Consider the following 56,221-nt stretch of genomic DNA (forward strand, 5'->3'; position numbering starts at 1 on the left):
AAGCCTGCGCCTGCGCCGTGTCGCGGGACTTGCGGTATTCATTGAATGCAGCCCCGCCAACAATCAGCACGACGGCCGCCACACCAACCCAGCCCCAGCGGCGCAGCAGCAGATACATCCGGTCACGGCGTACCTCTTCCGTGACCTCATCAATGAAACTGTCGGTGTCGCTCATTCCTGCCCCCTGGGCTGTGTGTCTTGCATAAGTGCGCCATGTCATACCCCGGCACCAACGCCAAGCCAAGGGTCCGATTTTGCGCATTTTCACCGCTTGGCTTCTCTCTTGCGAAAAAAACCAAACCGAACTATTCAGTTTAGTGTGGAAATTACACGGCCGACGCCCCATTTCATAGCGAGACAGGCCCGCTTTTGTTGGCACCGAATTCTAGGAGAAATACTGTATGCGTTTGATTTCTTTCATCAACGCCCTTCTGGTTATTGTTGCGCTTTATTATCTCGTTTTTGAGCGCGACTCTTTGTTCGCCTTCGCCGGGCGTGGGGACACGGAAGAAGCCGCGCAGACAGAAGCCGTTGAATCCGACGATACCGATATTGCTGCCGTTGGCGTCGTCGCCCTGCGATCGCAGGCGCGCGAAATTGACAGTGCGGTTCTGCTGCGTGGACAAACCAAGGCGAACCGGCAGGTCGAAGTTCTGTCTGAAACCACATCCACGGTCATCTCGGAACCCAAGCGCAAAGGTGCGTTTGTCGAGGCCGGGGATGTTCTGTGTGAACTCGACCCCGGCACGCGCCCGGCGCAACTGGCCGAAGCACTGGCTGGCAAACTGGAAGCTGAAAGCCGCATTCCCGAGGCTGAAGCCCGCTTGCAAGAGGCGCATGCCCGTGTGGCCGAGGCCGAAATCAACCTGACCGCGTCGCGCAAACTGGCGGAAACCGGGTTTGCTTCGGAAACCCGCCGCATTTCCAGCGAGGCTGCGATGAGCACTGCCAAAGCAGGTGTAAAATCCGCCGAAGCCGAGCTGGAGGCCACCCGGGCCGGAATCGAAGCAGCCGCAGCCGCCGTCGAAGCCGCGCAGCGAGAGGTTGGCCGCCTGACCATCAAGGCCCCGTTCAAGGGCCTGCTGGAAAGTGACACCGCCGAATTGGGCAGCCTGATGCAGCCGGGATCCCTTTGCGCAACTGTTATTCAGCTCGATCCGATCAAACTGGTCGGGTATGTTCCGGAAACCGAGGTCAACCGTGTCCAGGTGGGGTCCGAAGCGTCGGCAACACTGGTCACCGGTCGGCAGCTTGGCGGCCGCGTCACGTTCCTCAGCCGCTCGGCGGATGAGACAACACGCACCTTCGAAGTTGAAATCACGGTTCCGAACCCGGATCTGACCATTCGCGACGGTCAGACCGCGACCATCCGCATCGCAGCCGAGGGCACCAAGGCGCACCTGCTGCCTCAATCCGCACTGACCCTGAACAACGAAGGTCAACTGGGTGTCCGTACGGTCGGTACCGGCAATGTCGTCGATTTCATGCCCGTCCGCATTCTGCGTGACACGGCAGAGGGCGTGTGGATCGACGGCCTTCCCGAAACGACGGACATTATTGTTGTCGGTCAGGAATTCGTTACACGCGGAGTAACCGTTGCGCCGACCTATCGGGAAGCATCACAATGACCGGTATCGTCGCATGGGCCGCTGATCGGGCCCGAATGGTATTGGCGTTTATCGCCATCTCGCTGGTTATCGGTGGATTTGCCTATGTCTCGCTTCCGAAAGAAGGCGAGCCGGATATCGAAATCCCCGCCCTGTTCGTTTCAGTGCAGTTTCCCGGGATTTCCGCAGAGGATTCTGAAAACCTGCTGATCAAGCCGATGGAGACCGAACTGGCGGATCTCGACGGGCTCAAGGAAATGACCTCGACCGCCGCCGAAAACTATGCAGGGGTCGCGCTGGAATTTGACTTCGGTTGGGATAAAACCGCGATCATGGCCGATGTGCGTGACGCGATGAACACAGCTCAGGCGGACTTCCCCGAAGGCGCAGAGCAATACTCCCTGACCGAGATCAACTTTTCCGAATTCCCGATCGTCATCGTGAACCTGACCGGTCCCGTACCCGAACGCACGATGGCCCGTGTCGCCAAGGATCTACAGGACGATCTTGAGGCTCTGGATTCCGTTCTCGAAGCCGGTATCGCAGGCAATCGCGACGAGATGCTCGAGGTCGTGATCGATCCGCTGCGGCTTGAGGCGTACAACGTGACGGCGGACGAGCTGATCAACGTGGTGCGCAACAACAACCAGTTGATCGCGGCCGGTGAGGTTGAAACCGCACAGGGCACCTTTTCGGTCAAGATACCGTCGTCGTTCAAAACCGCACAGGATGTTTACGGCCTGCCGATCAAGGTCAATGGTGACCGGGTCGTTACATTGGGTGAGCTGGCACAGATCAACTACACTTTCGAAGACCGCGAAGGGACAGCCCGTTTCAACGGTGAATCGACCGTTGCGCTGCAAGTGGTCAAACGCAAGGGATACAACCTGATCGACACCGTCGCGCAGGTGAAAGAGACCATCGCCCATGCAAAGACCAAGTGGCCGCCCGAGCTTCAGGCGGCGGTTGACCTGGGCACATCGAACGACCAGAGCCGCATCGTCGGCTCGATGGTCAGCCAGCTTGAAGGCTCGGTTCTGACCGCGATCGCGCTGGTGATGATCGTGGTTCTTGCCTCGCTGGGCACCCGGGCCGCCCTGCTGGTCGGTTTTGCGATCCCGACCTCGTTCCTGCTGTGTTTTGCGTTTCTCGCCGTCATGGGCGTCAGCATCTCGAACATCGTGATGTTCGGCCTCATCCTCGCTGTGGGGATGCTGGTGGACGGTGCCATCGTGGTTGTGGAATACGCCGACAAACGCATCAAGGAAGGCGTGGGCCCGATGCACGCCTATGTCGAGGCCGCCCAGCGCATGTTCTGGCCCATCGTGTCCTCGACCGCAACGACGCTGTGTGCGTTCCTGCCCATGTTGTTCTGGCCCGGTATTCCCGGCGAGTTCATGGGAATGCTGCCCGTCACGCTGATCTTCGTTCTGTCGGCCTCGTTGATCGTGGCGCTGATCTATCTGCCGGTCATGGGCGGTGTTTCCGGTCGGCTGAGCCGCATCTTCGATCGGTCTTCGGTCTGGTTGCGGGCCCGTACGGCATGGTGGGTGCGGGTGCTGATGGTACCGCCGTCGCTGTACATGATCTTTTTGGGTGCGATGCAGGTCCTGAACCCCAATTACCTGCTGCCCGGTGGTTCGATTGCAGGGGCTCTGTTGTTCCTGTTCGGGGCTTTTGCCGGGTCCGTGACCCTGAGCGCGGCCAAGATCGAACGCGCCGAGGAAGACCATGTTCACACTGCGGACGAACATACACCGTTCGGTCATGTGGTCCGGTTCCTTGTCGGCAACCCGATCATGCCGATTGTGTCGATAGTAGTTGTTTTTCTCTGCGTTCTACACGTTTTCCTCTATTTCACTGGCATCAGTATTCTTGGATACCAGCCTTTCAGCGCGCATAACAAAGGTGTTGAATTCTTCGTGGAAAGCGAACCGGAACAGGCCACCGCATATGTACGGGCCCGCGGGAACCTGTCCTTGGCAGAAAAAGACGCAATGGTTCTTCAGGCAGAAGAGATCATCGGATCTCATCCCGCGGTCATCAATGTCTTTGCCTTTGCGGGCGAAGGCGGTTTGAACCAGAATAACGGTGGTGCTCAGGCGCCGGCCGATACAGTAGGCCGGGTTCAGTTCGAAATCATCCCTTGGGAGGATCGCCCCAACATCTCGGAATCCGCCCTGTGGGGCCTGTTCGAGCGGCACTTCGTGGCGCCCGAATATGACGGCGACTTCGTGATTGATGAGCTGAATGCCCAACTTGCAACGATCCCCGGCATCATCGTCGAGATTTTGCCACTGGAGCAAGGCCCTGCATCGGCCAAGCCTGTGCATCTGCGCATCAAGGGTGACGGGTGGGAAGACCTGACCTCGGCAGCGATCACCGCCCGCGAGGTTTTCGACACCACGCCGGGCCTGATCAAGACCGAAGATACCCTGCCCCTGCCCGGTATCGACTGGCAGATTGACGTGGATGTCGCCAAGGCCGGTCGGTTCGGAGCCGACGTGGCAACCGTCGGCGCCATGGTCCAGTTGGTCACGCGCGGCATCCTTCTGGGCGAAATGCGCCCGGACAGCAATGATGAAGAGATCGAAATTCGCGTTCGTCTGCCGGAAGAAGACCGCGTTTTGTCGACGCTGGATGCGCTCAAGGTCCGTACCCCGGACGGTTTGGTGCCCTTGTCGAATTTCGTGACACGTAAACCCGTGGCCAAGCTGGCCGAGATCAACCGCGTCGATCAACAGCGGTACTATGACGTCAAAGCGGATGTCGAACCGGGGCTGAGCAAGGTCGTGACCGAAGGCCCCGATGGAAAACAGGTGCGGCTGGCTGTCGTGCGTGAAGTGGCGGAAGGTTACACACCTACTGGCACGGTGCTGAACGCGGCGGGCGGAAAATCATACGAACTGGTTCAACTGACCGGTGCAGAAAGCGTCGATCAGTTGCGCGGTGTGATTGAAGACGGGGATGCGCAGTTTGCGCTGATCAACCCGAACGAGCGTATTGCGGTGCTGACGGAATGGCTGGAAACCGGCCCGTTCGCCAACGCGATCAGCTGGGAATGGACTGGTGATCAGGAAGAGCAGGAAGAATCCGGCGCCTTCCTGGTGAACGCGTTCATGGGCGCCCTGGGGCTGATGTTCGTGATCCTGCTGGCGCAGTTCAACTCGCTCTACAATTCGGTTCTGGTTCTGCTGGCGGTGGTTCTGTCCACCACCGGGGTTCTGATCGGCATGATCGTGATGGAACAGCCCTTCTCGATCATCATGACCGGGACCGGCATCGTGGCGCTGGCGGGTATCGTGGTGAACAACAATATCGTTCTGATCGACACCTATCAGGAATACAGCAGCTATATGCCGAGGATCGAGGCGATCATCCGCACCGCGGAATCGCGTATCCGCCCGGTTCTGCTGACCACACTGACAACGATGGCCGGTCTGACGCCGATGATGTTCGGCCTGTCGCTGGATTTCATCAACGGCGGCTATTCCATCGACAGCCCCACCGCCCTGTGGTGGAAGCAGTTGGCCACGGCTGTGGTCTTTGGTCTGGGCATCGCAACTGTCCTGACGCTGATCGTCACCCCGTCGCTTCTGGCACTGCGGGTCTGGGTGACGACCTATGCGATCTGGCTCAGCCGCGTTCTGGCCCGTGTAACCGCAGGCCGGTCCAGCCAGATCGCGCAGGACATGGCGATAGGGCGCTCTGCCCGCAAGGTGCAGGCCACCGAAATCGTGTGGGAGGACGACACGCGTTCCGAAGAACCGGAACAGGAGAGTCGATCAGATCAGTCTGACCGCCCTTCTGGCCCGCCGCTGAAAGCTGCTGAATAAACGAAAAGGACCGGTATTCCCGGTCCTTTTTTCATTTGACCATCATCACAACCGGGACCACGTCTGATGCGCGCAAATCTCGTGTTCGCATCCTTTGACAAGCAGCTTGTCCCCCTGCAACGTCATCTGTGGCACGGCATCCACGTCGATCAACGGGACCCAGAACTCGCCCCCGCCATATTTTCCATCGCCTTCACCGGCCACGTCCCAGAACAGTTTCTTGCCAATATTCGGCGTCTGGACTTCCTTGCCGGACGCGTCATAGGCCGAAAGGATCCGACCGCAGAACTTGTCCCCACACGCCGTAATTTTGATGTGCGAAATCAGGTTCTTGCGGTCAGGTTCAGTTTTCCAGACGCCCACGATGGGATCGGCCGCCACAACGACCGGCAGACAAATCGCGATCACTATGGACGACAGTCTTGATTTCAGTCGGTTCATCATGGCAGGCACCCTTCTGGTTTGTTGCATCCTACCATGTTTCGCATCATGTTTGGGTCCTCAGGCTGCTTCGCCGTCAGATTGCTGCCGGTTCCACAGTTGCGCATACCGCCCCGACCGCGCCAGCAACTCGTCATGCGTGCCCTGTTCGATGATCTCGCCAGCTTCCAGAACCACGATCCGGTCGGCTTCGGCAATGGTGCTGAGGCGATGGGCGATGGTGATAACCGTACGCCCCTCTCCTGCACGCGCCAGCGCATCTTTGATGTCCTGCTCGGTATCGGTGTCCAGGGCCGAGGTCGCCTCGTCCAGCAACAGGATCGGCGGGTTCTTGAGCAAGGTCCGCGCGATGCCCACACGTTGTTTTTCACCGCCGGAGAGTTTGAGCCCCCGTTCACCCACCATAGTGTCATAGCCGTCGGGCAGCGAGATGATGAAGTCGTGGATCTGTGCGGCTCGGGCTGCGTCCTCGACCTCTTCCGGGGTGGCTCCATCGCGGCCATAGGCAATGTTGTACCGGATGCTGTCGTTGAACAATACCGTGTCCTGAGGCACGACTCCGATGGCCGCGTGCAAGCTGGTCTGTGTCACATCCCGCACATCCTGCCCGTCGATCTTCAACGCCCCTTTGGTCACATCGTAGAACCGGAACAGCAGCCGCCCGATGGTGGACTTGCCCGACCCTGTTGCCCCCACGATGGCCACGGTCTGCCCCGCCGGGACGGTCAATGAAACACCCTTGAGGATCTCCCTCTCCGGATCGTAGCCGAAATGCACATCGTCCAGAGTGACTTCGCCGCCATCTACCTTCAGGTTGGGTGCACAGGGCTTGTCGGTAACTTCGGCAGGCTGTTCGAGCAGATCGAACATCTGCCCCATATCGACCAACGATTGCCGGATTTCCCGATAGACCGTCCCCAGAAAATTCAGTGGTACGGTGATCTGGATCATGTAGGCGTTCACCATGACAAAATCGCCTACGGTCAGGTTTCCGCTCTGAACCCCGATCGCAGCCAGAACCATCACTCCGATCAGACCACAGGTGATCAGGAATGACTGGCCAAAGTTCAGAAATGCCAGCGAATATGCCGTTTTCAGCGCCGCCCCGGCATAGGCTTTCATCGACACGTCATACCGTTCAGCTTCGCGCTCTTCGGCGTTGAAATACTTGACGGTTTCGAAATTCAGCAGGCTGTCGATGGCGCGCTGATTGGCTTCGGTGTCCTGATCGTTCATCTCGCGCCGCAGCTTCACCCGCCATTCGGTCACGGCAAAGGTGAACCAGATATACAGACCGATTGTGACAGCGACGACCACCAGATACCAGACATCGAACAGCCACATCAGGATGATCGCCACCAGCAGCAGCTCCAGGATCAGCGGTCCGATCGAGAACAGCAGAAAGCGCAACAGGAACTCGACGCCTTTGACGCCCCGTTCGATGATGCGGCTCAGACCTCCGGTACGGCGGGACACATGGTAACGCATCGAGAGGTTGTGAATATGCCGAAAGGTCTCGAGCGCCAGCGCCCGCAGGGCCCTTTGCCCCACGGGCGCAAAGGCCGCGTCCCGCAGTTGTTGAAAACCCACGGTCAACATCCGCGCCACGCCATAGGCAACCGTCAGCCCGACTGCGCCCAGCGCCACCGGTGGCACGCCCTCACCTGCCAGCGCGTCAACCGCACCCTTGTAAAGGATCGGCGTGTAGACCGCGATCAGCTTGGCCAGCACCAGCATGACCATGGCAATCACCACGCGGCGCTTTACCCATGGCTCATCCTGCGGCCAAAGATAGGGGGTCACTTTGCGGATCGTGCGCCAGCCCGAGCTTCGCTCGTCGCGCGGCACCATATCGTCCGAGGTCATAGCAGGTGTTCGTCTCATCACGTACCTTAACTGCGGTCAGAGATTGACCCCGGCCCTTTTGGGCCAGAGGCGATTATTGTTCAGGTATTGTGAAGACCTGCCCCGGATAGATCAGATCCGGATCGCGGATCAGGTTGCGATTGGCCTCGAACAGCCTTACATACAGGATCCCGTCGCCAAACCGGTCGCGCGAGATGGCCCACAGCGTGTCGCCCCGTTGAACAGTAACCGAACGAATTGCTGGTGCTTCCCCCTGCGCATTGGCCTGGCTGGCCGCCACGGCGGCATCCAACACTTCAACCGGTTCCCGCTTGAACGGCGTTTCAACCCGGCTGAGCACCGTCCCGTCCGTATTCACCGCATCCACGCGCAGGGTGTAGACACCCGGATCAATCCCCTCAAGATCGCTGCGCCAGGATCCATCCTCTTGCGGGTCGAGATCGGCGATCAGACGATTGTTCAGGTACAGTCGAACGGCTGCGCCGTCCTGCACACGTCCTGTCAACTGAACATTGCCGGTCTCAGAATATCCGATGGTATCCAGTGCGATCTGTTCGGGGGGCGTATCCCGCACCACAGGCGGCTGCACCAGTTCAACGCCTTCTTCGCCGGACCGCAGCACCGCAATCTGCTGATCCGGTTCGGGTGCCTCTGCCGGCAAATCGGCGGTTTGCGTTTCCTCGGCTTCAGGCACCGTGGTTTCGGTTCCGGTCACGTCAGTTTCCGCCGCTTGGACTTCGGTCGCCGTTTCGGGCTCAATGTCTGCATCGGCTGTCGCGATGGTGGCGTCTTCGGCATCGGCCGGCCTGTCCGGATCAGATGCCGGCGATTCTTCAGATACAGGTGCTTCTTCGACCGGCTTTGGCAAAGCCGCAATCAGATAGTCGTCGGACCGTGCGATCCGTTCGCCATCCTTGCTTTGCAGGACCAACCCCTGAACCGCGTCGCTGAACGGGATCGAAACGAATTCGGCAAACTGGCCGCTGCCGTCCACGGTAAATGTGTGCAGGGGTTCTCCGTTCAGCAGCACCTCGATCCGGCTGCCGGGCTCGGCATCGCCGGACAACAACGCCGTGCCATCTGGTTGAACAAAAATCTGATCCAGCGCCGGAGGGGCCGCTGGCGCAGGCGCGGAATCTTCCGGCTCAGCAGCGGCAGTATCCGCGTCAGAGGCTTCGGCCGCTTCACGTGTGTCCTCGGCAGGCTCGGTCGTGGGCCCTTCATCCGCAGGAACTGCCTGTTCAGCCGTTTCCGGTTCCGAGACCTGCGTCTCCTGCTTTTCAGGTTCCGGGGCTACGGCGGATGCGGTTTCCTGCGGGGCGCTCGGCTCGGGCGTTTTGGTGAAGACGCCGGACAAATACAATCCACCCGCGCCCAATATCGCAACAAGACCCGCAATCACCCCCCAGATGAAATTGCCCGAGCTTCCGTTTCCCGATTTGGCGTCCATTATTTTCCTTTCACTCCGCCGGGCAAAAGCTTTGCGTTGAAAAGCTTTCCGACGGACAGTTGAGCCAATCTATCAATCCCGCTATCACGGGTCAAAACCCCTGACACAACCCCGGAGCCCCCCTTTGATGTCTCAGAAATCAATCTGTGTGTACTGCGGGTCACGCAATGGAGCCGAGAAGGCTTATTCTGAAACTGCACGGCAGTTTGGCAGCCTGCTGGCGCAGGAAGGCTGGCGGCTGGTCTACGGAGCCGGAGATGTCGGTTTGATGGGTGAAGTGGCCCGTGCCGCACAGAATGCCGGTGGTGAAACTTTCGGCGTCATTCCGGTGCATCTGGTCAAGCGTGAGGTCGGGAAGACGGATCTGACCCATTTCGTGATCACCGAGACAATGCACGAGCGCAAGAAGGTCATGATCATGAACGCCGACGCCGTCGTTGTTCTGCCCGGTGGTCCGGGGTCGCTGGACGAGCTGTTCGAGGCGCTGACCTGGCGCCAGCTTGGGCTGCATGACAAACCCATCGTCGTGGTCAATGTGAATGGCTATTGGGACGCGTTGCACACATTGTTGGACCAGGTGATCGGGCAAGGCTTTGCCGACACGTCTCTGGCGGATTTCATCACCTGGGTAGAAGACGCCGATACAGCCATGAGCGCCTTGCGAGACAAACTGACCTGAGGATGGAAAGCCGTGCGGGCGGTTGAGCCGCCCGCCGTATTGATCAGGCCAGTCTGGCCTTGGGTTGCAGACTGTGGCGTACCACCTGCTCGACCTTGTGCAAAGGATGATTGGTCAGGGTCTTGTTGACCTCGGCCACGACCTTTCCCAGCACCTCGCTGTGCAAACGACGCCGCAACAGACCCAGAACCTGTGGGCTTGCCACAAGAACCAGCCGGTCATAGGCCCCTTTCAGCCCCTTCCGATTCAACAGATTCGCCAGATCCTGCACGAACAGAGATTTTGCGTGTGCCTTCCACGTGGGTTCTTCAACTGCCGATTTCTGTTTCGGTCCGCCGTCGTTGCGACGACCTGCGCGGTCAGTCGGTTTCCCGGTCGGGCCGTCTTGTTCTTCAACAGCGACGACGACAAGGTTGGGATCGTCGGCATCGGTGATATTCTCCATCACCAGCGCTTTCTCTCCATCTGCAACAATAACCCAAGTTCCCTGTGTAAGTGCGACCATTGCGATCTCCTGTTAAGGTTGTTTTCTGGGTATCCCTCGACCTGCCGGATATGCGGGGTCGTTCACGCACCAGCAGTGCGCAGCCCGATCATTGTTTGAATTGACAAGCAGTTCTCTCCCTCTGCCTTACAGAGATGTGCATTGGAAAGCAGCAAACAAGATACCGTCATGCAGAAAGCGCACGTATCGGCGGGTTTTCACCGGTCGGTCATCAACCCTTTAGGCGGACATCTCGACAACGGTGATTTCGGGCGTCACGCCCAGCCGAACCGGCAGGATTGAACATCCGATACCGCCCGACACCACCAGATCACGTCCATCTTCGCGTACATGGCCATAGGCATAGCGATTGCCGAATTTCGACGGCACGACGGGCGACCAGCCGAACAGGCGCACCTGGCCACCATGTGTGTGCCCCGAAAGGGTCAAGGCCACCCGCTCGGGCACAGTGGGAAAAACATCGGGCTCATGCGCCATCATCACAACCGGAGCGTCATCGGTGATCTGCGCCAGAGTACCCGCCAGATCGTCCAATCCCTGTGGTTTGCCTTTGCGCCAGATCGCCAGCTGATCCTCAAGCCCGGCCAGCCAGATGCCCGGGGCCTCGAGTTTGATGGCAGCATTGGACAACACCGAAATGCCATTCTGTTCCAGGATCTTGGCATAGCGATTGGGCCCGGATCCGCGCCGCTGTGCCGTCCTGTCATCCCACCAGTCGTGATTGCCCAGCACGGCAAAGACACCATTCTTCGCCTCAAGCCCGGCAAGCACGGGTGCCAGGTCCTGCATCTTGACCGTGTCCGACACACCTTTGTGGCTTGCAAAGAAATCACCCAGCAGAAGGATCACGTCCGGAGCCAGCGCATTGGTTCGGCGGACCACCTGCTTTACGCGGTTCAGGCCGACATAGGGCTCGCCCACATGCAAATCGGACAGTACGGCGATTCTGAGCGGCGGCGCTGTCCAGTCGTCCCGCTGAATGCGCCATTTGCGCACGCGCAAACGAACCGCGGGTTCAATGACGAACCCGTAGGCGGCCGTGACAAGGCCTGCCAGCGTCACCGCCAGCAGGCCCTTTATGAACCGACGTCGGTTCAATACGTTACATCCGTGATGCGACGTTTTCCCAGTTCACCAGATTGTCGAGGAAGTTCGACAGGTAAGCCGGGCGCTTGTTGCGGAAATCGATGTAGTAGGAGTGCTCCCAAACATCGCAACCCAGCAGCGCGGTCTGACCAAAACAGAGCGGGTTAACACCGTTCTCGGTTTTGGTGACGGCCAGCGAGCCATCGGCATTCTTGACCAGCCACGCCCAGCCCGAACCGAACTGACCGGCACCGGCAGCGCTGAATTGCGATTTGAATTCGTCAACCGAACCAAAGCTTTCTGTCAGAGCCTTTTCCAGCTCGCCCGGCATCTTGGACTCGCCCGGCCCCATCATCTCCCAGAACTGGTTGTGGTTCCACAACTGGCTGATGTTGTTGAAGATGCCGTTTTGTGCCACGGCGTTTGCGTCGTAAGTGCCAACGATGATCTCTTCCAGCGACTTGCCGTCCCACTCGGTGCCGGCGATCAGCTTGTTGCCGTTGTCGACATAGGCCTTGTGGTGCAGGTCGTGGTGATATTCCAACGTTTCCGCGGACATACCCTTGGCTGCCAGCGCGTCATGTGCATAAGGAAGATCAGGAAGTTCAAAAGCCATGTCGGCCCCCTGTTTAAATGTAAGTTGCGGTTCCCAAGGTTAAATGCTTTGGCAACCGCCGCAGGTCAAGGGCCGAGACAAGAAAACCCGGAGGCAGGCGATGCTGACACAGGTGCGCAAGATGTTCTATCGCGCCCGCGGATATTATGCGGGCAATCTGAACGGCGAGCGCTTTCGTCTGGACCCGTATCATTCGAAGTTCTGGCGCAAGGCCACTTCGGGCGCGTGGGAACCTGAAACATTCGCAGTTCTTGACCGGTTCCTGTCCCCGCAAGGCGACTATCTGGATATCGGGGCGTGGATTGGCCCGACGGTCCTGTACGGCGCACGCAAGGCGCGGCATGTCTGGTGTTTTGAGCCTGACCCGACCGCGTTCCGGCACCTGGCATGGAACCTTGATCTGAACGGCATTCAGAACGTCTCGGCCTTCGGGGTCGCCCTGTCAGATCGGTTTGCTGTGGCTCGCATGGCCTCTGTACGCGGTGAACCCGGGGATTCCACCAGTTCCCTTCTGCACGACGGGGCGCATGGGTCTGATGCGTTGACGATCGCCTGGGACCAGTTCGAAGCGGCGAACGATTTGTCGCGGGTGTCGCTGGTCAAGATGGACATCGAAGGGGCGGAATTCATTGTCGCACCCACTTTGTCCGCGTGGCTGAAGGAACACCGCCCCGCCCTTCTCCTGTCTCTTCACGCGCCTCTGCTGCCGGAAAACGAGAGGCGCGAACGTGTCAGCGCTTTGATGGATGAGCTGGGGTTTTATTCGGGACTGTCGGACGACAAAGCGCACCCCCTGAAGGTTTCGGACTTGCTGACCAAAGACGGTCTGAGCCGTTTTCACACCGTTCTCTTGCAAGGGTAGAACGTCAGCCGATTTTTTCTTCGCTTACGCGAAGTCCTGCTTGCATCTGTGAGATGTATCGCTTTGAGTGCCTACATAAGAAATCACAGCCAACCGGATAAAATGAAAAGACTTTTCCTGATTGTCGCCGCCGCGGTGCTTGCACAAACCGCTGCCGCCGAAACAGTTACCTATCATTGCAAAATGACCAAACAGGACGCCCATGGCTGGATCGCGCCAGAGTATGCTTTCCAGATTGACCCCGCCGCAACTTCGGCGATGGCCGCCACGTCGTACCAGGATTGGGCCAAGGCAAAATTCAAAAACCGCGGCGCCAAGGGGTATCGTATTATCTGGAACCTCGATCAAAAAATGGCTGCCGGCGGCAATGTCCGTGTTCGATATCAAGCGAACCTGAAACCATCCGACAACACAGTCGCCGTCCGCATGGCATTTGTTCAGGGAAACTTCGCGAACAAGCCTTTTGGGGTCGGGACCTGTTCGACAGTCAAGTAAGAAAAAGCCCCGGTGGAACCGGGGCTTTTTTTGTTCAGTAGATCCCGACCTCACTGCCAGGTTGCGCCGCAACCTTGAGCAGTTTGAACACGTAATCCGCAGCGGAACGGAAGCAGACCACGCGGAAGGTCTGTTCATCATCCATCCAGAAAGCACCAGCCACCTGCGCCAGACGCGTGCGGCGGATCTGGCCGGGCTGGAAAGCATCCGCCGACAGATCGACAGGTGCGACCTTGCCCAGAACTTCGCGGGCGCTGGCACCAGAGACGCTGAAGACGGCGCGGGCATCCGAGACGTTGACCGCCAAAGCATGGGTGCCACTCAGGGCACCGACCATGTCGGCCAGTTTGGCTTCGACCTCGGCATAAGGCACCAGAACCAGCAACTCGTCGGTCGACATCCAAGCCACGCCGGTGTCGCCGGTCACAAGCGCCTCGCGCTGACCGGGTATTTTCTGGCCGGTCGCATCCTTGACGGCCTTGGCCAGCACCTTGTCGGACAGGTCGCCGCGCAGGGTGATCATGCCTTGCAGGCCGCATTCCTTGACCTTGGCGATGCCGTCATAGCTTGCGTGGTTCAATGCGCTGATGGGTTCAGACATTCTGCTTCTCCCCGTCCTTGTCATAAAAGATCGGGTCCACGATCTTGGCTTTGTAGGTTTTGCCGTCGGTGCCCGGGAACTCGACGATCTCGCCCATGCGGTCGGGGCCGTGTTTGATCAGCCCCATGGCGATGCCTTTGCCCAGATTGGCCGAGTAATATGTCGACGTCACACGGCCGATCATGTTGCGCTGACCGTTGGCATTGACGCCCTCGCCCACCGCGTAAGCACCATCCGGCAGAACCGATCCATCCACAGTCTCGAGACCGACCAGTTTCCAGCGCGCGGGATCCGCCATGTGGCTGCGGGAATGAGCGCGTTTGCCCAGATAATCCTCTTTCTTCTTGGACAGCGCCCAGTGCAGCCCCAGATCCTGCGGGATCACGGTGCCGTCGGTCTCGTCCCCGATCATGATAAAGCCCTTCTCGGCCCGCAGGATGTGCAGACATTCGGTTCCGTACGGCATGATGCCGAACTCTTTGCCTGCCTCCATCAAGGCATCCCAGAACGCCTGACCCTGGCTGGCGGGAACGGCGATTTCATAAGACAGCTCGCCCGAGAACGAAATGCGGTAGGCCCGGCAATCGAAGCCTCCGATCTTGCCATCGCGCCATTCCATGAAGGGCAGCGCCTCTTTGCTGACATCCATGCCGCCCAGCTTCTCCAGCACCTTGCGGGCGTTGGGGCCGACCACGGCGACCTGCGCGTATTGCTCGGTCATGTTGGCGACATAGACTTTCCAGTCCCACCATTCGGTCTGAAGCCATTCTTCCATGTGACCATGGATACGCTCGGCCCCGCCGGTGGTGGTGTGGCACAGCCATGTGTCCTCGTCGATGCGGGCGACAACGCCGTCGTCGATCAGGAAACCATTCTCGGAACACATCAGGCCATAGCGGCATTTACCGACCTTCAGCGTGGACATCATGTTGGTGTACATCATGTCGAGGAACTTACCCGCATCGGGGCCTTTGACGATCAGTTTACCCAGTGTCGACGCATCCAGCAGACCGAGGTTTTCGCGGGTGTTCTTGACCTCACGGTTCACCGCGTCATGCACGGATTCACCGGGACGGACATAGGCGTATGTACGGCGCCAATGGCCGACCGGCTCCCAGTCCGCGCCGTTCTTGTCGTGCCAATTGTGCATCGGGGTTTGACGGATTGGCTGGAACACCTCACCACGCGCCTCACCGCCAATCGACGCCATCGAAATGGGCGTGTAAGGCGGACGGAAGGTGGTGGTGCCAACCTTCGGAATCTCTGAATCCAGTGCGTCTGCAAGGATCGCCAAACCGTTGATGTTGCTCAGCTTACCCTGATCGGTCGCCATACCTAGCGTGGTGTAACGCTTGGTGTGCTCGACGCTTTCATACCCTTCGCGCGCGGCCAGCTGGACGTCTGAAACCTTGACGTCGTTCTGGAAATCCAGCCACGATTTCATGCGCAATTGAACTTCGGCATTTGCCGGCATGAGCCAGACCGCTTCCATCGGCGCCTCGATGGTTGTCTCACCTGCGGGCGCCTTGGTGTTCTTGGGCTTGAAGCCAGCCGCCTTGGCAGCCGCCTTGCCGGCGGCATGGGCGTCTGTCAGTACATCTTGCAACGCCAGAGGACCGTTGGACGCGCCAGCAGCAACAACGAACCCCTTGCCGTCGGCCCCCAGCGGCGGACGCTCGGGATCCGGCCGGAAATGCGCGTTCGCGTCGTCCCAGATCAGCTTGCCTCCGCAATGGGACCACATGTGCACGACCGGAGACCAGCCTCCGGACATGGCGACCGCATCCGCCTCGACCTCTTCACGCGCGCCGCCGACACCTTCCTGATTGCAGATGGCAACCTTTTTGACGCGCTTGCCGCCTTTGACCTTGGCAATGGCCTTGCCCGGGTCGACGCGGATACCCAACTGGCGGGCTTCTTCCGCCAGAGGTCCAGCCGTTGCCCGTGCGTCAACAATACGCAAAACATCCACACCGGCCTGTTTCAGGATGATCGCGGTGCGGTAAGCGTCGTCATTGTTGGTGGCGACGATGACACGATCCCCCGGCGTCACCCCCCAGTTCACGACATAATCGCGCATGGCCGAAGCCAGCATCACACCCGGAACATCGTTGCCAGCAAAGGACAATGGTCTTTCAATTGCACCCGTTGCCGTTACAATTTGCTTGGCACGAATGCGCCACAAGCGATGGCGCGGGCCTTGCACGCCCGGCGTGTGGTCGGTCAGACGTTCGTATCCCAACACATAACCATGGTCATAAACACCCGCTCCCATGCAGCGCTTGCGCATGATGACGTTGTCCATTGTTTCGAGTTCGGAAACCAATTGCTCCACGAACTTATCCACAGGCTCACCATTGACGGTGCCGCCGTCAACCGGAGCGCGACCGCCCCAGTGCGCGGTCTGCTCGATCAGCAGAACCTTGGCACCGGATTGTGCCGCCGCCTTGGCCGCCTGCAAACCAGCCACACCACCGCCGATCACCAGAACATCGGTAAAGGCGTAGAAGTGCTCATAAGTGTCGGCATCCCGGTTGTCCTTGTCGGGCGCCTTACCCAATCCCGCCGACTGCCGGATGAAAGGTTCGTAGACGTGTTTCCAGAAGGGTTTGGGGTGGATGAACGTCTTGTAGTAGAAGCCGGCCGGAAGGAACCGGGCAAAGGCCGTGTTGACCGCGCCGATATCATGTTCAAGGCTTGGCCAATGATTCTGTGAGATTGCGGTCAAGCCGTTGAACACCTCGGTCGTGGTGGCGCGCTGGTTCGGTTCGAACCGGTTGCCCTGTCCCAGACCGACAAGCGCGTTCGGCTCTTCCGCGCCGCTGGCGACAACGCCGCGGGGTCGGTGGTATTTGAACGACCGGCCAACCATCATCTGGTCATTGGCCAGCAGGGCCGAGGCAAGCGTATCCCCCTCATATGCCTGCATCGAGGTTCCGTTGAAGGTGAATGATACCTTTTTCGACCGGTCAATCAGCCGGCCTTGTTTTGCGAGACGGGTGCTCATGTCGCTGACCTTTCGCATGTGGAGGCGTCAAAGCCTCCGGCGGGAGTATTTTTGAAAAGATGAAGCATCAGGAGAACTCTCTCCACGTCCAGCCGGGCCGTTTGGCAGTGATGGCATCCTTGATGTCCTGCGGCGGCTCGGTGACCTGCGCGGAATAGGTGCCGAACACTTCGAGTGTCTGCGTGCAGCGCGCGGCGTGGAACCACTTGCCGCAGCCATTGGCGTGGCGCCAGCGTTCAAAATGAACACCTTTCGGGTTTTCACGCATGAACAGATAGTCGTGGAATTCGTCATCGGACGAGCCCGGGCCGAAACGCTTCAGATGCGCTTCGCCGCCGGCAGCCAGTTCGGTTTCTTCGGCGTCTACGCCGCAATAGGGGCAATTCAGGATTAGCATGTTGTCATCCTTTTGGCGGTCGGTCGGCGCGGGGGCCGACCTGAATTCTGTTTTCTGGCACCTTCGGGAATCCCCCTAGTGCGCCACCCCGGCGGCGACGCTTTCGTCGATGAAGCGGCCTTCTTTGAAGCGGTCCATCGAGAAGGCTTCGGTCAGCGGTGAATGACCCGTCGCCATCAACTGTGCCATCCCCCAGCCTGAACCCGGAATCGCCTTGAAGCCACCGGTACCCCAGCCGCCATTGATAAAGCAGCCCTGTAGCGGTGTTTTCGACAGGATGGGCGAGCGGTCACCTGTCATGTCCACGATCCCACCCCACTGGCGCAGCATCTTCAGACGCGAGATCATCGGGAAGGTTTCGACCAGCGCCCGCACCGTTTCCTCGATATGATGGAACGACCCGCGCTGCGTGAAGTTGTTGAACCCGTCGGTGCCGCCACCGATCACCATTTCGCCCTTGTCGGATTGTGACATATAGCCGTGCACGGTGTTGGCCATCACCACCACATCCATACAGGGTTTGATCGGCTCGGATACCAGCGCCTGCAAGGCAACGGCCTCCAGCGGCAGGCGGAAGCCCGCCATTTCGGCCAACTGACCCGAATGGCCCGCGACGACGATACCCAGCTTGTCACAATCGATGGCACCCTTGGTGGTGTCGACCCCGACGACGCGACCGTTATCCGAGCGTATACCGGTGACTTCGCATTGCTGGATGATGTCCATACCCATCGCCGAACAGGCACGCGCATAACCCCACGCCACCGCGTCGTGGCGCGCCGTGCCCCCGCGTTCCTGCCAAAGGCCGCCCAGAACCGGATACCGGGGGCCGTCCAGGTTGATGATAGGCACCAGTTGTTTGACGCGTTCGGGACCGATCCATTCCGTCTTTACACCTTGCAGCGCGTTGGCATGGGCCGTGCGCTGGTAGCCGCGGATCTCGTGCTGGGTCTGTGCCAGCATGATGACACCGCGCGGGCTGAACATGATGTTGTAGTTCAGCTCCTGGCTCAGGTCCTCGTAAAGGCTGCGCGCTTTCTCGTAGATCGCGGCAGACGGGTCTTGCAGATAGTTCGAACGGATGATCGTCGTGTTGCGGCCGGTATTGCCGCCGCCCAGCCAGCCTTTTTCGATAACCGCGACATTCTGGATGCCATAGTTCTTGCCAAGGTAATACGCGGTCGCCAGACCATGACCGCCAGCACCAACGATGATGACGTCATAACGCTTCTTGGGTTCGGGTGAGCGCCAGGCGCGCTCCCATCCGGTGTGATAGCGCAGAGCTTCCCGCGCCACAGCAAAGGCTGAATAGTGTTTCATGTGCGAATCCATCCGGTTCGGTGATTGGGCGCAGATATGCCGTGTGAGTGCATATTAGCCCTGCCGTGCAACGCCGCAATATAGCACTATTGCGACATGTCGCTCATTCGCGGCCATTTGTCCCTTTTGTCGGACGCCTCACAGGTCTAAGTCAGGGCAGCATCCTCGGAGGGACCATGACGTTCTGGGTTCTGATTTTTCTTGTCGCGCTGCTGATCGCAGCTTTTCTCAGCTTTACCCTGCTGCGCAAACGCCGTGGGGATGAACCCGCGGCCGCATACGATCTGCGGGTTTATCGCGAACAGTTGGCCGGTGTGGATCGGGATCTGGCGCGCGGGGTCATTGGCGAGGCCGACGCGGAACGGGTGCGCACGGAAATTTCCCGTCGCATTCTGGCCGCAGATGACCAGATGAAGAAAGAGGGCGCCGGCGCCGGGCCTTCTCGTACCGTTTCAGCGTTGTCGATCCTGGCCATCTCGCTGCTTCTGATCGGTGGCGCATTGGCGATGTATCATCGCACCGGGGCCGTCGGATTGCCCGATATGCCGCTGACCGCACGGTTGGAACTGGCCAAGGAAGTGCGCGCCAACCGGCCATCCCAAAGCGCCGCGGAAGAGCTGGCGACCCCGCCCCAACCTGCGCAGCTGGACGAAAGCTATGCGAACCTGCTGAAGCAGTTGCGTGAAACGGTTGCGAACCGGCCGGATGATTTGCAAGGCCAGATGTTGCTGGCGCAACACGAGACGAATGCGGGCAACTTCAAGGATGGGTACACCGCGCAGCAAAAGGTGATCGAGCTGTCCGAAGACAGCGCCACGGCTGATACCTATGCGGACCTGGCTGAAATGATGATTCTGGCCGCAGGTGGGTATGTCTCACCCGAAGCGGAACAGGCGCTGATCGAAGCGCTGAACCGTGACCCCCGTCACGGCCCGGCGCGCTATTATTGGGGGCAGATGCTGGCCCAGATCGGGCGGCCGGACCTTGCCTATCGCATGTGGGTCGAAACGTTGCAGGATTCCCCCGCAGGTGCGCCCTGGGCCGAAGCAATTCGGGCTCAGATCGACGAACTCGCCTTTCGGGCCGGCGTTTTCAATGCACCGGATTTGAGCACCGCACCCGGCCCCAGCCAGGAAGACATGGCCGCCGCCGCAGAGCTGAGCCCCGAAGAGCGGCAGCAGATGATTCAGGGCATGGTGGACCAGCTGTCTGATCGGCTGGCGGCAGAGGGCGGATCCCCCGAGGAATGGGCCCGCCTGATCGCGGCCTTGGGCGTTCTTGGCCAGGGTCAGCGCGCCATCGATATTCGCGATGAGGCCATGGAAGTCTTTGCCGGCGATTCAGAGGCGTTGCAGATCATCGATGCGGCGGCCCTTCAAGCCGGGATCGCTCAATGATCCATGACGCTATCGAAGAATTTGCAGCAGCCTTGCAACCGATGAGTGCCCTGATGGGGCTGGACCTTGGGGAAAAGACAATCGGCGTCGCCGTGTCCGACCGGATGCGCGGTGTCGCCAGCCCGCTGGAAACGGTACGGCGCAAGAAATTCACGCTCGATTCCGCGCGCCTGATCGAAATTGTCACCGATCGCGAGATCGGGGGCATCTTGCTGGGCCTGCCCAAGAACATGGATGGCAGCGAAGGACCAAGATGCCAGTCAACGCGGGCATTTGCGCGCAATTTGTCCCGCCTGACCGATCTGCCCATCGGGTTTTGGGACGAACGGCTCAGTACCGTTGCGGCAGAAAAAGCACTACTTGAGGCGGATACGACACGAAAACGTCGCGGACAGGTTATTGATCACGTTGCGGCCAGCTATATCTTGCAAGGCGCGCTGGACAGGCTGCGCTTTTTGTAACGGGTCGGAGACCAGTGATGACAAGTATGGTTTGGAAAAGGAATGAGGTCGAAAGCCCTTGTGTCCAGATCTGTGTCGTTCACCCGACTGAACGCATCTGTACCGGCTGCTATCGCACGATTGACGAAATCACCCGTTGGTCCAAGATGGACAGCAGCGAACGCGCCGAAATCATGGAAGATCTACCAACCAGAAAGCCGCGCCTCAGCAAACGCCGAGGCGGGCGTGCAGCGCGCATAAACGGTTCCTGAAGTCAGCCAGCCTGCTTTGGGGACGTATCCCTGTGGTCATTGGATTCGTCGCGGGCCGACCTGTTTGTGTCTTGCCCGCGCAGCTCTGACTCGAACAGAGCTGCGATTTCGGATCTGCTTGTTTTTGCAGTCCCGTATTTTTTCGCTGCACGTCGGACACACTTCGTGCCGGTCTTGTCCGCCTTGAATACTGGCGTCTTGCGTGCCGCAAATCTTTCCATCAATAACCTAAATGTCATCGCAAACTTCCCGCTTCCAATAACTGTGCCGCCGCGGGCCGAGTTCGAGCTCCTAAAAGGGGCCAGCTCATGAACGCATCTGTTCAACGTGAGTGGAGGCCCGCAGCGACACGGCGTAGGTAAGGGTATTTCCGGTCAGATTTAGGGGGAAAACACGCGGTTTTTGGTCCGTGTTGACCTTAAGGTCAGATATTCCACGGAAAAACCCACCAGTTCCCTTACGTCACAATTCTTGACCGGCACGGTATCAAGACCGGTTTCAAAACATGTGGAGAGTTTCGTTTCGCGAAACAAGCCAATCAGATTAGGTCAATTTGCGCTCAAAGGTGCTTTGTTCTGACCAGAGAACAAAGCACGCAAGCCGTTCGTTGGCAGCAAGATCACAAGATGGAGGTTGGGGCGCAGAGCAGGTCCTTACCCGGCGGCCAACCAGGTTTTGGCGTTTTCGATTTCCTCGGACGGAAAGAACTGAGTCCGAGTGCCCAAGACATGACTGGCGACACGTTGTGCCATGTGCTGCCAGCTTTTGTCCCCGACGATGGCCGCGCGATCCAGTTGCCCGATATGGCGGCTGGACAGACGAAAATGTGCCGCAAGAGCGGACAACCCCTGCCAGCCATCAAATTCCCGCAGGTCGATCAGCAACCGAAACCCGGACCGGTCATGCAACAAAGCGTCCAGGTCGCGCTCGGCCTGCTTGTACTCCTCCGGGTCCAGTTTTCCCAAAAGGCTGATCTGCACGCATGGGCCCTCAAGATCGGTCACGTGAATGGACCCCAGCGACTCGCGCATCCAGCGGCGCGCGGCCTCAAGCTCGGCCAATTCAAAGACCTGAACCGGGCACGGCAGGATCGGGGCCGCCAGTCGGATGCTGGTTTGCACCCAGCCCTGATCGGCAACAACCGCGATCCGGTCAAACCCCCGCCAGTGGCTGAGCCCCAGCTTGGTGTCGGACCAGGCCGCACCCAAATCATACCCCTTGAACTCCGGCTGCACGATAGCCAGCAGCCGAACGGAATCGTGTTCGGTGAGCGCCGCTTCGATCGCAGGAACCAAGATGTCCGCGTAGTCGGCGCTGGTGACCTGCCCCGACAACTCGACTTCAATCAACGCACCATCAGAATTCGTATGGACCGTAATCATCGGTCAAAACCTCCAAAGCCAAACAATGACAGGAGGTTAAGAGGATTCGATCCATTCCGCCACACCCCCGGCGCATTCCGGGCGGAAATAGGCGATCATCCGTCCATCCGGCCCAGCGTTTGCCGTGTCTGCCCAAGGGGCAACCCCGTGCAGGCAATGGCGGTGCAACACGTAAGCCTCGCCCGGTTTTGCAGGCAGTTCGATTCGCGGGCAGGTTTCGAAAACCTCGCGACGGGCGGATTGGTAGATATCCGTTATATCGATTTCATGCAGACGCTCTTGTGGCTTCCCCGCAAGGGCGCGCCTGAACGCCGCGCCCAGGATATGATGGCTGCCCTCCCACAACACCATGGGCGAGGCATCCGGGCTGGCCTCGGTCAGCGGTATGCCCAAAATCCAGGCATGCGGTTCATCGACCCGGCGGCGGCGATCCGGCCCCATTGGGCGCAAGCCATCCACATGGGCCGCGTCCCGATTTCTGCGATACCGCGCGGCGGCTTCGTTTTCCCCCCGACGCGGGCGTGGATATCCCGGATGCATGACCGAGACTTGGCCTTTGTGAAGCGGCAACTGCCCATAACGCCCAGCAATGAATGACATGGCGGTTCCTGCCAAAGGCCCCGAACGGCCAACCCTGCCCTGCGCGTCATTGGGCAACGCGTCAACACCGATGAACCACGTCCCGTCACAATCCAGCCAGTCAGCATGGGCCGGGTCCGTTACCGAGGCCCGTGCGGCAGGCAGCGCATGGCCCACCCAGGCCGCAAGCACTGGATCATAGGGGAATTTCACCCACCCCCTGACGTCAAAATCCTTCACAAACCCACCGCCTTGCGCAGCATATTGAGCGCCACCAGCGTAAGGAACACGGCGAACACGCGCTTCAAGGGTTTCGGATCCATCGCATGGGCCAGCTTCACCCCCCAGGGCGCGGTGATCATCGTCATTGCCACGACGATACCGAAGGCCACCAGATTGACCGCCCCAATGGTCAGCGGAGGCCGGTGTTCCGGTGCGATATCCAGAAACAAAAAACCGATGACCGAGGGGACGGCGATGATCACACCAAACCCGGCGGCGGTTGCAACGGCGCGGTGGATCGGCGTGTTGTACAGGCTCATCAGCGGCACACCAAAACTGCCGCCGCCTATTCCCATCAGAACCGAAAGAAACCCGACCGCAGGAGACAGGATGGCCCGCTTCAACCCACCGGGCATGACATCACCCAGCCGCCATTCCGAACGACCCAGCCCCAGATAGGCCCCGATCACCATTCCCAATATGCCAAACAGTGCCTGCAAGGCCTCGGTGCGCAGGGCCGAGGCAACCAGAACCCCGATGATCGCACCGACGACGATCCCCGGGCCCCAACCGCGCAGGATATCCCAATCCACCGCACCCTTCTTGTTGTGCGCAAGAACGGATCGGACCGACGTCACGATGATCGTTGCCAGCGACGTGGCCAGACACAGTTGCATCAACTGCGGACCGCCGTAGCCAAGAGTTTGAAACGCATAGAAAAAGGCGGGCACCAAGACGATTCCACCGCCGACCCCCAGCAATCCGGCAAGTACGCCGGCCAGCGCTCCGATCACAAGCAAAAGGCCCAGCATCTGGGCCAGCAACATCGTCTCGGGCATCGTTCCCCCTGCCGCTTAAACTTCTGCCATAGGCGCCACTTGATCCAGCGCCCGCAGCATCACCTCGGGTCCGGCCCCATCCTGCACGGCCCCTTCCGACAAGGCGCGCCGCCATGCGCGGGCTCCGGGACGACCCGCGAAAAGGCCCAACATATGACGCGTGATCTGGTGCAAACGACCGCCATTGGCAAGGTGCCTTTCTACATAAGGCACCATGTGTTGAACGATCTCGAACGGATCACGCGTTTTTCCGGTACCAAAGATGCGTCGGCCAGCATCCGACAGGACATCGCCCGGCTGATGGTATGCGGCCCGACCGATCATCACGCCATCAAGACCGGCTTCCAGATGAGAGGCTGCCTCGTCCAGCGTGTTGATGCCGCCATTGATCGATATGTGAAGATCCGAAAACTCATCCTTCATCCGATGCACAAGGTCATAGTCCAAAGGCGGAATATCCCGGTTTTCCTTGGGGCTCAGCCCCTGCAACCACGCCTTGCGGGCATGGATCGTCACCCTTTGGCACCCTGCCGCGCTGATGTGCCCAAGAAATGCGGGCAATACTTCTTGGGGCTCTTGGTCATCGACCCCGATGCGGCATTTAACGGTGACGTCCACGTTCACCGCTTCGCGCATGGCAGTCACGCAGTCGGCAACGCGGGCCGGGTCTTTCATCAAAACCGCGCCGAAAGTGCCGGATTGAACACGATCCGACGGGCAGCCGCAGTTCAGATTGATCTCATCATACCCGGCCTCAGCCCCCAAACGCGCGGCCTGTGCCAGTTCTTCCGGGTCAGAGCCGCCGAGTTGCAAAGCAACCGGGTGTTCTTCAGGAGAATGGTCCAACAGATGCACCGCCCCGCCCCGCACCAGCGCCGGCGCTGTCACCATCTCGGTATACAGCAACGTTTCCGCGCTGAGCAGCCGATGAAAATAGCGACAGTGGCGATCTGTCCAATCCATCATGGGTGCCACGCTTAAACGCGCAGCCTGTGTTGCCTTGCCTGTCACAGCAACGCCTCCGTCCTGCTATGTTTCGAAATCCGATGGCCTGTCAGTGGTCTTGCCCACCCGAATCAAGTCAAAAAGCCCTAACACATTCCTCTGACGGCGTCCCGACGGCGACCGTCGGGATTCAGCTGTTTCCGATCAGACAGCATATCGGCTCATCACCATCTGGACACTGCTTTCGATCGTTTCCGTCATCTCGGCTTCGCCAAGCGCCCCACCCGTAAACAGCAGCGGCCAGAAGGCGCGCGCCTTGATCAGGCCAATGAATTCGCGCCCGGCCCGTTCCGGGTCATCGATCCGAAGCTGCCCATCCTCTGCCGCATCCTTGAGCATGGCAATGAACGTCGCCGTCTTGTCCAGCTTGCCCTGAGCTTCCGCCGCAAGCGTCGGGTTGCGCAAGGTTTCGCTGATCACCATCCGGGCCATCGCAATAACATCGGGCCGCATCAGAATGCGCCCTTCGGCCCAGGCCAGTTCGGTCAGTTGCGTACGAATATCGCGACCTTTTTCATACCGGATTTCCAGCACTTCAGCAAAGCGACTGGACAATTCGACCACGATGGAGCGGAACAGGTTCTCTTTACTTTCAAAGTACTTGTACAACGTACGCTTGGACACTTCGGCCCGTGCTGAAATGCGGTCCATACTGGCCGCCGCAAAGCCCTTTTCCTGGAACTCGGCCACTGCAGCTTCGATGATCTGTGCGCGCTTGGACGCATTATGTGCGCTGCATTCGTTCATGTCAGAGCTATAGACCTGTTGACGCGCCTTGGTCAAACACTAGGTAAACGCAGAAGTTTACAGAGGCAAAATTATATGCCATGAGTAAACCCGCGAGTTTACCAATTGCGGAAACCAGCACCAACAGGAGACCCCCTCATCATGGCTCTTACACTGAACCTGAACGGCACGACCCACGAGGTTGATGCCGAACCCGGAACGCCTCTTCTCTGGGTGATCCGAGACGAACTGAAACTGACCGGCACGAAATTCGGCTGTGGCGTTGCATCCTGCGGGGCCTGCACCGTGCATCTGAACGGTGAACCCGTCCGTTCGTGCCAGACTTTCATTGAAGACGTCGACGGCGCCGAAGTCACGACCATCGAAGCTGTCGGTGACGACAGGATCGGCGCTGCCATACAACAGGCCTGGGTCGAGCTGGATGTCGTCCAGTGCGGCTACTGCCAGTCGGGTCAGGTGATGTCGGCTGTCGGGCTGCTGTCCGAGAACCCGAAACCGTCGGCTCAGGAGATTGACGAGTACATGTCCGGCAATGCCTGCCGCTGCGCCACCTATCAACGCATCCGCGCCGGTATCCAGCGCGCGTCTGAAATTCTGGAGGCCTGATCCATGACCATCAACACCTCTCGCCGTGGGTTTCTGAAAAGTGCCGCCGCTGCCGGTGCCGTCCTGCTGGTCGGCACCCGTCCGGACGGAGCACTGGCCGCGGCCTCGTCCGAGACCGCGCAGTTCAATCCATTTGTAAAGATCGATGCCGATGGCACCGTGACCGCCATCGTCAAACACTTTGAAAAAGGTCAGGGCCCAGCGACCGGCCTGCCGACGCTGATTGCCGAAGAAATCGGCCTGACCATGGACCAGATCGAATACGAGTTCGCCCCCTCGGATCCGAACGTTTACAACAACCTGCTGTTTGGTCCATTCCAGGGCACCGGCGGTTCGACCGCGATGGCGAATTCGTGGCTGCAATACCGTCAGGCCGGTGCTGCTGCGCGCGAGATGCTGATCAACGCCGCCGCGCAAAGCTGGGGCGTGGATGCATCCGCCATCACCATCGAAGACGGCATCGTCAAGGCAGGCGGCAAGTCGGCTCCGATCGCTGAGTTCGTGTCCGCTGCGTCGCAACTGGACGCTCCGGCAGAGCCGCGCCTGAAGGACCCGTCGGATTTCCGCCTGATCGGAAATGAGACGGTGCGCCGCAAGGATTCGGCAATCAAGGGCAACGGCCAGGCGATGTTTGCCATGGACGTTCACCTGCCCAACCAGATGGTCGCCATGATCAAACGCCCCGAAGCGAAGGGCGGCATCGCCCTGGGTTTTGATGACAGCGCATCGAAAGAGGTCAAAGGCTATATCAGCGCCGCGGTTCTGCCCAATCAGGCCGGTGTCGCGGTTTATGCCGAAAACACCTGGGCCGCGATTCAAGCACGCGATGCGCTTGAGGTCGAGTGGGACATGTCCGGCGCGGAAACCCGCAACTCGGACCAGATCAAGGCCGAGATCATGGCCGCGCTGGAGGCGGAGCCCACGTATAACGTGAACAAGGCGGATTTTGCAGCTGTGGCAGCCGCCATCGACGGCGCGGACAAGGTCGTTGAAAAAACGTTCTACTTCCCACTGCTGGCCCATGCCCCGATGGAGCCGCTGAACTGCACGATCGAGCAAACAGCCGATGGGGACATCGTTCTGCATGACGGGGCGCAAATGCCGACGGGGCCACATATGGCCTACCAGCAGATCTTTGGCCTGCCCGCCGAGAAGATTCACATCAAAACCATGCTGGCTGGCGGGTCGTTCGGGCGCCGCGCCACCCCGGATGCGGATTACCAGGTCGAGGCCGCCCTGGCCTTTGTCGTCACTGACCGCTCGCGCCCGGTGAAACTGGTCTGGACGCGCGAAGACGATATCCGCAGCGGGTATTACCGCCCCGCCTTTGGCCACAAGGTCCGGGTCGGGCTGGATGCCGATGGCAAAATCGTCGGATGGCAGCATCAGGTAGCTGGCCAATCAATCATGAAAGGCACGGCCTTCGAGGCCTTCGCAGTGCATGACGGGGTCGACCACAGCTCGGTCGAAGGTATCGCGGACAGCCCCTACCAGATTCCGGGAATGGCGCTGGGTTTAACAGATACGCCCAAGGCAACCTCGGTACTATGGTGGCGCTCGGTGGGGCACACCCACACGGCCTATACGATGGAAACCATGATGGATCTGGTGGCCCAATCGGCAGGGCGCGATCCGGTGGAATTCCGTCTGGCCCATCTGTCCGACAGCAGCAACGCGGACCAGCAGCGAAAAGCCGCTGTTTTGAAGCTGGCGGCCGAAAAGGCAAACTGGGGCAATGCGCCAGAAGGTCGGTCGCAGGGGATTGCCGTTCACAAGTCCTTTGGGTCTTACGCAGCTGAAGTGGTCGAAATCTCGGGCGATCCGGAAAGTGGCATCAAGATTGAAAAGGTCACCTGTGCCGTGGATTGCGGCATTGCCGTGAACCCGGATGTTGTGCGCGCGCAGATGGAAGGCGGCATCGGCTATGGCATTGGCCACGTGATGCGTGACCAGATCACTCTGACCAGCGGTGCTGTGGATCAATACAACTTCCCGGACTACGAACCGCTGCGTATCGGGGATATTGCCGCAATTGACGTACATATCGTGCCATCAGCCGAAGCGCCAACCGGTGTCGGAGAACCCGGCACGCCACCGTCAGCGCCTGCATTGGCCAATGCGATCAATGCCCTGTCAGGTGTGCATGTGGCGCAATTGCCCATGGAAGCGCATGGTGTCAGCTTCGCTTAAAAGCACCTCTCCGCGCCGGTCAGAACCGGCGCGGACGTTCCACGACCCCCAAGCAAAATTTGATCAAATTTGATGACAAAGCAGATCCATTGAAGTAAATCACTGGGGAGTTTCACCGACGGAGCCCCCAATGGACCTGAGCGCCCTGCACAATTTCCGCGTTGCCGCATGTGATCTGAATGGTCAGATGCGCGGCAAACGCGTGCCCCCCGTCTATGCGGACAAACTGGAGAAGGGGGCTGTACGAATGCCATTCTCGGCACTGAACGTTGATCTGTGGGGCGCAGATATCGACGGTAGCCCGCTGGTCTTTGAAACCGGCGACGCGGATGGGGTGCTGCGCCCGACCGAACGCGGCCCGGTACCCGTGCCCTGGCTGGATACGGAAACGGCGCTGGTGCCAATGAGCTTGTATGATGATGACGGAGTACCGTTCCCGGGCGACCCGCGGCATGCTCTGTCCGCCATACTCGACCGCTATGCGCAACGCGGCTGGTCCGTTGTTGCCGCGACGGAGTTGGAGTTCACACTGGTTGATGCGTCTGGCGCGCAACCACAACCGCCAGTGAATCCGATCACCGGGCGGCGCCTAGCGGATGAAGCCGTTCTGTCGGTTGCTGAAATGGACGCGTTCGAAGCGTTCTTCACCGACCTGTACGACGGCTGCGCCGCAATGGGCATCCCCGCGCAGACGGCCATCTCGGAAAGCGGTATCGGCCAGTTCGAGATCAACCTGAACCATCAGGATGCCATGCGCTGTGCCGATGATACGTGGCTTTTCAAGGCATTGACGCGTGGATTGGCGCGCAGGCACGGATTTGCGGCCACCTTCATGTCCAAGCCTTACGCCGATGACGCGGGCAACGGAATGCATGTGCATTTCTCGGTGTTGGACCAGACCGGGCGCAATGTGTTCGACAACAACGGGCCGGAAGGCACCGAGGTTTTGCGATCTGCCGTAGCTGGCTGTGTCGCGGCCATGCCGGGCAGTACGCTGATATTTGCCCCCCACGGCAACTCCTACACACGGCTCATACCGGGTGCACATGCGCCCACGGGCGCCTGCTGGGCCTATGAAAACCGAACCGCAGCCATTCGCATCCCGGGCGGAGCCCCGGCCGCACGGCGCATCGAACACCGCGTCGCCGGCGGAGACATAAACCCGTATCTGATGCTGACGGCGGTTCTGGGCGCGGCACTTGTCGGCATCGAGGACGGCTTGACACCACCTGCCCCGATCTCGGGGAACGCCTATGACATCGCGGACCTGCCTCAGCTGATGCCGGATTGGTCGAGTGCGATTGACAGGTTTGCCACGGATCCCTTGGTGGCGCGGCTGTTCCCCGCTGACCTGATCCGCTATCTGACCATGACCAAGCGGCAAGAGATCACCCGATTTGAGAGCATCCCGCCCGAGGATCACTGGCTGAGCTATCTCGAGACGGTTTGACCCCCCTTGCCGCATCAACCAGTCTCGGCTAGGATTAATTTGATCAAATTTGGTGACACATGAAAATCGGTATTCTACAAACCGGCCACACCCCCGAAGTGCTACAGGAAGAATTCGGGGATTATGACGAACTTTTCCCCACGTTGCTGCGCGACAACGGGTTCGAGTTCGTGACCTTTGCCGTCGTCGACGGCAATTTCCCCGAAAGTGCGGATGATGCGGATGGGTGGGTCATTACCGGATCGCGTCACGGGGTTTACGAAGACCTTCCCTGGATCGCCCCGCTGGAAGCTTTGGTGCGCGAGATCTGGGAAAGCGGAAAACCACTGATCGGCGTTTGCTTTGGCCATCAGATCATTGCTCAGGCCCTGGGTGGCAAGGTCGAGAAGTTCGCTGGAGGTTGGGCCGTAGGTCGTACTGAATACGAGTATGACGGCAACAAATTATGGCTGAATGCCTGGCATCAGGATCAGGTTGTTGAATTGCCGAAAGAAGCGCGGGTTCTGGGCCGGAATGCCTTCTGCGAAAACGCGATGCTGGCTTATGGGGACACAATCTGGACGGTTCAGGCCCACCCGGAATTCACCAACGGCTTCGTGGCAGGCCTGATGCGGACACGGGGCAAGGGCGTCGTCCCGGAGGATCTGATGCGCGAAGCCGCAAATCGCGAAACCGCGCCGGACGACAACGCCAAAATCGCGCGCCACATGGCCGAGTTTCTAAAGAAAGAGAGAGCCTGATGGCTGATTGGACCGATAAACTGCCGGAAGCCGCAAAGGCGTATTTCCACGGGCAACGACTGGACGAAGTTGAATGCATCATTTCGGACCTGCCGGGCATTGCGCGCGGCAAGGCGGTGCCTGCATCAAAATTCGCAAAGCAATCCTATTTCCACCTGCCCGACAGCATCTTCTACCAGACCATCACGGGGGGCTGGGGCGAAGCCGCCGGCGATGACGGGTTCATCGAAAAGGACATGATCCTGAAGCCCGACTTCTCGACCACCTCCGCTGCACCGTGGACGGGGGATTGGACATTGCAGGTGATCCACGATGCGTACGACCGGGATGACAATCCGATCCCCTACAGCCCGCGCAACGTGCTCAAGCGTGTTGTGCAGCTTTATCATGACAAGGGGTGGAAGCCGGTTGTTGCACCAGAGATGGAATTCTTTCTGGTTGCCCCCAACGTGGATCCGGCGCAGGGCATCAAACCCATGATGGGGCGTTCCGGTCGCCCGGCCGCGGCGCGGCAGGCTTATTCCATGACGGCCGTGGACGAGTTTGGCCCGGTGATCGACGACATCTATGATTTCGCCGAGCATCAGGGGTTCGAGATCGACGGCATCACGCAGGAAGGCGGCGCAGGGCAGTTGGAAATCAACCTGCGTCACGGCAATCCGGTCAAACTGGCCGATGAAGTCTTCTATTTCAAACGCCTGATCCGCGAGGCCGCGTTGCGCCACAATTGCTTTGCAACCTTCATGGCCAAACCGATCGAGGAAGAGCCGGGCTCGGCCATGCATATCCATCACTCGATTATCGATATGGAAACCGGTCAGAACATCTTCTCTGGTCCTCAAGGGGGGGAGACGGACGCGTTTTACCACTTCATCGCCGGTTTGCAGAACCACCTACCCGCCGGTCTGGCCGTCATGGCGCCCTATGTGAATTCCTACCGGCGCTATGTGAAAGATCACGCGGCACCGATCAATCTGGAATGGGCCCGTGACAATCGCACCACCGGTATTCGCGTGCCCCTGTCCGGCCCGGAATCGCGACGCGTCGAGAATCGCATCGCCGGGATGGACTGCAACCCGTATCTGGGCATCGCGCTGTCGCTGGCCTGCGGTTATCTGGGGTTAGTTCAGCAAGAGCGCCCACGTCGTCAGTTCTATGGCGACGCTTATGAAGGCGAGGGCGATATCCCGCAGGTCATGGGCGAAGCACTGGACCTGTTCGACGAAGCCACCGCCCTGCACGAGGTTCTGGGCCCCGAATTCGCCCGCGTTTACGGCATCGTCAAACGGGCCGAGTACGAGGAGTTCCTACAGGTCATCTCTCCGTGGGAACGTGAACATCTGCTGATCAACGTCTGAGACCTTCCGTGAACCTGCTTTATTCCAATGACCGCAAGGGCCAGTACCCTGACAGTTGGTATGCCGCAACGGCACATCCGATGGATCGTTTTCCCGCGTTGTCAGACGACACCAAGGCGGATGTGTGCGTTGTCGGTGGCGGCTATACGGGGCTGTCCGCGGCTCTTCATCTGGCCGAAGCCGGGTTCGACGTCGTGCTGCTTGAAGCGCACCGCGTCGGCTTTGGCGCGTCGGGCCGAAACGGCGGCCAGTTGGGCAGTGCGCAGCGGATGGACCAGGAAGACCTCGAGCGTCTTGTTGGCGATGCCGACGCCGCCAGGCTGTGGGAACTGGCCGAAGACGCCAAGGATCTGGTCAAATCCCTGATTGCAAAACACCGGATCGCGTGTGACCTGAAACCCGGTGTCGCCGTTCTGGGCCTGAGCAAATCCGAGCAGAAAGAGCTGCATGACCACGCCGGCCATCTTTCCGAGCGGTATGGATACGACCAGATCGAGCTGCTGGACGAAAACGCGGGTCATTCGCTGTGCCCGTCACCAGCCTATCACGGGGGGTATCTGGATACGGGTGCGGCGCATCTGCACCCTTTGAACTTTGCGTTGGGATTGGCGCAAGCCGCGGCCAAAGCGGGCGTTCGCATCCATGAAAGCACCGAAGTGACCGGGATCGACGAGGGCCAGACGGCAGTGATCCGAACTGCACACGGCAACGTTCGGGCCAAGCACGTCATTCTGGCCTGCAACGGGTATCTGGGCGATCTCAATCGTTCCGTCGCCGCCAGGGTCATGCCCATCAACAATTTCATCGCGGCCACCGAACCCCTAGGAAAGGATGCCGCGCGGGTTTTGACCCGGGATGTGGCGGTTGCGGATACGAAATTCGTGGTGAACTACTTTCGCCTCAGCGCCGATGGCCGCCTCTTGTTCGGAGGCGGCGAAAGCTATGGCTATCGCTTTCCATCGGATGTCGCCGCCAAGGTCCGCAAACCCATGACGGAAATTTTCCCGCATTTGCGGGATGTGAAGATCGACTATGCCTGGGGCGGAACGCTGGCCATTACCATGCGGCGGATGCCGTATCTGGCCCGTGTTGCACCCAATATCCTTTCGGCTTCGGGATATTCCGGTCACGGTGTCGGCACTGCGACCCATGCCGGACAACTCATGGCGATGGCGATTCAGGGTCAGGCCGAAGGGTTTGACACAATGGCACGCGTGCCCGCCCTGTCTTTCCCTGGCGGCCCTGCCCTGCGCAATCCGTTGCTTGTGCTGGCCATGACGTGGTTCGCACTGCGCGACCGGCTTGGAATCTGATCCACGTAAATTGCGACAGATTGGTGAATTTTCGCCTGCCCGGCGATTGGGACTTGGATTGCCTTCCGAATACCTTTATCTTTCCCAAAGATAGAATTCGGGAAATCCAAATATGACGCTGCCCCCCAACGTTCACGACGCCGAGCCCATCCCTGCCGCCGCCAAGGACGCGATCGAGGTCCTGATGCAGTCAGGTGATCTGTTCCGATATACAGCACCGCAGGATGCCCCTGTGGCCTTGCTTGAGGCAGAGTTCGCGGAATTGTTGGGCACGAAGTACGCCTTGGCGGTGTCGTCCTGCTCGGCCGCGCTGTTTCTGTCACTTAAAGCTCTGGGCCTGCCCCGCGATGCGCGTGTTCTTATCCCGGGCTTCACCTTCGCTGCCGTACCGTCGTCGGTCGTCCACGCCGACTGCATTCCGGTTCTGTGCGAAGTGGGTGAAAACTATCGCATCGACATGGCCGATTTCGAAGCCAAGCTGGACAACGTTCAGGCTGTCATCATCAGCCACATGCGCGGGCATACATCCGACATGGATGCGATCATGGCCTTGTGCGACGCACGAAACATTCCGGTGATCGAGGATGCCGCGCATTCGCTGGGCACCACATGGCATGGCCGCAATATCGGTACGATCGGAAAGGCCGGATGTTTCTCGTTCCAATCCTACAAGATGATCAATGCCGGCGAAGGTGGCATCCTGATCACGAACGATGCAGATCTGGTCGCGCGGGCCGTCATCATGTCGGGCGCGTATGAACACAATTGGAAGAAGCACAAAGGTCCGCAGGGCGACAACTCACCCGAACTGCAAGAGGCCTTTGCCCGCTGGCAGAACAAGCTGCCGCTGTACAACCTTCGCCTGAGCAACCTCAGCGCCGCCGTTATCCGTCCGCAGCTTCCGGAACTGGCGCGCCGCGTCCGCGATGGCCTGGCGAACCACGATTACGTGGCCGGCCGCCTGAACACCTCGCCTCATATCGAGGTCCCCGCCCCGCTCCCCCCCGAGCAGCGTGCGCCGGACTCGATTCAGTTCAATCTTGTCGGAATGCAGGAACATGAGATCCGCGCCTTTGCCGCAGCGTCCGAGGCGCGCGGCGTCAAGGTTCAGGTTTTTGGTCTGAGCGAAGACAACGCCCGCGCCTTCTGGAACTGGCAATTCCTTCCGGAATCTTTCGACCTGCCCAAGACGCGCGACATGCTGATGAAGGCCTGTGACGTGCGCCTGCCCGTCCGCCTGACCCGCGAAGAGCTGGACGTGATTGCAGACATCCTGCTGGCATCGGTTGGCGAAGTGACCGGCCCGATGCCGGTTTACGGGACGTAAGACGAAGGCACTTTGAACAAGAAAGGCCCGCATGATGCGGGCCTGTTTCTTTGTTCGGAACGGATCAGTTCAGCTTGGACAGTTTTTGCTGCAACTCGGCCAGCTGTTTCTTGATGTCGTCCAGATCCTCTTTCGGTTCGGACTTGTCCTCTTCCTTTTCCGGGCTGGACCATCCGCTGGACAGCCCACTGGTCATCGCCTTCAGGAAAGCCTGTTGCTGCGCCTGCAACGCGTCAAAACCCGGCATCTGAGACATCGGATTCATCGCGCTCATGTTTTCCATCATCTTGTTTTGGCTCTCGCGCAGCATCTCGAACGAGCTTTGCAGAAACTGGGGCATCATTCCCCCGCCCGGCAGCATGTAGCTGCGCACCAGATCATTCAGTACATTCACCGGCAGCACGTTTTCACCCCGGCTTTCATGTTCGGCAATGATTTGCAGAAGATACTGGCGAGTCAGGTCATCGCCGGTTTTCAGATCAATGATCTGCACTTCGCGCCCGTCGCGGATGAACCCCGCGATGTCTTCGAGCGTCACGTAATCGCTGGTCTCGGTGTTATACAGCCGACGGCTGGCATAGCGCTTGATCAGCAGCGGTTTTTCTTGGTCCGACACCCGGTTCCCTCCCCAAGGATGATGCGTTGCAGCACAGGTTATGCGAGTGCAGCACAAAAAGAAAGGGCAGGTCAATGGACCTGCCCAACGCGATTGCACCTAATGGGAGGGTTGGGTGCGTTTCGCGGACGTTTCTTACTTTGCAGCTGCAGCTTTCTTGGCTGCGGTGGTGACCTCGTTGGTCGCCTTTTTCACGGCGGCGGTTGTTTCTTCCGCGACGTCTTTGCCGGCAGCCATCAGCAGCTCGACGGTTTCGGTCTGAACTTTTTTCGCGATTTCAGCGAAAGCGGCCAGGTTTTCAGCTGCAACTTCAGCCGACGCGCTTGCGAAGTCGGTTGCGGCTTTTGCATAATCAGCAGGCTCTGCCTTGGCTTTCGACATCTCGCTCAGCTTGGCCAGGGTGTCCTTGGTCCATTTGTTCGAGATCTCGGCCGATTTCTCAGCAGCTTCCAGAGCAACGCCCGACAGCTTCTCGTTCAGCGAAGCGGTCGATTTGAATGCACCTTCCATTGCGGTGGTGTCCACCGGAAATGCACCCATCATGTCTTTCATGATCGCGGTAAAGTCTTGGGTCTTTGCCATTGTCCTAATCCTTTTAGCCGGTCCGGGCCCACCCCGGGTTTCATCAGCTTGAGGACAATATGATTGCTGCACCGCAGCATTGCAAGTTTTTTCTTGCTGCGGTGCAGAATTCTTTAGTTTCAAAATGAAATCAGGCGTTTGGTTTCGCCACAACATAAGTTCCGGGTGCGGGTGCAAGGCTCGGGTGCTTCGAATCACCCGGTTCACGGGCCGGAACCTGCTTGCCGGACCGCTTCTTCAACCACGCGTTCCACATGGGCCACCAGGATCCTTCGTGATAATCTGCTTCTTTCAGCCAGGTGTTGGCGTCGGGTTTCATATCCGGGTTGGTGTAGTGGCCATACTTCTTCTTGCTGGGCGGGTTCACGATGCCCGCAATATGGCCCGATTCTGAAACCACGAAGGTTTTGGACCGCGAGCCCATTTTCTGCACGCCGCGGTAACAGTCTTTCCATGCCGCGATGTGATCGGTTTCACAGGTTATGGCCATCAGCGGCACATCCACGTCTTCGAGTTTCAGCTTGTGCCCCATCAACTCAATACCGTCGGTGGCGAACTCGTTGCGCTGGCAGAGACCTCGCAGATATTCCACGGCCATTTTTGCTGGCAGGTTTGCACCATCGCCGTTCCAGTAGAGCAGATCAAAGGCCGGAGGTACTTCCCCCATCATATAGCTGCGAATGGCCGGACCATAAATCAGGTCGCGTGATCGCAGGAACGACATGGTGCGCGCCATGATCCACGACCGCAGAACGCCCTCCTTTTTTACTTCTTCTTCGATCCCGTCGATGAAGTCGTTTTGCAGGAATGGCGTAAACTCACCCTGATCGGAGAAATCCGTCAGTGCCGTGAACAGCGTTGCGGATTTGACCGACTTGTCGCCACGCTGTTTCAGCAGGGACAAAGTCAGACTCAGCGTCGTGCCTGCGATGCAATAGCCCACAGCGTTGACCTGTTTGACCTTGCAGATCTTCTTGGCCGTTTCGATTGCGGTCAGGAAACCGTCCTGAATATAGTCTTCCATGCCGGTTTCGGCATAGCTTTCATCCGGGTTCACCCAGCTTACGACAAACAGGGTATAGCCCTGTTCGGTGATCCATTTGATCATGCTGTTCTGGGCTTTCAGATCCAGAATATAAAATTTGTTGATCCAGGGCGGGAACAGAACGATGGGTGTTTCATAAACCGTTTCGGTCACCGGCTTGTATTGAATCAGCTCCATCATCCGGTTGCGAAAAACAACCTCGCCCGGCGTTGTCGCCAGGTTTCCGCCAACCTCGAACGCGTTTTCATCCGCCAGTTTGACGACCAACTCGCCATCATTGGCCTCGAGGTCTGAAACGAGGTTCTCCAACCCTTTGATCAGCGATTGGCCTTCGGTCTCGACCGCCTTTTGCAGGGCATCCGGGTTCGTCGCCAGAAAATTCGTGGGCGCCATCATGTCGATGATCTGCTGCGAGAAATACTGTAGGCGTCGTTTGTCCTTTGCATCCAGATCATCGACCGACGAGACAGCCTGCGCAATCGCCTCCGCGTTTGTCTGGTATTGCTGCCGGATCAGTCGGAAATAAGGGTTTGTCTCCCAAAGGGGATTGGAGAACCGCTTGTCGCCGGGCTTGGTTTCCTCGGTTTCCAACTCACTTGTCGTCAGCGCTTTCTGCGCTTCGGCAAAGTTGAGAACCGACTTACCCCAGAATTCTATCTGTTGTTCCAACAGCTTGGCGGGATTTTGCCATGCCTCGGCCCAATACGCCGTTGCTGCTCTTGCGAAAAGCTCTTGATTCGGGCCATCCAGCGCGGGGGTGTGAGGCTTTTTCGACGCCATAATCTCGATCAGGCGCTTTGAGAGCTGCTCGACCTTTTCCATATTTTCTTTAATGCGTTCAATATGTTCTTCGGACACGACTGGCATTTGGCCTTCGCTAGTTGTCATTTTAACAATTCCACCCTAACCTCGCTGCTATGCAGAATAACGTCGTGGGTGCTGGGGGGCAAAGCGACGAATGGTCCGAATTATCAGACTGACACTCAGGAGGCCCCATTTATGCGCTATATGATGACCTACGACCTGATGGAGTCCATGCGTAACACCAACCAGTGGCTTGGTGCAACCGCAAGCGCGATGGCGTCCTACCCGCTGTTTTCCATGACACCCAACCCGGCGTTCAGCTGGATGGCCGCATGGGGCGAAGTGACCGAACGGACCTTCCAGCGAATGGTCGTCAAACCTGACTGGGGCATTCGAACCTTCACCTGCGAAGACGGCAAAGACCATCTGGTCGAGATCACGACGGTTCTGGAACGCCCCTTTGGCGATCTGGTTCATTTCCGCGTCAATGGACGGGAAGAACAACCGCGCAAGGTTCTGCTGGTTGCGCCCATGTCCGGCCATTACGCCACCTTGCTGCGCTCGACCGTCAAAAGCCTGCTGGTCAATTGCGAAGTCTACATCACTGATTGGCATAACGCGCGCGATATTCCTGTGTCTGCCGGCAAGTTCGATGTCGAAGATTATACGCTCTACCTTGTGGATTTCATGAAGGAACTGGGGCCGGACACGCATGTCGTGGCGGTTTGTCAGCCCGCCCCGCTGACTTTGGCGGCCACTGCCTATCTGGCCGAGGTGGAGCCCAAGGCTCAACCCAGTACCCTGACGCTGATTGGCGGGCCGGTGGACCCGGATGCGACTCCGACTGACGTTACCGACTTTGGACGACGTGTCACGATGGGTCAGCTGGAAGAGACCATGATTCAACGGGTCGGCTTCAAGTACAAAGGCGTCGGGCGTATGGTGTATCCCGGCCTGCTGCAACTGGCCTCGTTCATGTCGATGAACGCTGATCGCCACTCCAAGGCGTTTTCGGATCAGATTCAGCGTGTTATCCGCGACGAAGCTTCGGATCTGGATGCCCATAACCGGTTCTATGATGAATATCTTGCGGTCATGGACATGACGGCTGAATTCTATCTGTCGACGGTCGAACGCGTCTTCAAGAACCGCGAGATCGCACGCAACGAATTTGTTGTCGCCGGTCACAAGGTGGATATCGGCAAGATCACGGATGTTGCCGTGAAATCGGTTGAAGGTGCGAATGACGATATCTCGGCGCCCGGTCAATGCATTGCTGCACTGGACCTGTGCACCGGTTTGCCAGACAGCAAAAAGGCCAGCCACGTAGAACCGGGCGCGGGCCATTACGGCATTTTCGCGGGCCGCAGCTGGCGCGACAACATTCGCCCGCTTGTGATTGATTTCATGAACGAAAACAGCCGCAAGAAACGCCGCCGCGCAGCGAACAGCAACAAGGTCGCCTGAAGAACATGGGCGGGCCGACACATGTTGGTCTCGCCTTTTCCTGCATTTGCGGCCAGTTGAAGGGGCACATCTCGGACCGGGGCGTTCGGCTTGGAACCCATGTCGAGTGCTTTTGTCATGACTGCCGCGCGGCGCAGCTGTATTTCAGGCAGCCCGACCCGGCCCCCGGCCCGGTTGACATCTTCCAGATGGCACCGGATGAAATCGAAATCACCGCCGGAGGCCAATTCCTTTCAGCCATGAAGCTTGGCCCAAACGGCATGCTGCGATGGTATGCCAGCTGCTGCAACGCCCCGCTGGCAACGACGCCACAGACCGCACGTTTACCTTTTGCTGGGTTTATTGTCGGCAGGATTGCCGGCGATGTTTCCGCATTGGGGCCGGTCACGACCCGTGGGTTTGTCCCTCGGCCCGATGGCAAACAGAAACACGAAAAGGTCAGGTTTGCGGCGTTTGGCCTTTTGCGCCGCACCTTGCAATCGCGCCTGTCAGGACGCTGGAAGAATACGCCGTTTTTCGACCCTGAGACCGGCAAGCCCGCGGTCGTACCGAAAGTCATTTCGAAAGACGAACGGGCGGCGCTTTACCCCTAGACAAACCTTTGCGGGGTATTCAGCCAGGTTTCCAAGGCTTTGTTCACGGCATCGGGCGCTTCAAGCGGCAGCAGATGTCCGGCATTTTCGACGATCTCCAATGCGGCCTCTGGTATCAGGTCAGACATGAAAGAGTGCCGTTTGACCGGGGTAAGCGTGTCATGGGCGCCGCCCATGATCAAAGTTGGGACTTTGATGCGGCGCAACGAACCCTGTTGGTCTGGGCGGCGCTGCAAGGCACGCATTTGACGCACGAATATCTCGGCGCCCAGATCATTCGCCATTGCCAAAAGATCATTCAGAATGGGGATTCGCCGGGGCCCCGGCGCCAAAGTATCGGTGCCGACCAGTTGGCGCATGACCTCTTCCAGCCGCCCACCCAGGGCACCAATGATCAGGTCCTCGCGACTGGCCGCGATTTGAGGTGTATCCGCCTGAGCGTCCGTCGACATCAGGCACAGGCGCGACACCCGTTCCGGTGCCCGCCGGATCAACTCCAACGCCACCACACCGCCCATGCTCAGGCCGACCAGGGCAAACCGATGGGGAAGCTGATCCAACAGCCCCGAGGCGATTTCTTCAATACGCTCGCCTCCGGAAACAGGTGCAACAGTGACAGGCCGTACCCGTGACAGCGCCTCGATCTGAGGCCGAAACAGGCGGGCATCACACATCAATCCAGGCAACAACACCAGCGGCTCGATCACGCGGGGGTCTCCATCTGCTCGGTTTTCCGAGTCCTTCCAGTTGTTGTCAGGATGAAAGTTTTGCCGCAACCGGGCAAGGAAAACTTCACGGGTAGGCGATTGCTCGAAATGCCGGGAAATCGGCGTAACGGGATTGCCGGGCCGCAAGGTCTTCACCGGGCTCAGCGCCGGGCTTCAACAGACATCCACGCGGAGCAATATAGCTGTCGATCCGACGATGCGGTGTGGGCCGCCACACAAGGTTGAACGCGCATAGCTTGGGGAAGAACCAGATTTCGGAATACTCCAGATGATCGTGCATCCACCACGCCAGATCCCGCCAATCCCTGCCCCGCGCATATTGATCCGCGAACCACGGGATGACGATGGATGCCCCGGCGATCCGCGCATCCCCTTCCCCGCGATCCCAGATATGGCATTCCAACGGATTATCGTTTCGGGCACAGTTCAGTTTGTTTTCATTGCCAAATCGGTTCAAGGACGATGAGCGGTAGCCCGACCTGACCGCGACCCGGCCAAATGTCTCTTCCAAAGGGTCAAGAAGGGTTTCGCAGAACGCGCGTCCTGTTTCGATCGCCAGATCCGGGTTGTCCGGAATATTCTGCACTTGGTGGAAATTCCCGATTTCCGAATACAGAAAATCGCGCATGAAGAAATGCCGGGACAGGCGGACGCGACCCAGGGTCTCAAGGCTCCACATGCTGCCCGGCTTACGCATCTTGCATCCTTTTTCCCGATCAGGGTTTATTCCACCCCCAAGCCCTTGAGCCACTCCAGAATACCAGCAACGGTGGCATCGGTTTGACCCGGCGACATCAACCGCCCCGCGACAACATGTGACGACAGATCATCACCCGGCCCCATCGTCACCAGCCTGACCGTTGCCAGAGCGCCCCAGGCCTCGGCCACTTTGTGTGTCCGGTCCGGCCGCACAACCTGATCATCATCCGAAAACCAGAACAACGCAGGTATCAGGGCCTCGGAGAAATCCAGCGCATAGACCGTATCCACCAGCACGGACATCGGCACGACGGCTTCCCACGGGTAGACCGACGTCCAGTACCTGTTCTTCTCGGGGTCCGGCCCTGACACATCGCGTTCCGGCCCCATGAGAACGGGCAGCCAACTTCTTGCCCAAGGCAACGAAGGCACCCACGCCGCGACGGTATTCACACCAAAGTTCGGCGAGACGAAGACCATGCCAACAACGTCCTGGCTCAGGTCGGCATCCAACGCAGCGGCCGCCGCCAGCGTTCCTCCGGTCGAGGTGGAAATCACGATCACCTTTTCGCCGACCGCGCGCGCCGCTGCCAGCCCTTCGGCAGTGTCCTGCATCCAGCCCGAGGCGGTGCCTTCGGCCATCGCCGGCCCATCCCGACCGTGACCTTGCAACCGCGTGTAGACCAGATTGGCGCCCAAAGCGTCAGCCACCAGGTCAGGCACGGGGCGGATTTCCTCGGAACTTGCCGAAAAACCGTGGATGTACAAAACAGAATACGGCGTGCGCTGTTCCTTGAACCCGTCCTGCCAGACCACGCGCTTTTCTACACCCGGAACGATGTCATCATAGGCAGATTCGGTGCTTTCAAAATAAACCTGAACACCTTCACCAAATTTCCGAGACTCAAAAGTCGGGTGCAGGTTCACTTCCTCGCGCGGGCCGAACCAGTAGACCAGGCCGCCAAGAACAACCAGCGCCAGAAGCGCGCGCCCCAGAAACCAACCAAAGCGCCGCATCAGGCTTCTCCCAACACATCAAGAACCGCGGTCTCGATCAGGCGCAGGCACCTCTCGTCCGAGAACCGATGATCGGCCCCCTTGACCAACAGCAGCCGCATGTCGGAACCCGCAGCATGTTCCAGCAGCCGCACGGCTGTTTCAGTTGAAACTGCCGTGTCTGCGGTGCCTTGCAGGAAACGAACCGGGAACGGCAGATCCAGAGCGCCCCTCAGAACCAGATTCTGGCGTCCGTCTTCGATCATGCGCTTGGTGATGATGTAGGGTTCCATATAGTCGGACGGCAGCTCGACATGACCGACAGTGTCCAGCGCAGCTTTTTGTTCGTCGCTGAACGAAGCCCAGTAACCGTCTTCCGTGAAATCAGGCGCGGCAGCGATTGTGACCATGCCTGCGATTCGCTCGGGCATGACCTTGGCCAGCAGCAATGCCTGCCATCCCCCCATCGACGAACCGACAACGACCAAGGGTCCGTCCGTCAATGCCCTTACCGCTGCCAATGTGTCCTGATGCCAGTCGCCAATACAGCCCTCGGTAAACGCGCCCGAGCTTTCGCCGTGGCCGGAATAATCGAACCGCAAGAACGATTGCCCCCGCGCCTGCGCCCAGGCTTCCAGATGCACGGCCTTGGTGCCTTCCATGTCCGATTTGAGCCCGCCCAGAAAAGCGATGGTCGGCCCTACCCCTTCGGTCTTGTGATAAGCCAGTCGCCGCCCCTGCGGCGTCTCCAGAAAATTCGTCGCTGCCATGACACCTTCTTTCCTTTTACTGCATCATGCACGCCCCACCCCCGAGTGCAATTCCGCCCACTTCATCTTTTTCCAAATACTCCGGGGAGCGCGAGGGGCCGGCCCCTCGCCCCCCACTCTTGACTCAGGCACATCCACCTGCCACATGAGCCGAACACACATAACCCGCAACCGGGCGTTCAGTGGGCGCCAAACCGACGAGGAGAGCCGATATGGCCCTGGATTCTCAATCCGTCTCTCTCACCTTTCCCGATGGCAATGCACGCACCTACGCCGCAGGCGTCACGCCCGCGCAGGTGGCTGCCGACATCTCAACCTCGCTGGCCAAAAAGGCCATCTCGGCCACCGTTGACGGCCAGCACTGGGACCTGCAATGGCCCATCGAATCCGACGCGCAGATCGCCATCCACACCATGAAGGATGAGGCCCAGGCCAACGAGCTGATCCGCCACGATCTGGCCCATATCATGGCCCGCGCAGTTCAGGAGATCTGGCCCGCCACCAAGGTCACCATCGGCCCTGTCATCGAAAACGGCTGGTATTATGACTTCGACCGTGAAGAACCGTTCACGCCGGAGGATCTCGGCCTCATCGAGAAAAAGATGAAAGAGATCATCAACAAGCGTGATCCCGTCACCACCGAGGTCTGGGACCGTGAGCGCGCGATCGAGTTCTACAAGGCCAACAACGAACCCTACAAGGTCGAGCTGATCGAAGCCATTCCCGGCGACGAGCCGCTGCGTATGTACTGGCACGGCCACTGGCAGGATCTGTGCCGTGGTCCGCACCTGCAACACACCGGTCAGGTTCCGGGGGATGCGTTCAAGCTGATGTCCATCGCGGGCGCCTATTGGCGTGGCGACAGCGACCGCGCGATGTTGCAGCGTATCTATGGCGTGGCCTTCACCGGTAAGGAAAAGCTGAAAGCACACCTGCATATGCTGGAAGAGGCCGCCAAGCGCGACCACCGCAAGCTGGGCCGCGAGATGGACCTGTTCCACATGCAGGAAGAAGCCCCGGGTCAGATTTTCTGGCACCCCAACGGCTGGACGATCTACACCCAGTTGCAGGACTACATGCGCCGCCAGCAGCGCAACGGCGGCTATGTCGAGGTCAACACGCCGCAGGTTGTGGACCGCAAACTGTGGGAAGCTTCGGGCCATTGGGACAAGTATCAGGAAAACATGTTCATCGTCGAAGTGGACGAGGAACACGCACGTGAAAAGGCGATCAACGCGCTCAAGCCGATGAACTGCCCCTGCCATGTGCAGATCTTCAATCAGGGCCTGAAGTCCTATCGCGACCTGCCGCTGCGCATGGCTGAGTTTGGCTCGTGCAACCGCTATGAACCGTCAGGTGCGCTGCACGGTATCATGCGCGTGCGCGGCTTTACCCAGGACGATGGACACATCTTCTGCACCGAAGACCAGATCGAGTCAGAAACCGCAGAGTTCATCCGGTTCCTGTCCCGGATCTACAAGGATCTGGGATTCGAGAACTTCTCGGTGAAATTCTCGGATCGCCCCGAGAAACGGTCGGGGTCGGATGAAGTCTGGGACAAGGCCGAAGCCGCGTTGCTCAGCGCGACACGTGCTGCCGGGATCGAGCCGGAGCTCAACCCCGGCGAAGGCGCCTTTTACGGCCCCAAGCTGGAGTTTGTTCTGACCGACGCGATCGGTCGCGATTGGCAATGCGGCACGCACCAGGTTGACTTCGTGCTGCCCGAACGGCTGGATGCCACCTATATCGGCGCCGACGGCGGCAAACACCGTCCCGTTATGCTGCATCGCGCAACCTTGGGTTCGTTCGAGCGTTTCATCGGTATCCTGATCGAAGAACACGCAGGCAAGCTGCCCTTCTGGCTTGCCCCGCGTCAGGTCGTGGTCGCCTCCATTACCTCCGAAGCGGATGACTATGTCGCCGAAGTGGTCGAAACCCTGCGTGCTGCCGGCGTTCGGGCCGAAGCCGACATTCGCAACGAAAAGATCAACTACAAGGTTCGTGAACACTCGGTCGGCAAGGTTCCGGTCATTCTGGCCGTCGGCCATCGCGAAGTCGACGAACGCACTGTCAGTGTCCGGCGTCTGGGTGAAAAACAGACGCAGGTACAACCGCTTGACGTTGTAACAAACGAGCTGTCGCGGGCAGCCACCCCACCGGATTTGCTGTAACAATCGGCAGGAAATCGCAAGAAATCTGGCCCCCATTTTGGGGCCAGATTGAAACATTCCCCCCTTTCTTCATCAAAAACAATGCATTACGCTACAAGAGGGCACGCCGCCCCCTGACGTGCTTGTGAGACACGGGCTCGTGAATTCAACTCTGTCCACCAAGCTACTACCTTTGTCATTGTCACAAGCAGACATACCCAGTCATCAAGAGGATTACCGAGATGTCGAACACAGCCAAGTCCCTGGTTATCGCAACCGCAGTCGCAGCCGCCGTATCGGGCGCCGCAACCACTGCATCCGCTCAGGCAAAAGAAAAATGCTATGGCGTATCGCTGGCCGGTCAGAACGACTGCGCCGCTGGCCCCGGCACCACCTGCGCGGGCACCTCGACCGTTGATTATCAGGGCAACGCATGGACCCTGGTCGATGCAGGCACCTGCGCGGATATCGAACTGCCCGCACAGGCAGACGGCACCCCGCGCAAAGGCTCGCTGGAAGCTCAGGATCGCGACCTGCCGGCATAAGAACGGCCTGACGAATTCAGGGGGCGGGCACCATCGCCCGCCCCTTCCCTTTCGTGATCAAGGAACTGGCCCATGTTGGATGATGCCCACAGGTCGAACCGCCTGCCCGCAGCTCCGGGCGTAGGTTACAAGCCGCAACACTTCGCTCAGATACTTGAACACGCGCAGCCCGTCGCATGGCTGGAAATTCATGCGGAGAACTATATGGGCGATGGCGGGCGGCCTCTGGCGCAGCTGCGCCATCTTTCCGAACAATTCCCGATCTCGGTCCATGGCGTTGGCCTGTCCATCGGCAGCGAAGGCGCGCTGGACCCTGATCACCTGGCCCGGCTTAAACATCTGGTAGGCTGGCTGAACCCCGCCAGCTTTTCCGAACACCTGGCCTGGTCCACCCATGACACCCATTTCTACAACGACCTGCTGCCCCTGCCCTATACCGACGCAACACTGACACGCGTTTGCGATCATATCGATCAGGTTCAGGACACCGTCGGACGGCAGATGCTGTTGGAAAACCCCTCAAGCTATTTGGCTTTTGAGGAAAGCACCTGGTCCGAGCCCGACTTTCTGCGCGAAATTGCACGTCGTACCGGATGTGGCTTGTTGCTGGATGTCAACAACGTCTTTGTCTCTGCCACCAATCTGGATTTCTCTCCTCAGGGTTACATCGATGCCTACCCATTTGAAAAAGTGGGGGAAATTCATCTTGGCGGCCATGACGAAGATGAAGACGATCACGGCCATCCGCTGCTGATCGACAGCCACGGGCGTGAAGTGGTCGACCCGGTTTGGGCGCTGTTGGATTACGTGCTGGAACGCACGGGGCCGAAACCCGTCCTGGTCGAATGGGACACCGACGTCCCCGACTGGCCCGTTTTGCGAGAAGAGGCCGTTCGCGCGCAGACCGCCCTGGAACGGATCCCGGCATGAGCGTTTCGCAATCCGAATTTCGCGCAGCCATGATGGATGCGTCAGCCCCTGTCCCCGAAGGTTTACTGGACGCCCAGGCGCAGCCAGCCGGTCGTCGGTTCAGCGTCTATCGCAACAATATCGCCGTGTCCTTGACCGAGGCGATGCATCAGGCGTTTCCAGTCATCACCAAGTTGCTGGGGCCGCAGAACATGGATGGGCTGGCCGGGATATTTCTGCGTCAGCACCCGCCATCATCACCTCTGATGATGTTCTATGGTGAAGCCTTTCCCGATTTTCTGGCTGGAATGCAGCAGCTTTCGCATCTTGGGTACCTGCCGGATGTGGCGCGGCTGGAACTTGCGTTGCGCAAGTCGTACCACGCCGCCGACAGCCAACCCGCCCCGGCAGACGCACTGGCCGCAGACCCCGAACAGGTCATGCGGGCCCGGTTGCGTTTTGCCCCGGCCATGCGGGTGGTGCGCTCGGACTGGCCCATTCACGCGATCTGGCGCTTCAACACCGAATCCGACGCGCCGAAACCGGTTGCCCAAGCCGAGGATGTATTGATCACACGCCCGGAATTCGACCCGGTTGCCCAATTGCTGCCCACCGGCGGCGCCGATTGGATCGCCTATATGCAAGGTGGCGACATGATCGGCGAAGCGTTTGAGAAAACAGCGGCGGCCCAACCTGAATTTGACCTTGGAACCACTCTGGCACTGCTTTTGCAGGGCGGTGCAATAACTTCTGTGACTATCGAAAGGCTGGAGACATGACTGCCCTGATCTCACTTCACAACAACGTTCTGGGAAAGGTGGACCTTGCGTCCAACTGGCTTACACCCACGCTGGCGCGGCTGGTCTTTGTCGCTGTCCTTCTGGTCTATTACTGGAACTCGGCGATGTTGAAGATCGACGGTTCGATCTTTTCACCTTCGGCAGGTGCCTTCGGTCAGATTTTCCCCAAAGCCGCCGAAGCCGTCCTTTACGACGTATCCCAAATGACGTTCTTCCAACGTATCGTCATTTTCTTGGGCACGGTTGCAGAATTCGTCCTTCCTGCGCTGCTGCTTGTCGGTCTGTTCACCCGCGTGGCGGCCTTGGGCATGATTGGTTTCATCTGGGTGCAGACTCTGGTCGATGTTACTGGCCATGGCGTGAAACTGGGCAGCCTGTTTGACGCAGCGCCTTCCATTATGGATCAGCGCACGATGTGGACGTTCCTGATGCTGGTGATCGTGATCAACGGTGCGGGGCCCATCTCACTTGATCGGATTCTGCGTCTGAAATGACTTAGAAATGCGCTTTGGGCTGGTCCGGTTTACCCGCCGCCAGCCCAAGCACCCCGGCAACCCCGGCAAATGCAATCGGGAACATGGTGAAGACACCAAATCCGAATGCATAATACATCGCCCCCGCTGAAATCAGCAGCAGGATCCCGGCAACAAGGGCGCGCGCGGGCGCCATCGCCCCCCCGACAATAGCCAACAAAGGCGCGATGATCGACACGGCCTGAATCAGATCAGGGTTGTCTACCTGCCTCAGAACGCCGTCTATCTCGCCGACGTGATCGATCACGACCACTTTCGCATATCCGAAAAACCCGACGATCATCCCGATCAGCCCGGCAATCACGCCCAGGATCATGGCGGCATTACGCATTGAAGGTCCTCACTGTTGCTTGCAGGCACATAAGCATTTCTTAAGAAATACCAAGCTGCATGCGTGTTTCCGCGGTCCAGCCAAGAAACAGCTCTCCATCTTTCTCGATCAACGGGCGCTTCATCAGGGTGGGATGCTCTTTCAACAGTTCCAAAGGTGCTTTCGCGCGCTGGTTGTCATCCAATCCGCGCCATGTTGTGGACCTGGTGTTGAGCAAAGCGTCGCCGAAGGTGGCAAGAGCCTGCGACAGCACAGCATTCGGCACACCTTCGCTGCGGACATCCACGAACTCTGCGTCTGGCAACGTTTTCAATGCCTTGCGACAGGTGTCACAAGTTTTCAGTCCGTAAAGGCGCATGTTTTTTCTGCTCCTGCATTTGATCGCATTTTGGGCAAACTTGCCACTTTCAGGCGGTTATTCTTGATTTTTTACTTCACCGTGCAATGTTGAAAAAGGCGAAACACACGAATTGGACTGTTCAGGAACTGCCAAACAGTCGTTTTTGTGGTGACGCTGACCACAGCCCCCACCAATTTGTGGGACAATGCGCAAGTAGAAGGAGACACGGGACATGCCAACCGGCACCGTGAAATGGTTCAATACCACTAAAGGTTATGGTTTTATTGCCCCTGATGAAGGGGGCAAAGATGTGTTTGTACATATCTCGGCCGTAGAACGGTCCGGCCTCACCGGACTCGCAGACAATCAGAAAGTCTCGTACGAGTTGCAGGACGGACGCGACGGCCGACAAATGGCTGCGGAATTGAAGCCGTTGTAACGACATCGCCGCTGATCGCGGGATTAATCCATTAAGGATGGCGGCCAATTTCCGGCCGTCAACCACCCCCTACCGGGCCTGTTCCATTACCCGCGCGCGGATGGTTCATTTGCGCGACGTCAATGATGTGTATCCGTTGCAATGGTGTCGGATACCCCGGGTTCCTGCGGCCAGCCCTCAGCCCGGCCCTCATGCCGGAATTCCCAGGCTTTCATTGGTTGCTCGGGGCAACGCTGGCACGTTGCGACGCTTGTCGTTCCGATTTCAGGTCATCATGCATACGTCGCAAAACCCCACACACTGCCCAAGCGATGGGCCGCTTGGCATGACAATCCGAACACATTGGCGCCGGGCAAATTCGAATACTATTTGCGAATGATCTCTTCGAACTCGCGCCACTCCCGAGCCGTCATGCCCGAGCTTTCCTGCGTGACGTCCTCACCCGCCAGCATGCGTCGCAGGCTTTCGACCATCTGAGCGGACAGGTTGACGGCCCCAAGACGGTAATCCTCGAATGCTTTGTAGGCAAAGGGCACCCAGTCGGCGACGATCTTGCACATCGTATCAGCGTAAACGCGGATCTCATATTGAGCATGAGGGTCAGCGCGCAGGCGCAGGAAGTGGAACAGGTTGTGCAGGTCGACCTTCCAGTACCACTGCGTATAGATGTTTGCGGGCAGGTTCATCCGCGCCAATTCTCGTGCCAGACCCTGCTGCCCGTCCTGGCTGATCATCGACTCGTAATTGTCATAGCACCGGGCGCTGTCTGCCCTCAGGATGTCCAGAACACGCGCGGCCTCTTCGCCTTCCAGGGCGGATCCACGGCCTTGATTGTTCACCTCTGATTGGGCGGCCACATGTTCGGGTGCGGGAATATAGAACTCACGATCCAGGATCGAATACCGTGCCGAGTATTCATTCACATTGGCCGTACGGTGCCGAATCCACTGCCGCGCCACGAAAACCGGCAGCTTCACATGCAGTTTGACCTCGCACATTTCAAAAGGGGTCGAATGCCAGTGCCGCATCAGATACCGGATCAGACCTTCGTCATTCTGAACCGATTTGGTTCCTTTGCCGTAAGACACACGTGCGGCCTGACAGATAGCGGCGTCATCGCCCATGTAGTCGATGACGCGAACAAATCCGTGATCCAGAACCTGATGCGCGGTATAAAGGTGATCTTCCATTCCCGCTGAAACGACGCGACGAGTGGGATGCGATTGGGCACGTTGCGCTTCGATCTCGGCCTGTTGGTCAGCGGACAGCGGCATCAAGTTTTCCTTTCTGGCAATGAGTCGCCCCCTACTATATCTCGCCAATCGCAACATCGAAACCGCGATATATGCCGCAACCCACGCAAAATTCAGTTCGCCAGACCCGGCGGTCTCGACACACTGGGTCGGGGCGCTAAGCTCTTTGCAAACTGAGTCGAAAAGGATGACCAAAATGGCGCTGACATATCTTCACACAATGGTCCGCGTGAAGGATCTGGAGAAATCCATGGCGTTTTACAAGCTTCTGGGCCTGAAGGAAACACGCCGCTATGACAGCGAAGCCGGGCGGTTTTCACTGATTTTCATGGCGCCTCCGGGGCAGGAGGATGCGCCGATCGAGCTGACCTACAACTGGGACGGTGATGACGGCCTTCCCAGCGACAGCCGCCATTTCGGTCACCTCGCCTACGGCGTCGACAACATCTACGAGGTTTGTCAGCACCTTCAGGACAATGGTGTTACGATCAATCGCCCTCCGCGTGACGGTCGCATGGCCTTTGTACGCTCGCCCGACAATATCTCGATCGAGCTTTTGCAAAACGGCGATGCTCTGGAGCCGAAGGAACCCTGGGCCAGCATGGAAAGCGTTGGCCACTGGTGATCCGGTGGGTCATAACACTTGGGCTGGCCGTGCTGGCCAGCCCGATCAAGGCCGAGCCGTGTCGTCTGGCCCTTGCACTGGCCATGGACATTTCAGTTTCGGTCGATGAGGCCGAGGACTTGCTGCAACGGCAGGGTTTGGCTGCTGCGCTGATCGCACCCGAAGTGCAGAAGGCCTTTTTCTCCTCTCCTATGCCGGTTGCTTTGGCTGTTTACGAATGGAGCGGCCGTTCCACGCAGCACATCATTTTGAATTGGTTGCTGATCGAAGATGTTGCCGACCTGCTTTTCGCCTCTGGTCAGATAAGTGCCTCTGTTCGGTCAGATACAGGATCAGCGACCGCCATGGGCCATGCCCTGGCGTTCGGGTCAACCTTGATGAGCCAGGCACCCCAGTGCTTGTTTCAAACGATTGACCTGTCCGGAGATGGTTCCAACAATGATGGCTATGGACCGCAGATAGCCTATCGTCACTTCGCTTTCCAGAATGTGGTGGTCAATGGCCTCGTGATCAACGCGGCGGATTTTGAAGGCGAACTTTTTCTGATTCCCTTTTTTGAAAACAATGTCCTGCATGGTCCCGGCGCCTTTTTGGAAGTCGCTCAGGGGTTCGAGGATTTCGAACGGGCCATGCGGAAAAAGCTGAAACGGGAATTGAGCGGCTTGCAGATTGGTGCGCTCGATGAAGACCCGCAATAAATCCGCGCCTGAGCGCTGCTTTTGCGGGCCAGTTCTCTGGACCGGCATTTGAACAAGGCCGCCAGGCCTGTGCATCAGTGCAGGACGGATTAGGTTCTGCCCGACGCACAACCCTGGTCAGTAGATGTATCGGATCTGGTCCGTCCAATACCGCTCCACGCGGCGCAGCGACGTGGTGATGTCTTCGATACCTTCCAACTCCAACACGCCCCTGCTTTGCAATCCTTCGGCGTGACGCGCAAACAGGTCGGACACGATATTGCGGATTTCCCTGCCTCTTGGTGTCAGACGCACGCGAACAGAGCGGCGGTCTATCTCGCATCTCTGGTGGTGCATATACCCCATCTCAACCAGTTTCTTGAGGTTGTAGCTGACATTGCTGCCCTGATAGTAGCCGCGGCTTTTCAGCTCACCCGCCGTCACTTCGTGATCGCCGATATTGAACAGCAGCAGCGCCTGAACCGCGTTGATTTCCAGCACGCCAACGCGCTCGAATTCATCCTTGATGACGTCCAGCAGCAACCGGTGCAACCGTTCCACCAGGGCCAGCGCCTCAAGATAGCTGGTCATGAACCCCTTGGCTTCCAGCCCGGAGACCTGCATTTCCATACTCATCCGACCCTCCGATTCAGTCGTGCTGTTTGAGACACGATGACCTGAAAGTCCGAAAAATCGGTTAAGCCGGTTTTTTCTTATTTCTGAAAGGTCTGCGCGATGTTTGAAATCAAACTGGCAAACTGCGCCGGTGGCTGCACCTGACCTGTGACCCATTGATAGAGGTCCTGATCGTTTTCGTGCAGCAGCGCGTCAAAGACATCCAGCCCGGCCGCATCCATATCGGCCAGGTTGCGATCGGCATAAGCGGACAGGATAATGTCCATCTCTTTGATCCCGCGCCGCATGGATCGCATTTTCATTCGCTTGATGCGTACGTCCCGGGGTTCACTCAATTCTTCTGCTCCAGCATCAGACGCATTTTCTTTTCCAGACGCGCCGCACGTTCGGCACAAACCCGCATCTCGCCCCGAATGGCGCGCAGTTCAGCCACGGCGGTTGACAGTTCCATACCGCCTTCGCCCTCTTCCACCGGGGCATCCATGCCGTCCCCCTCGCCGGTCAGCAGCCACATGATCGAGACATTGACCAGCCCCGCCATCATCGACAATCGGTTCGCGCGCGGCTCGGACAGATCGTTTTCCCAATCGACGATCGTCGTCTTCTTGACACCAAGGCGGCGCGCCAACTCGGCCTGGGTCATTCCGGCCGCTTCGCGAGCGCCTGCCAAACGGTCCCCGAATGTCGCAGAGTCCGGTCCATACCAGTCTTTTTCATCATTCATTCGGGTCTCCAATTCACAGTGTCCATACGGCTTGATCGTCATTCCGACGCACCCTATGACAGTCGGGTTGAACATACAAACCGAGGCCATCCATGAGTTTCCTGTCTGCGACACTGTCACGCGTCAAACCCTCGCCCACAATCGCTATGACAGCCAAGGCCGCCGAGTTGAAAGCCGCCGGGCGCGACGTCATCGGCCTGAGCGCGGGTGAGCCGGATTTCGACACCCCCCAAAACATCAAAGACGCTGCTGTTGCAGCGATTGCAGCGGGTAAAACAAAATACACTGCTCCAGATGGCATTCCGGAACTGAAGCAGGCGGTTTGCGCCAAGATGAAGCGCGATCACGGGCTTGAGTACACGCCCGCGCAGATCTCGGTTGGAACGGGCGGCAAACAGACGCTGTACAACGCCTTGATGGCAACAATGAATGACGGTGACGAGGTGATCATCCCCGCGCCTTATTGGGTAAGCTACCCCGACATGGTTTTGCTGGCGGGTGGAACGCCGGTTGTTGTTGAAACGACGCTGGCCAACAGCTTCAAGCTGACGGCAGAACAACTGGAAGCCGCAATCACCCCCAGGACGAAATGGTTCATCTTCAACTCGCCTTCCAACCCGACAGGCGCAGGGTACAGCCGGGATGAGCTCAAGGCCCTCACCGATGTTCTGATGCGCCATCCGCATGTCTGGATCATGTCGGACGACATGTACGAGCACCTGGCCTATGACGGCTTTGAATTCTGCACGCCTGCCGAGGTCGAGCCCGGTCTGTATGACAGGACGCTCACCTGCAACGGTGTTTCGAAGGCCTATGCCATGACAGGCTGGCGCATCGGTTATGCGGCCGGTCCGGTCGAACTCATCTCGGCGATGCGCAAGATCCAGTCGCAATCCACTTCGAACCCCTGCTCGATCAGCCAGTGGGCGGCGGTGGAAGCGCTGAACGGAACACAGGATTTTCTGGCCCCGAACAATGAAACGTTCAAACGCCGCCGTGATCTGGTGGTGCGCATGTTGAACGAGATTGACGGTGTAACCTGCCCGACACCTGAGGGCGCGTTTTATGTCTACCCTTCGATCGCCGGGCTGATTGGCAAAACAACACCCGCGGGAACCGTCATCGAAAACGATGAAGCCTTTGCCACGGCCCTGTTGCAAGAGGCGGATGTCGCCGTCGTGTTTGGCGCGGCCTTTGGCCTGTCACCCAACTTCCGGGTCAGCTATGCTACGTCCGATGCAGCCCTGACCGAAGCCTGCGGTCGAATACAGCGCTTTTGTGCATCTCTGAGGTGAACATGTCTGCCGACCTTCCCGAATACTACTTTCGCATCCGTGAAAACGGGGCTGCCGTGTTTCGGATCGATACGGAAAACCGCCAACGCCGGATCGAGATGGATCAGATTGCCGTCGTCAACATCCGCAACGGCGAGGTCAAGCCGCACGGGCAACGGACGTTGTCCGAAAGGGATCAGGCCGAGATCGCCCAATGGATGCAAGAGCGCCGGGCCGTACTGGCCCAGCGCGACATTGACGATATTCACCGCGCGGTCGACTATCTGAACCTTACAACGCAATGGGCGCAGTCCAAGGCAAGCGACGAACAGCTTGAGGATGTGACCGACAGGTTGCTGATGGCGATGCACGATCTGCGCACGGTTCTGGTTCGGAAAAAGGCCGACCGGTTGAGCAAAGACTAGGCCGGTTCCGCCGGTGCCTGCATCTGCCGCACCGAATGCAGCCAGAACCGGGCCATCAGCAGTACCGCCGCGAAGGCCAGACCAAGCACCAATCCCAGCCAGACACCGATGCCGTCCATCTGACGGACGAAGCCGAAATAATACGACGCCGGGATTCCCACGACCCAATAGCTGAGCGCCGCCATAACCATGGGAATCTTGGCATCCTGCAACCCGCGCAGCAGACCCAGCGCAATCACCTGCGCCCCGTCGACCAGTTGGAACAGGGCAGCCATGGCCAGTAATCCGGTCCCGATAGCCAGGATTTGTCCGCGCTGCGGATCATCGGCCTCCATAAACAGGGAAATCAGCGGCTCGGCATATGTCAGGAACAGGATGACGGTCACGACGGACATGACCAGCGACATGCCCGTCACGGCAATCGCACCTTTCTCCAGGTGCGCCTTGTCCCGGCGGCCCAACGCGTTGCCGGCCCGGATGGTGGCCGCATTGGACAGCCCCAGATGTACCATGAAGGTGGCCGACGCCAGATTCAGGGCGATTCCGTGCGCGGCCAGCGGGACCTGACCCAGCCAGCCCATCATCACGGCTGATGTTGCAAACAGCGACACCTCGGCCAGGGTGGTCAGACCAATGGGCACGCCCAGCTTCCATACGCTGATGAACATTTCCCAATCCGGGCGCCAGAAGCGCTGAAAGAGGCTGTGTTCCGGCAAGGTCCGAACCACATAGACGACAACCGCGACCAGCGAAACGACCTGCGTCGCGATCGACGCGATCGCTGCGCCCATCACGCCCAGTTCAGGGGCGCCCCAGTTGCCAAAGATCAGCGCATAGTTGGTAAACCCGTTCACAACCGCCGCCGCAACCGTGATCCAAAGCACGATCTGAGTTCGCTCCAGAGCCGCAAGGTAGGATTTCAACACCATCACGATGAGCGCCGGAAACAACCCCCAACCGGCAACGCGCAAATACTCCGACGCAGTTTCAGCGATATGCGGCTCTTGTTTCATGGCGATCAGGATCGGATAGGACCACCACAACAACGGCATGACCACCGCAGCATACAGCAGCGACAACCACAGCCCCATGCGGGTCGAGCGGCGAATGCTGGTTTCGTCCCCTTCTGCCGCCGCAGTGGCAACCATCGGCATGACGGCCCAGCCGAACCCCGCGCCAAACAAAAACAAAACGAAGTAATAGCTGCTGGCCAAGGTAACGGCTGCCAGCGCCTCGACCCCGTACCAGCCCAGCATGATAGTGTCGGTCAGGCCAATGGCAAACTGCGCCAGGTGGCCACCGACCAACGGCAGGCCAAGCACGGCAATCGCCCGAAAGTGGGCCGGATATGTCATCACTTTTGTCATTGCACCAGCCATATGCGCGGGCTTGGCGCGGGACAAGAGAAGATCACTAAAATTTCAATATGAGACTCCGGTGCCTGCTCACACGACAAGAGCAGGCACCGTGGCGGTTAACGGGCGTCCGGGTGCAATGCTGTACCCAAAATATGCTCGGACCGGTGGATGACGTGATGCGCCTGCCCCACGATCAACGGATCGGGTTCACCCACAATGTCGTGATCCTTGCCCGGATAGTCCAGCGTCGACAGAAAATGCCGCATG

At 58.8% G+C, this 56,221-nt stretch carries 58 protein-coding genes (2 of these 58 running past the window's edge); 27 read left to right on the forward strand and 31 right to left on the reverse strand.

Annotation, left to right across the window (positions count from 1 at the left end; translation table 11 throughout):
* A protein-coding gene (locus NOR97_RS09780) for a hypothetical protein (protein WP_257598975.1) crosses the window boundary here: on the reverse strand, nt 1–175 show its start. The gene continues 497 nt to the left of window position 1, outside the view; only the first 175 of its 672 coding nucleotides appear in the window; the start codon lies at nt 173–175; its stop codon lies off the left edge, out of view.
* A 226-nt stretch (nt 176–401) separates the two neighbouring features.
* On the opposite strand from NOR97_RS09780, the gene NOR97_RS09785 reads away from it, so the two are divergent.
* On the forward strand, nt 402–1,628 hold the full coding sequence (locus NOR97_RS09785) for an efflux RND transporter periplasmic adaptor subunit (protein WP_257598976.1): 1,227 nt from the start codon (nt 402–404) through the stop codon (nt 1,626–1,628).
* A complete protein-coding gene (locus NOR97_RS09790; protein WP_257598977.1) occupies nt 1,625–5,443 on the forward strand; it encodes an efflux RND transporter permease subunit in 3,819 nt (1,272 codons plus the stop codon). Before NOR97_RS09785 ends, NOR97_RS09790 begins: the two co-directional genes overlap by 4 nt.
* 45 nt (nt 5,444–5,488) lie before the next feature.
* Here NOR97_RS09790 and NOR97_RS09795 read toward each other — a convergent pair whose 3' ends face one another.
* The 3 genes from NOR97_RS09795 to NOR97_RS09805 all read right to left on the reverse strand — a co-directional run bounded on the left by NOR97_RS09795 (nt 5,489) and on the right by NOR97_RS09805 (nt 9,200).
* The gene (locus tag NOR97_RS09795; protein WP_170343875.1) at nt 5,489–5,887 is read right to left on the reverse strand and encodes a DUF2147 domain-containing protein; all 399 of its coding nucleotides are present in this window, start codon (nt 5,885–5,887) and stop codon (nt 5,489–5,491) included.
* 57 nt (nt 5,888–5,944) lie between these two features.
* Nucleotides 5,945–7,750, reverse strand: coding sequence for an ABC transporter ATP-binding protein/permease (locus NOR97_RS09800; RefSeq protein WP_257600859.1), 1,806 nt, complete (start codon nt 7,748–7,750; stop codon nt 5,945–5,947).
* Nucleotides 7,751–7,823: 73 nt separating this feature from the next.
* Nucleotides 7,824–9,200: a LysM peptidoglycan-binding domain-containing protein gene (locus NOR97_RS09805; RefSeq protein ID WP_257598978.1), complete on the reverse strand. Its 1,377-nt coding sequence runs from the start codon at nt 9,198–9,200 to the stop codon at nt 7,824–7,826.
* A gap of 127 nt (nt 9,201–9,327) precedes the next feature.
* Between NOR97_RS09805 and NOR97_RS09810 the strand changes: the two genes are divergently transcribed.
* Nucleotides 9,328–9,879 (forward strand): TIGR00730 family Rossman fold protein, encoded by a 552-nt coding sequence (locus NOR97_RS09810; RefSeq protein WP_170343872.1) that lies wholly within the window; start codon nt 9,328–9,330, stop codon nt 9,877–9,879.
* 43 nt (nt 9,880–9,922) lie between these two features.
* Here the strand turns inward: NOR97_RS09810 and NOR97_RS09815 are convergent, their stop codons facing one another.
* From NOR97_RS09815 to NOR97_RS09825, 3 genes are all read right to left on the reverse strand, one after another.
* The gene (locus tag NOR97_RS09815) at nt 9,923–10,384 is read right to left on the reverse strand and encodes a host attachment family protein (protein ID WP_170343871.1); all 462 of its coding nucleotides are present in this window, start codon (nt 10,382–10,384) and stop codon (nt 9,923–9,925) included.
* A gap of 219 nt (nt 10,385–10,603) precedes the next feature.
* Nucleotides 10,604–11,482, reverse strand: coding sequence for a metallophosphoesterase (locus NOR97_RS09820; RefSeq protein ID WP_257598979.1), 879 nt, complete (start codon nt 11,480–11,482; stop codon nt 10,604–10,606).
* A 4-nt stretch (nt 11,483–11,486) separates the two neighbouring features.
* Nucleotides 11,487–12,086 (reverse strand): superoxide dismutase, encoded by a 600-nt coding sequence (locus tag NOR97_RS09825; RefSeq protein ID WP_171228054.1) that lies wholly within the window; start codon nt 12,084–12,086, stop codon nt 11,487–11,489.
* A 100-nt stretch (nt 12,087–12,186) separates the two neighbouring features.
* Between NOR97_RS09825 and NOR97_RS09830 the strand changes: the two genes are divergently transcribed.
* Nucleotides 12,187–12,948 (forward strand): FkbM family methyltransferase, encoded by a 762-nt coding sequence (locus tag NOR97_RS09830; protein WP_257598980.1) that lies wholly within the window; start codon nt 12,187–12,189, stop codon nt 12,946–12,948.
* A 63-nt stretch (nt 12,949–13,011) separates the two neighbouring features.
* A complete protein-coding gene (locus NOR97_RS09835) occupies nt 13,012–13,443 on the forward strand; it encodes a hypothetical protein (RefSeq protein ID WP_170343867.1) in 432 nt (143 codons plus the stop codon).
* Between the two features lie 34 nt (nt 13,444–13,477).
* On the opposite strand, the gene NOR97_RS09840 is transcribed toward NOR97_RS09835, so the two are convergent.
* The 4 genes from NOR97_RS09840 to NOR97_RS09855 form a co-directional block, all read right to left on the reverse strand.
* Entirely contained in the window at nt 13,478–14,044 is a 567-nt protein-coding gene (locus NOR97_RS09840; RefSeq protein WP_257598981.1) for a sarcosine oxidase subunit gamma, read from the reverse strand.
* Nucleotides 14,037–17,051 carry a sarcosine oxidase subunit alpha family protein gene (locus tag NOR97_RS09845; RefSeq protein ID WP_257598982.1) on the reverse strand — a complete coding sequence of 1,005 codons (3,015 nt, stop codon included), beginning with the start codon at nt 17,049–17,051 and terminating at the stop codon, nt 14,037–14,039. Before NOR97_RS09845 ends, NOR97_RS09840 begins: the two co-directional genes overlap by 8 nt.
* 67 nt (nt 17,052–17,118) lie before the next feature.
* A complete protein-coding gene (locus tag NOR97_RS09850; protein WP_152458389.1) occupies nt 17,119–17,448 on the reverse strand; it encodes a sarcosine oxidase subunit delta in 330 nt (109 codons plus the stop codon).
* Nucleotides 17,449–17,523: 75 nt separating this feature from the next.
* Entirely contained in the window at nt 17,524–18,768 is a 1,245-nt protein-coding gene (locus tag NOR97_RS09855; RefSeq protein WP_170343863.1) for a sarcosine oxidase subunit beta family protein, read from the reverse strand.
* Between the two features lie 176 nt (nt 18,769–18,944).
* Between NOR97_RS09855 and ccmI the strand changes: the two genes are divergently transcribed.
* The 3 genes from ccmI to NOR97_RS09870 are packed head-to-tail and all read left to right on the forward strand — an operon-like array spanning nt 18,945 to nt 20,877.
* Nucleotides 18,945–20,165 (forward strand): c-type cytochrome biogenesis protein CcmI, encoded by a 1,221-nt coding sequence (gene ccmI, locus NOR97_RS09860; RefSeq protein WP_257598983.1) that lies wholly within the window; start codon nt 18,945–18,947, stop codon nt 20,163–20,165.
* Nucleotides 20,162–20,626: a Holliday junction resolvase RuvX gene (gene ruvX, locus NOR97_RS09865; RefSeq protein WP_171631328.1), complete on the forward strand. Its 465-nt coding sequence runs from the start codon at nt 20,162–20,164 to the stop codon at nt 20,624–20,626. The genes ccmI and ruvX overlap by 4 nt, the downstream gene beginning before the upstream one ends.
* Before the next feature lie 17 nt (nt 20,627–20,643).
* Nucleotides 20,644–20,877, forward strand: coding sequence for a DUF1289 domain-containing protein (locus tag NOR97_RS09870; RefSeq protein WP_257598984.1), 234 nt, complete (start codon nt 20,644–20,646; stop codon nt 20,875–20,877).
* A 653-nt stretch (nt 20,878–21,530) separates the two neighbouring features.
* Here the strand turns inward: NOR97_RS09870 and NOR97_RS09875 are convergent.
* The 5 genes from NOR97_RS09875 to NOR97_RS09895 form a co-directional block, all read right to left on the reverse strand.
* Nucleotides 21,531–22,259 (reverse strand): STAS/SEC14 domain-containing protein, encoded by a 729-nt coding sequence (locus NOR97_RS09875; RefSeq protein ID WP_257598985.1) that lies wholly within the window; start codon nt 22,257–22,259, stop codon nt 21,531–21,533.
* A 36-nt stretch (nt 22,260–22,295) separates the two neighbouring features.
* Entirely contained in the window at nt 22,296–23,078 is a 783-nt protein-coding gene (locus NOR97_RS09880; protein WP_257598986.1) for a hypothetical protein, read from the reverse strand.
* Nucleotides 23,075–23,899 carry a sulfite exporter TauE/SafE family protein gene (locus tag NOR97_RS09885; RefSeq protein ID WP_257598987.1) on the reverse strand — a complete coding sequence of 275 codons (825 nt, stop codon included), beginning with the start codon at nt 23,897–23,899 and terminating at the stop codon, nt 23,075–23,077. Before NOR97_RS09885 ends, NOR97_RS09880 begins: the two co-directional genes overlap by 4 nt.
* Before the next feature lie 15 nt (nt 23,900–23,914).
* On the reverse strand, nt 23,915–24,865 hold the full coding sequence (gene dusA / locus NOR97_RS09890; RefSeq protein ID WP_257600860.1) for a tRNA dihydrouridine(20/20a) synthase DusA: 951 nt from the start codon (nt 24,863–24,865) through the stop codon (nt 23,915–23,917).
* 183 nt (nt 24,866–25,048) lie between these two features.
* Complete coding sequence (locus NOR97_RS09895; protein ID WP_257598988.1) at nt 25,049–25,651, reverse strand: TetR/AcrR family transcriptional regulator; 603 nt, start codon at nt 25,649–25,651, stop codon at nt 25,049–25,051.
* Between the two features lie 141 nt (nt 25,652–25,792).
* On the opposite strand from NOR97_RS09895, the gene NOR97_RS09900 reads away from it, so the two are divergent.
* The 7 genes from NOR97_RS09900 to NOR97_RS09930 all read left to right on the forward strand — a co-directional run bounded on the left by NOR97_RS09900 (nt 25,793) and on the right by NOR97_RS09930 (nt 34,635).
* Nucleotides 25,793–26,257 (forward strand): (2Fe-2S)-binding protein, encoded by a 465-nt coding sequence (locus NOR97_RS09900; protein ID WP_257598989.1) that lies wholly within the window; start codon nt 25,793–25,795, stop codon nt 26,255–26,257.
* 3 nt (nt 26,258–26,260) lie between these two features.
* The gene (locus NOR97_RS09905; RefSeq protein WP_257598990.1) at nt 26,261–28,447 is read left to right on the forward strand and encodes a xanthine dehydrogenase family protein molybdopterin-binding subunit; all 2,187 of its coding nucleotides are present in this window, start codon (nt 26,261–26,263) and stop codon (nt 28,445–28,447) included.
* Between the two features lie 130 nt (nt 28,448–28,577).
* Nucleotides 28,578–29,897, forward strand: coding sequence for a glutamine synthetase family protein (locus NOR97_RS09910; protein ID WP_257598991.1), 1,320 nt, complete (start codon nt 28,578–28,580; stop codon nt 29,895–29,897).
* A gap of 59 nt (nt 29,898–29,956) precedes the next feature.
* Nucleotides 29,957–30,637: a type 1 glutamine amidotransferase gene (locus NOR97_RS09915; protein WP_257598992.1), complete on the forward strand. Its 681-nt coding sequence runs from the start codon at nt 29,957–29,959 to the stop codon at nt 30,635–30,637.
* Nucleotides 30,637–31,995 carry a glutamine synthetase family protein gene (locus tag NOR97_RS09920; protein ID WP_257598993.1) on the forward strand — a complete coding sequence of 453 codons (1,359 nt, stop codon included), beginning with the start codon at nt 30,637–30,639 and terminating at the stop codon, nt 31,993–31,995. Before NOR97_RS09915 ends, NOR97_RS09920 begins: the two co-directional genes overlap by 1 nt.
* An 8-nt stretch (nt 31,996–32,003) precedes the next feature.
* Nucleotides 32,004–33,308, forward strand: a complete 1,305-nt coding sequence (locus tag NOR97_RS09925) for an FAD-binding oxidoreductase (protein ID WP_306975914.1) — start codon at nt 32,004–32,006, stop codon at nt 33,306–33,308.
* A gap of 112 nt (nt 33,309–33,420) precedes the next feature.
* Nucleotides 33,421–34,635 carry a DegT/DnrJ/EryC1/StrS aminotransferase family protein gene (locus NOR97_RS09930; RefSeq protein WP_257598994.1) on the forward strand — a complete coding sequence of 405 codons (1,215 nt, stop codon included), beginning with the start codon at nt 33,421–33,423 and terminating at the stop codon, nt 34,633–34,635.
* Nucleotides 34,636–34,699: 64 nt separating this feature from the next.
* Here the strand turns inward: NOR97_RS09930 and phaR are convergent, their stop codons facing one another.
* The 3 genes from phaR to NOR97_RS09945 form a co-directional block, all read right to left on the reverse strand.
* Nucleotides 34,700–35,251 (reverse strand): polyhydroxyalkanoate synthesis repressor PhaR, encoded by a 552-nt coding sequence (phaR, locus tag NOR97_RS09935; RefSeq protein WP_152458474.1) that lies wholly within the window; start codon nt 35,249–35,251, stop codon nt 34,700–34,702.
* 135 nt (nt 35,252–35,386) lie between these two features.
* On the reverse strand, nt 35,387–35,833 hold the full coding sequence (locus NOR97_RS09940) for a phasin family protein (RefSeq protein WP_170343848.1): 447 nt from the start codon (nt 35,831–35,833) through the stop codon (nt 35,387–35,389).
* 130 nt (nt 35,834–35,963) lie between these two features.
* Nucleotides 35,964–37,766, reverse strand: a complete 1,803-nt coding sequence (locus tag NOR97_RS09945) for an alpha/beta hydrolase (protein WP_257598995.1) — start codon at nt 37,764–37,766, stop codon at nt 35,964–35,966.
* 111 nt (nt 37,767–37,877) lie between these two features.
* On the opposite strand from NOR97_RS09945, the gene phaZ reads away from it, so the two are divergent.
* Nucleotides 37,878–39,149, forward strand: a complete 1,272-nt coding sequence (gene phaZ / locus NOR97_RS09950; RefSeq protein WP_170343846.1) for a polyhydroxyalkanoate depolymerase — start codon at nt 37,878–37,880, stop codon at nt 39,147–39,149.
* A 5-nt stretch (nt 39,150–39,154) separates the two neighbouring features.
* Nucleotides 39,155–39,742 carry a DUF6151 family protein gene (locus tag NOR97_RS09955; RefSeq protein WP_257598996.1) on the forward strand — a complete coding sequence of 196 codons (588 nt, stop codon included), beginning with the start codon at nt 39,155–39,157 and terminating at the stop codon, nt 39,740–39,742.
* Here NOR97_RS09955 and NOR97_RS09960 read toward each other — a convergent pair.
* From NOR97_RS09960 to NOR97_RS09975, 4 genes are all read right to left on the reverse strand, one after another.
* Complete coding sequence (locus NOR97_RS09960) at nt 39,739–40,449, reverse strand: alpha/beta fold hydrolase (protein WP_257598997.1); 711 nt, start codon at nt 40,447–40,449, stop codon at nt 39,739–39,741. The genes NOR97_RS09955 and NOR97_RS09960 overlap by 4 nt on opposite strands.
* 85 nt (nt 40,450–40,534) lie before the next feature.
* Nucleotides 40,535–41,149 (reverse strand): hypothetical protein, encoded by a 615-nt coding sequence (locus NOR97_RS09965; RefSeq protein ID WP_257600862.1) that lies wholly within the window; start codon nt 41,147–41,149, stop codon nt 40,535–40,537.
* 44 nt (nt 41,150–41,193) lie between these two features.
* A complete protein-coding gene (locus NOR97_RS09970) occupies nt 41,194–42,186 on the reverse strand; it encodes a carboxylesterase (protein WP_257598998.1) in 993 nt (330 codons plus the stop codon).
* Entirely contained in the window at nt 42,186–42,935 is a 750-nt protein-coding gene (locus NOR97_RS09975; protein ID WP_257598999.1) for an alpha/beta fold hydrolase, read from the reverse strand. Before NOR97_RS09975 ends, NOR97_RS09970 begins: the two co-directional genes overlap by 1 nt.
* Before the next feature lie 212 nt (nt 42,936–43,147).
* Between NOR97_RS09975 and thrS the strand changes: the two genes are divergently transcribed.
* The 5 genes from thrS (at nt 43,148) to NOR97_RS10000 (ending at nt 47,833) form a co-directional block, all read left to right on the forward strand.
* Nucleotides 43,148–45,106 (forward strand): threonine--tRNA ligase, encoded by a 1,959-nt coding sequence (thrS, locus tag NOR97_RS09980; RefSeq protein WP_257599000.1) that lies wholly within the window; start codon nt 43,148–43,150, stop codon nt 45,104–45,106.
* A 221-nt stretch (nt 45,107–45,327) separates the two neighbouring features.
* Nucleotides 45,328–45,630 carry a DUF2282 domain-containing protein gene (locus NOR97_RS09985; protein ID WP_170343841.1) on the forward strand — a complete coding sequence of 101 codons (303 nt, stop codon included), beginning with the start codon at nt 45,328–45,330 and terminating at the stop codon, nt 45,628–45,630.
* A 72-nt stretch (nt 45,631–45,702) separates the two neighbouring features.
* The gene (locus NOR97_RS09990) at nt 45,703–46,560 is read left to right on the forward strand and encodes a DUF692 family multinuclear iron-containing protein (RefSeq protein ID WP_257599001.1); all 858 of its coding nucleotides are present in this window, start codon (nt 45,703–45,705) and stop codon (nt 46,558–46,560) included.
* A complete protein-coding gene (locus NOR97_RS09995) occupies nt 46,557–47,318 on the forward strand; it encodes a DNA-binding domain-containing protein (protein ID WP_170343839.1) in 762 nt (253 codons plus the stop codon). Before NOR97_RS09990 ends, NOR97_RS09995 begins: the two co-directional genes overlap by 4 nt.
* On the forward strand, nt 47,315–47,833 hold the full coding sequence (locus NOR97_RS10000; RefSeq protein ID WP_257599002.1) for a DoxX family protein: 519 nt from the start codon (nt 47,315–47,317) through the stop codon (nt 47,831–47,833). The genes NOR97_RS09995 and NOR97_RS10000 overlap by 4 nt, the downstream gene beginning before the upstream one ends.
* A 1-nt stretch (nt 47,834) precedes the next feature.
* Here NOR97_RS10000 and NOR97_RS10005 read toward each other — a convergent pair whose 3' ends face one another.
* Together NOR97_RS10005 and NOR97_RS10010 are read right to left on the reverse strand one after the other, a co-directional pair.
* Nucleotides 47,835–48,203, reverse strand: a complete 369-nt coding sequence (locus NOR97_RS10005; protein ID WP_170343837.1) for a hypothetical protein — start codon at nt 48,201–48,203, stop codon at nt 47,835–47,837.
* A 40-nt stretch (nt 48,204–48,243) separates the two neighbouring features.
* On the reverse strand, nt 48,244–48,561 hold the full coding sequence (locus NOR97_RS10010) for an ArsC/Spx/MgsR family protein (RefSeq protein WP_257599003.1): 318 nt from the start codon (nt 48,559–48,561) through the stop codon (nt 48,244–48,246).
* 214 nt (nt 48,562–48,775) lie between these two features.
* Between NOR97_RS10010 and NOR97_RS10015 the strand changes: the two genes are divergently transcribed.
* Nucleotides 48,776–48,982 carry a cold-shock protein gene (locus NOR97_RS10015; protein ID WP_152458488.1) on the forward strand — a complete coding sequence of 69 codons (207 nt, stop codon included), beginning with the start codon at nt 48,776–48,778 and terminating at the stop codon, nt 48,980–48,982.
* Nucleotides 48,983–49,347: 365 nt separating this feature from the next.
* On the opposite strand, the gene thyX is transcribed toward NOR97_RS10015, so the two are convergent.
* Entirely contained in the window at nt 49,348–50,256 is a 909-nt protein-coding gene (gene thyX / locus NOR97_RS10020) for an FAD-dependent thymidylate synthase (protein ID WP_170343835.1), read from the reverse strand.
* 175 nt (nt 50,257–50,431) lie between these two features.
* On the opposite strand from thyX, the gene NOR97_RS10025 reads away from it, so the two are divergent.
* Both NOR97_RS10025 and NOR97_RS10030 read left to right on the forward strand, forming a co-directional pair.
* On the forward strand, nt 50,432–50,860 hold the full coding sequence (locus NOR97_RS10025; RefSeq protein ID WP_170343834.1) for a VOC family protein: 429 nt from the start codon (nt 50,432–50,434) through the stop codon (nt 50,858–50,860).
* On the forward strand, nt 50,857–51,558 hold the full coding sequence (locus NOR97_RS10030) for a DUF1194 domain-containing protein (RefSeq protein ID WP_170343833.1): 702 nt from the start codon (nt 50,857–50,859) through the stop codon (nt 51,556–51,558). The genes NOR97_RS10025 and NOR97_RS10030 overlap by 4 nt, the downstream gene beginning before the upstream one ends.
* A 117-nt stretch (nt 51,559–51,675) precedes the next feature.
* Here NOR97_RS10030 and NOR97_RS10035 read toward each other — a convergent pair whose 3' ends face one another.
* The 3 genes from NOR97_RS10035 to NOR97_RS10045 form a co-directional block, all read right to left on the reverse strand.
* Complete coding sequence (locus NOR97_RS10035) at nt 51,676–52,173, reverse strand: MarR family winged helix-turn-helix transcriptional regulator (RefSeq protein WP_371807722.1); 498 nt, start codon at nt 52,171–52,173, stop codon at nt 51,676–51,678.
* Nucleotides 52,174–52,250: 77 nt separating this feature from the next.
* Nucleotides 52,251–52,475 (reverse strand): succinate dehydrogenase assembly factor 2, encoded by a 225-nt coding sequence (locus NOR97_RS10040; RefSeq protein WP_170344713.1) that lies wholly within the window; start codon nt 52,473–52,475, stop codon nt 52,251–52,253.
* Between the two features lie 29 nt (nt 52,476–52,504).
* Complete coding sequence (locus NOR97_RS10045; RefSeq protein WP_170343832.1) at nt 52,505–52,897, reverse strand: helix-turn-helix domain-containing protein; 393 nt, start codon at nt 52,895–52,897, stop codon at nt 52,505–52,507.
* Between the two features lie 92 nt (nt 52,898–52,989).
* On the opposite strand from NOR97_RS10045, the gene NOR97_RS10050 reads away from it, so the two are divergent.
* Together NOR97_RS10050 and NOR97_RS10055 are read left to right on the forward strand one after the other, a co-directional pair.
* Nucleotides 52,990–54,192, forward strand: coding sequence for a pyridoxal phosphate-dependent aminotransferase (locus NOR97_RS10050; protein ID WP_257599004.1), 1,203 nt, complete (start codon nt 52,990–52,992; stop codon nt 54,190–54,192).
* A gap of 2 nt (nt 54,193–54,194) precedes the next feature.
* Nucleotides 54,195–54,596, forward strand: a complete 402-nt coding sequence (locus NOR97_RS10055) for a hypothetical protein (protein WP_257599005.1) — start codon at nt 54,195–54,197, stop codon at nt 54,594–54,596.
* Here the strand turns inward: NOR97_RS10055 and NOR97_RS10060 are convergent.
* Together NOR97_RS10060 and ppk2 are read right to left on the reverse strand one after the other, a co-directional pair.
* Complete coding sequence (locus tag NOR97_RS10060; RefSeq protein WP_374041578.1) at nt 54,593–55,951, reverse strand: MATE family efflux transporter; 1,359 nt, start codon at nt 55,949–55,951, stop codon at nt 54,593–54,595. The two genes, NOR97_RS10055 and NOR97_RS10060, sit on opposite strands and share 4 nt — an antisense overlap.
* A gap of 119 nt (nt 55,952–56,070) precedes the next feature.
* Nucleotides 56,071–56,221, reverse strand: partial view of a polyphosphate kinase 2 gene (ppk2, locus tag NOR97_RS10065; protein WP_170343828.1) — the 3' end only. Its footprint extends 773 nt past the window's final position; the window shows 151 of its 924 coding nt (coding positions 774–924); its start codon lies off the right edge, out of view; the stop codon is at nt 56,071–56,073.

Origin of the sequence: Ruegeria sp. YS9 (genome assembly GCF_024628725.1) — a bacterium.
Classification (GTDB): Bacteria; Pseudomonadota; Alphaproteobacteria; order Rhodobacterales; family Rhodobacteraceae; genus Ruegeria; species Ruegeria atlantica_C.

Coding starts and splice junctions, on each gene's coding strand:
- NOR97_RS09785 (WP_257598976.1), top strand. CDS start 402: ATGCGTTTGATTTCTTTCATCAACGCCCTTCTGGTTATTGTTGCGCTT.
- NOR97_RS09790 (WP_257598977.1), top strand. CDS start 1,625: ATGACCGGTATCGTCGCATGGGCCGCTGATCGGGCCCGAATGGTATTG.
- NOR97_RS09795 (WP_170343875.1), bottom strand. CDS start 5,887: ATGATGAACCGACTGAAATCAAGACTGTCGTCCATAGTGATCGCGATT.
- NOR97_RS09800 (WP_257600859.1), bottom strand. CDS start 7,750: ATGACCTCGGACGATATGGTGCCGCGCGACGAGCGAAGCTCGGGCTGG.
- NOR97_RS09805 (WP_257598978.1), bottom strand. CDS start 9,200: ATGGACGCCAAATCGGGAAACGGAAGCTCGGGCAATTTCATCTGGGGG.
- NOR97_RS09810 (WP_170343872.1), top strand. CDS start 9,328: ATGTCTCAGAAATCAATCTGTGTGTACTGCGGGTCACGCAATGGAGCC.
- NOR97_RS09815 (WP_170343871.1), bottom strand. CDS start 10,384: ATGGTCGCACTTACACAGGGAACTTGGGTTATTGTTGCAGATGGAGAG.
- NOR97_RS09825 (WP_171228054.1), bottom strand. CDS start 12,086: ATGGCTTTTGAACTTCCTGATCTTCCTTATGCACATGACGCGCTGGCA.
- NOR97_RS09830 (WP_257598980.1), top strand. CDS start 12,187: ATGCTGACACAGGTGCGCAAGATGTTCTATCGCGCCCGCGGATATTAT.
- NOR97_RS09840 (WP_257598981.1), bottom strand. CDS start 14,044: ATGTCTGAACCCATCAGCGCATTGAACCACGCAAGCTATGACGGCATC.
- NOR97_RS09845 (WP_257598982.1), bottom strand. CDS start 17,051: ATGAGCACCCGTCTCGCAAAACAAGGCCGGCTGATTGACCGGTCGAAA.
- NOR97_RS09850 (WP_152458389.1), bottom strand. CDS start 17,448: ATGCTAATCCTGAATTGCCCCTATTGCGGCGTAGACGCCGAAGAAACC.
- NOR97_RS09855 (WP_170343863.1), bottom strand. CDS start 18,768: ATGAAACACTATTCAGCCTTTGCTGTGGCGCGGGAAGCTCTGCGCTAT.
- ccmI (WP_257598983.1), top strand. CDS start 18,945: ATGACGTTCTGGGTTCTGATTTTTCTTGTCGCGCTGCTGATCGCAGCT.
- ruvX (WP_171631328.1), top strand. CDS start 20,162: ATGATCCATGACGCTATCGAAGAATTTGCAGCAGCCTTGCAACCGATG.
- NOR97_RS09870 (WP_257598984.1), top strand. CDS start 20,644: ATGACAAGTATGGTTTGGAAAAGGAATGAGGTCGAAAGCCCTTGTGTC.
- NOR97_RS09875 (WP_257598985.1), bottom strand. CDS start 22,259: ATGATTACGGTCCATACGAATTCTGATGGTGCGTTGATTGAAGTCGAG.
- NOR97_RS09885 (WP_257598987.1), bottom strand. CDS start 23,899: ATGCCCGAGACGATGTTGCTGGCCCAGATGCTGGGCCTTTTGCTTGTG.
- dusA (WP_257600860.1), bottom strand. CDS start 24,865: ATGATGGATTGGACAGATCGCCACTGTCGCTATTTTCATCGGCTGCTC.
- NOR97_RS09895 (WP_257598988.1), bottom strand. CDS start 25,651: ATGAACGAATGCAGCGCACATAATGCGTCCAAGCGCGCACAGATCATC.
- NOR97_RS09900 (WP_257598989.1), top strand. CDS start 25,793: ATGGCTCTTACACTGAACCTGAACGGCACGACCCACGAGGTTGATGCC.
- NOR97_RS09905 (WP_257598990.1), top strand. CDS start 26,261: ATGACCATCAACACCTCTCGCCGTGGGTTTCTGAAAAGTGCCGCCGCT.
- NOR97_RS09910 (WP_257598991.1), top strand. CDS start 28,578: ATGGACCTGAGCGCCCTGCACAATTTCCGCGTTGCCGCATGTGATCTG.
- NOR97_RS09915 (WP_257598992.1), top strand. CDS start 29,957: ATGAAAATCGGTATTCTACAAACCGGCCACACCCCCGAAGTGCTACAG.
- NOR97_RS09920 (WP_257598993.1), top strand. CDS start 30,637: ATGGCTGATTGGACCGATAAACTGCCGGAAGCCGCAAAGGCGTATTTC.
- NOR97_RS09930 (WP_257598994.1), top strand. CDS start 33,421: ATGACGCTGCCCCCCAACGTTCACGACGCCGAGCCCATCCCTGCCGCC.
- NOR97_RS09940 (WP_170343848.1), bottom strand. CDS start 35,833: ATGGCAAAGACCCAAGACTTTACCGCGATCATGAAAGACATGATGGGT.
- NOR97_RS09945 (WP_257598995.1), bottom strand. CDS start 37,766: ATGACAACTAGCGAAGGCCAAATGCCAGTCGTGTCCGAAGAACATATT.
- phaZ (WP_170343846.1), top strand. CDS start 37,878: ATGCGCTATATGATGACCTACGACCTGATGGAGTCCATGCGTAACACC.
- NOR97_RS09955 (WP_257598996.1), top strand. CDS start 39,155: ATGGGCGGGCCGACACATGTTGGTCTCGCCTTTTCCTGCATTTGCGGC.
- NOR97_RS09965 (WP_257600862.1), bottom strand. CDS start 41,149: ATGTGGAGCCTTGAGACCCTGGGTCGCGTCCGCCTGTCCCGGCATTTC.
- NOR97_RS09970 (WP_257598998.1), bottom strand. CDS start 42,186: ATGCGGCGCTTTGGTTGGTTTCTGGGGCGCGCGCTTCTGGCGCTGGTT.
- NOR97_RS09975 (WP_257598999.1), bottom strand. CDS start 42,935: ATGGCAGCGACGAATTTTCTGGAGACGCCGCAGGGGCGGCGACTGGCT.
- thrS (WP_257599000.1), top strand. CDS start 43,148: ATGGCCCTGGATTCTCAATCCGTCTCTCTCACCTTTCCCGATGGCAAT.
- NOR97_RS09985 (WP_170343841.1), top strand. CDS start 45,328: ATGTCGAACACAGCCAAGTCCCTGGTTATCGCAACCGCAGTCGCAGCC.
- NOR97_RS09990 (WP_257599001.1), top strand. CDS start 45,703: ATGTTGGATGATGCCCACAGGTCGAACCGCCTGCCCGCAGCTCCGGGC.
- NOR97_RS09995 (WP_170343839.1), top strand. CDS start 46,557: ATGAGCGTTTCGCAATCCGAATTTCGCGCAGCCATGATGGATGCGTCA.
- NOR97_RS10000 (WP_257599002.1), top strand. CDS start 47,315: ATGACTGCCCTGATCTCACTTCACAACAACGTTCTGGGAAAGGTGGAC.
- NOR97_RS10005 (WP_170343837.1), bottom strand. CDS start 48,203: ATGCGTAATGCCGCCATGATCCTGGGCGTGATTGCCGGGCTGATCGGG.
- NOR97_RS10010 (WP_257599003.1), bottom strand. CDS start 48,561: ATGCGCCTTTACGGACTGAAAACTTGTGACACCTGTCGCAAGGCATTG.
- NOR97_RS10015 (WP_152458488.1), top strand. CDS start 48,776: ATGCCAACCGGCACCGTGAAATGGTTCAATACCACTAAAGGTTATGGT.
- thyX (WP_170343835.1), bottom strand. CDS start 50,256: ATGCCGCTGTCCGCTGACCAACAGGCCGAGATCGAAGCGCAACGTGCC.
- NOR97_RS10025 (WP_170343834.1), top strand. CDS start 50,432: ATGGCGCTGACATATCTTCACACAATGGTCCGCGTGAAGGATCTGGAG.
- NOR97_RS10035 (WP_371807722.1), bottom strand. CDS start 52,173: ATGAGTATGGAAATGCAGGTCTCCGGGCTGGAAGCCAAGGGGTTCATG.
- NOR97_RS10040 (WP_170344713.1), bottom strand. CDS start 52,475: ATGAAAATGCGATCCATGCGGCGCGGGATCAAAGAGATGGACATTATC.
- NOR97_RS10045 (WP_170343832.1), bottom strand. CDS start 52,897: ATGAATGATGAAAAAGACTGGTATGGACCGGACTCTGCGACATTCGGG.
- NOR97_RS10050 (WP_257599004.1), top strand. CDS start 52,990: ATGAGTTTCCTGTCTGCGACACTGTCACGCGTCAAACCCTCGCCCACA.
- NOR97_RS10055 (WP_257599005.1), top strand. CDS start 54,195: ATGTCTGCCGACCTTCCCGAATACTACTTTCGCATCCGTGAAAACGGG.
- NOR97_RS10060 (WP_374041578.1), bottom strand. CDS start 55,951: ATGACATATCCGGCCCACTTTCGGGCGATTGCCGTGCTTGGCCTGCCG.